At 70.9% G+C, this 43589-nt stretch carries 46 protein-coding genes and 1 pseudogene; 19 read left to right on the forward strand and 28 right to left on the reverse strand.

Translation table 11 applies throughout. The annotated features are described in order from the left end of the window. Positions 1-210: pseudogene (locus MKK53_RS11070) on the reverse strand (porin family protein); the annotation flags it as partial. 241 nt (positions 211-451) lie between these two features. Continuing rightward, on the reverse strand, positions 452-1234 hold the full coding sequence (pgeF, locus tag MKK53_RS11075) for a peptidoglycan editing factor PgeF (protein WP_243928755.1): 783 nt from the start codon (positions 1232-1234) through the stop codon (positions 452-454). Positions 1235-1369: 135 nt separating this feature from the next. Between pgeF and MKK53_RS11080 the strand changes: the two genes are divergently transcribed. Next, a complete protein-coding gene (locus MKK53_RS11080) occupies positions 1370-1558 on the forward strand; it encodes a hypothetical protein (RefSeq protein ID WP_243928756.1) in 189 nt (62 codons plus the stop codon). 52 nt (positions 1559-1610) lie between these two features. Here MKK53_RS11080 and MKK53_RS11085 read toward each other — a convergent pair whose 3' ends face one another. From MKK53_RS11085 to rpsF, 10 genes are all read right to left on the reverse strand, one after another. Continuing rightward, the gene (locus MKK53_RS11085) at positions 1611-2681 is read right to left on the reverse strand and encodes a class I SAM-dependent methyltransferase (protein ID WP_243928757.1); all 1071 of its coding nucleotides are present in this window, start codon (positions 2679-2681) and stop codon (positions 1611-1613) included. Continuing rightward, complete coding sequence (gene lgt, locus MKK53_RS11090; protein WP_243928758.1) at positions 2678-3580, reverse strand: prolipoprotein diacylglyceryl transferase; 903 nt, start codon at positions 3578-3580, stop codon at positions 2678-2680. The genes MKK53_RS11085 and lgt overlap by 4 nt, the downstream gene beginning before the upstream one ends. A gap of 44 nt (positions 3581-3624) precedes the next feature. Then, positions 3625-4512: a VOC family protein gene (locus MKK53_RS11095; protein WP_243928759.1), complete on the reverse strand. Its 888-nt coding sequence runs from the start codon at positions 4510-4512 to the stop codon at positions 3625-3627. Next, complete coding sequence (locus tag MKK53_RS11100; protein ID WP_243928760.1) at positions 4509-5411, reverse strand: SMP-30/gluconolactonase/LRE family protein; 903 nt, start codon at positions 5409-5411, stop codon at positions 4509-4511. The genes MKK53_RS11095 and MKK53_RS11100 overlap by 4 nt, the downstream gene beginning before the upstream one ends. 10 nt (positions 5412-5421) lie before the next feature. After that, entirely contained in the window at positions 5422-6027 is a 606-nt protein-coding gene (locus tag MKK53_RS11105; RefSeq protein WP_243928761.1) for a cupin domain-containing protein, read from the reverse strand. 114 nt (positions 6028-6141) lie between these two features. Next, positions 6142-7629 carry a replicative DNA helicase gene (locus MKK53_RS11110; protein WP_243928762.1) on the reverse strand — a complete coding sequence of 496 codons (1488 nt, stop codon included), beginning with the start codon at positions 7627-7629 and terminating at the stop codon, positions 6142-6144. 253 nt (positions 7630-7882) lie between these two features. After that, complete coding sequence (gene rplI, locus MKK53_RS11115; protein ID WP_243928763.1) at positions 7883-8455, reverse strand: 50S ribosomal protein L9; 573 nt, start codon at positions 8453-8455, stop codon at positions 7883-7885. A gap of 45 nt (positions 8456-8500) precedes the next feature. Next, positions 8501-9514 (reverse strand): DUF2232 domain-containing protein, encoded by a 1014-nt coding sequence (locus tag MKK53_RS11120; protein ID WP_243928764.1) that lies wholly within the window; start codon positions 9512-9514, stop codon positions 8501-8503. Between the two features lie 127 nt (positions 9515-9641). Next, complete coding sequence (gene rpsR, locus MKK53_RS11125) at positions 9642-9893, reverse strand: 30S ribosomal protein S18 (RefSeq protein ID WP_066921788.1); 252 nt, start codon at positions 9891-9893, stop codon at positions 9642-9644. Between the two features lie 2 nt (positions 9894-9895). Further along, positions 9896-10315 (reverse strand): 30S ribosomal protein S6, encoded by a 420-nt coding sequence (gene rpsF / locus MKK53_RS11130; RefSeq protein WP_243928765.1) that lies wholly within the window; start codon positions 10313-10315, stop codon positions 9896-9898. 364 nt (positions 10316-10679) lie between these two features. On the opposite strand from rpsF, the gene MKK53_RS11135 reads away from it, so the two are divergent. From MKK53_RS11135 to MKK53_RS11165, 7 genes are all read left to right on the forward strand, one after another. Then, positions 10680-11426: a pyridoxine 5'-phosphate synthase gene (locus tag MKK53_RS11135; protein ID WP_243928766.1), complete on the forward strand. Its 747-nt coding sequence runs from the start codon at positions 10680-10682 to the stop codon at positions 11424-11426. Continuing rightward, a complete protein-coding gene (acpS, locus tag MKK53_RS11140; protein ID WP_243928767.1) occupies positions 11423-11821 on the forward strand; it encodes a holo-ACP synthase in 399 nt (132 codons plus the stop codon). Before MKK53_RS11135 ends, acpS begins: the two co-directional genes overlap by 4 nt. A 167-nt stretch (positions 11822-11988) precedes the next feature. Next, positions 11989-12774, forward strand: a complete 786-nt coding sequence (gene lepB, locus MKK53_RS11145) for a signal peptidase I (protein ID WP_243928768.1) — start codon at positions 11989-11991, stop codon at positions 12772-12774. Further along, positions 12771-13538 carry a ribonuclease III gene (gene rnc / locus MKK53_RS11150; protein WP_243928769.1) on the forward strand — a complete coding sequence of 256 codons (768 nt, stop codon included), beginning with the start codon at positions 12771-12773 and terminating at the stop codon, positions 13536-13538. Before lepB ends, rnc begins: the two co-directional genes overlap by 4 nt. Then, positions 13535-14509 carry a GTPase Era gene (era, locus tag MKK53_RS11155; RefSeq protein ID WP_243928770.1) on the forward strand — a complete coding sequence of 325 codons (975 nt, stop codon included), beginning with the start codon at positions 13535-13537 and terminating at the stop codon, positions 14507-14509. Before rnc ends, era begins: the two co-directional genes overlap by 4 nt. A gap of 329 nt (positions 14510-14838) precedes the next feature. After that, positions 14839-15741 (forward strand): class I SAM-dependent methyltransferase, encoded by a 903-nt coding sequence (locus tag MKK53_RS11160; protein WP_243928797.1) that lies wholly within the window; start codon positions 14839-14841, stop codon positions 15739-15741. Further along, positions 15738-16478 carry a pseudouridine synthase gene (locus MKK53_RS11165; RefSeq protein ID WP_243928771.1) on the forward strand — a complete coding sequence of 247 codons (741 nt, stop codon included), beginning with the start codon at positions 15738-15740 and terminating at the stop codon, positions 16476-16478. The genes MKK53_RS11160 and MKK53_RS11165 overlap by 4 nt, the downstream gene beginning before the upstream one ends. Here MKK53_RS11165 and MKK53_RS11170 read toward each other — a convergent pair. Then, positions 16462-16719 carry a CCDC90 family protein gene (locus MKK53_RS11170; RefSeq protein ID WP_243928772.1) on the reverse strand — a complete coding sequence of 86 codons (258 nt, stop codon included), beginning with the start codon at positions 16717-16719 and terminating at the stop codon, positions 16462-16464. The genes MKK53_RS11165 and MKK53_RS11170 overlap by 17 nt on opposite strands. 242 nt (positions 16720-16961) lie before the next feature. Here MKK53_RS11170 and MKK53_RS11175 point away from each other — a divergent pair, with 242 nt between their 5' ends. The 6 genes from MKK53_RS11175 (at position 16962) to dxr (ending at position 23036) form a co-directional block, all read left to right on the forward strand. Continuing rightward, positions 16962-18032 (forward strand): 30S ribosomal protein S2, encoded by a 1071-nt coding sequence (locus MKK53_RS11175; protein WP_243928773.1) that lies wholly within the window; start codon positions 16962-16964, stop codon positions 18030-18032. A gap of 140 nt (positions 18033-18172) precedes the next feature. Next, positions 18173-19099 (forward strand): translation elongation factor Ts, encoded by a 927-nt coding sequence (tsf, locus tag MKK53_RS11180; RefSeq protein ID WP_243928774.1) that lies wholly within the window; start codon positions 18173-18175, stop codon positions 19097-19099. Between the two features lie 447 nt (positions 19100-19546). Next, positions 19547-20269, forward strand: coding sequence for a UMP kinase (gene pyrH, locus MKK53_RS11185; protein WP_243928775.1), 723 nt, complete (start codon positions 19547-19549; stop codon positions 20267-20269). 116 nt (positions 20270-20385) lie between these two features. Next, positions 20386-20949, forward strand: coding sequence for a ribosome recycling factor (gene frr, locus MKK53_RS11190; protein ID WP_243928776.1), 564 nt, complete (start codon positions 20386-20388; stop codon positions 20947-20949). Positions 20950-20956: 7 nt separating this feature from the next. Then, positions 20957-21838, forward strand: a complete 882-nt coding sequence (locus MKK53_RS11195) for a phosphatidate cytidylyltransferase (protein ID WP_243928777.1) — start codon at positions 20957-20959, stop codon at positions 21836-21838. A 19-nt stretch (positions 21839-21857) separates the two neighbouring features. After that, positions 21858-23036 (forward strand): 1-deoxy-D-xylulose-5-phosphate reductoisomerase, encoded by a 1179-nt coding sequence (gene dxr / locus MKK53_RS11200; RefSeq protein WP_243928778.1) that lies wholly within the window; start codon positions 21858-21860, stop codon positions 23034-23036. A gap of 60 nt (positions 23037-23096) precedes the next feature. On the opposite strand, the gene MKK53_RS11205 is transcribed toward dxr, so the two are convergent. The 3 genes from MKK53_RS11205 to trpA are packed head-to-tail and all read right to left on the reverse strand — an operon-like array spanning position 23097 to position 26242. Next, on the reverse strand, positions 23097-24422 hold the full coding sequence (locus tag MKK53_RS11205; protein WP_243928779.1) for a bifunctional folylpolyglutamate synthase/dihydrofolate synthase: 1326 nt from the start codon (positions 24420-24422) through the stop codon (positions 23097-23099). 6 nt (positions 24423-24428) lie between these two features. Further along, a complete protein-coding gene (accD, locus tag MKK53_RS11210; protein WP_243928780.1) occupies positions 24429-25337 on the reverse strand; it encodes an acetyl-CoA carboxylase, carboxyltransferase subunit beta in 909 nt (302 codons plus the stop codon). Positions 25338-25396: 59 nt separating this feature from the next. Then, positions 25397-26242 carry a tryptophan synthase subunit alpha gene (gene trpA / locus MKK53_RS11215; RefSeq protein WP_243928781.1) on the reverse strand — a complete coding sequence of 282 codons (846 nt, stop codon included), beginning with the start codon at positions 26240-26242 and terminating at the stop codon, positions 25397-25399. A gap of 143 nt (positions 26243-26385) precedes the next feature. On the opposite strand from trpA, the gene MKK53_RS11220 reads away from it, so the two are divergent. Then, complete coding sequence (locus tag MKK53_RS11220) at positions 26386-26613, forward strand: hypothetical protein (protein ID WP_409564309.1); 228 nt, start codon at positions 26386-26388, stop codon at positions 26611-26613. A gap of 39 nt (positions 26614-26652) precedes the next feature. On the opposite strand, the gene MKK53_RS11225 is transcribed toward MKK53_RS11220, so the two are convergent. Continuing rightward, entirely contained in the window at positions 26653-27912 is a 1260-nt protein-coding gene (locus MKK53_RS11225) for a deoxyguanosinetriphosphate triphosphohydrolase (protein WP_243928782.1), read from the reverse strand. A gap of 116 nt (positions 27913-28028) precedes the next feature. Between MKK53_RS11225 and MKK53_RS11230 the strand changes: the two genes are divergently transcribed. Continuing rightward, positions 28029-28355 carry a HesB/IscA family protein gene (locus MKK53_RS11230; protein ID WP_243928783.1) on the forward strand — a complete coding sequence of 109 codons (327 nt, stop codon included), beginning with the start codon at positions 28029-28031 and terminating at the stop codon, positions 28353-28355. Positions 28356-28490: 135 nt separating this feature from the next. Then, positions 28491-30404: a hypothetical protein gene (locus tag MKK53_RS11235; protein WP_243928784.1), complete on the forward strand. Its 1914-nt coding sequence runs from the start codon at positions 28491-28493 to the stop codon at positions 30402-30404. Between the two features lie 198 nt (positions 30405-30602). Here MKK53_RS11235 and MKK53_RS11240 read toward each other — a convergent pair whose 3' ends face one another. The 3 genes from MKK53_RS11240 to MKK53_RS11250 are packed head-to-tail and all read right to left on the reverse strand — an operon-like array spanning position 30603 to position 33096. Beyond that, the gene (locus MKK53_RS11240) at positions 30603-31364 is read right to left on the reverse strand and encodes an ABC transporter ATP-binding protein (RefSeq protein WP_243928785.1); all 762 of its coding nucleotides are present in this window, start codon (positions 31362-31364) and stop codon (positions 30603-30605) included. Beyond that, complete coding sequence (locus MKK53_RS11245) at positions 31345-32076, reverse strand: ABC transporter permease (protein ID WP_243928786.1); 732 nt, start codon at positions 32074-32076, stop codon at positions 31345-31347. The genes MKK53_RS11240 and MKK53_RS11245 overlap by 20 nt, the downstream gene beginning before the upstream one ends. A gap of 33 nt (positions 32077-32109) precedes the next feature. After that, positions 32110-33096: an ABC transporter substrate-binding protein gene (locus MKK53_RS11250; RefSeq protein WP_243928787.1), complete on the reverse strand. Its 987-nt coding sequence runs from the start codon at positions 33094-33096 to the stop codon at positions 32110-32112. Positions 33097-33345: 249 nt separating this feature from the next. Here MKK53_RS11250 and MKK53_RS11255 point away from each other — a divergent pair, with 249 nt between their 5' ends. Further along, complete coding sequence (locus MKK53_RS11255; RefSeq protein ID WP_243928788.1) at positions 33346-33723, forward strand: 4a-hydroxytetrahydrobiopterin dehydratase; 378 nt, start codon at positions 33346-33348, stop codon at positions 33721-33723. Between the two features lie 16 nt (positions 33724-33739). Here the strand turns inward: MKK53_RS11255 and mutL are convergent, their stop codons facing one another. The 8 genes from mutL to MKK53_RS11295 form a co-directional block, all read right to left on the reverse strand. Then, complete coding sequence (mutL, locus tag MKK53_RS11260) at positions 33740-35635, reverse strand: DNA mismatch repair endonuclease MutL (protein WP_243928789.1); 1896 nt, start codon at positions 35633-35635, stop codon at positions 33740-33742. Positions 35636-35690: 55 nt separating this feature from the next. Then, positions 35691-36047 carry a hypothetical protein gene (locus MKK53_RS11265; protein ID WP_243928790.1) on the reverse strand — a complete coding sequence of 119 codons (357 nt, stop codon included), beginning with the start codon at positions 36045-36047 and terminating at the stop codon, positions 35691-35693. Between the two features lie 237 nt (positions 36048-36284). Then, complete coding sequence (locus MKK53_RS11270; RefSeq protein ID WP_243928791.1) at positions 36285-37043, reverse strand: SDR family NAD(P)-dependent oxidoreductase; 759 nt, start codon at positions 37041-37043, stop codon at positions 36285-36287. A 46-nt stretch (positions 37044-37089) separates the two neighbouring features. Further along, positions 37090-38079 (reverse strand): branched-chain amino acid ABC transporter permease, encoded by a 990-nt coding sequence (locus MKK53_RS11275; RefSeq protein WP_243928792.1) that lies wholly within the window; start codon positions 38077-38079, stop codon positions 37090-37092. Positions 38080-38102: 23 nt separating this feature from the next. After that, positions 38103-38990 carry a branched-chain amino acid ABC transporter permease gene (locus MKK53_RS11280; RefSeq protein ID WP_243928793.1) on the reverse strand — a complete coding sequence of 296 codons (888 nt, stop codon included), beginning with the start codon at positions 38988-38990 and terminating at the stop codon, positions 38103-38105. 25 nt (positions 38991-39015) lie between these two features. Further along, complete coding sequence (locus tag MKK53_RS11285) at positions 39016-40233, reverse strand: ABC transporter substrate-binding protein (RefSeq protein WP_409564310.1); 1218 nt, start codon at positions 40231-40233, stop codon at positions 39016-39018. A 62-nt stretch (positions 40234-40295) separates the two neighbouring features. After that, positions 40296-41039 (reverse strand): ABC transporter ATP-binding protein, encoded by a 744-nt coding sequence (locus MKK53_RS11290; protein WP_243928794.1) that lies wholly within the window; start codon positions 41037-41039, stop codon positions 40296-40298. Further along, positions 41032-41808, reverse strand: coding sequence for an ABC transporter ATP-binding protein (locus tag MKK53_RS11295; RefSeq protein ID WP_409564311.1), 777 nt, complete (start codon positions 41806-41808; stop codon positions 41032-41034). Before MKK53_RS11295 ends, MKK53_RS11290 begins: the two co-directional genes overlap by 8 nt. A 160-nt stretch (positions 41809-41968) precedes the next feature. Between MKK53_RS11295 and MKK53_RS11300 the strand changes: the two genes are divergently transcribed. Continuing rightward, a complete protein-coding gene (locus MKK53_RS11300; RefSeq protein WP_243928796.1) occupies positions 41969-43132 on the forward strand; it encodes an alanine racemase in 1164 nt (387 codons plus the stop codon). Positions 43133-43589: the final 457 nt, after the last annotated feature.

The raw sequence follows: 43589 nt of genomic DNA on the forward strand, positions 1-43589 counted from the left end.
GACGCCGACGACGGTCGGGCCGCGGCTGGAGGAGGCATCGAAGCCGTAGCCGGCGTTGAAACCGGCGTAGAAGCCCGTCCAGGTGAAGACCGGAACCGGGGTGAAGACCGGCGGCGGCGCAGCGCGGCGCGGAAGGTCGGCGGCCGAAGCGGCCACGGTCATGCCGGCGAGCCCGACGAGGGCGGTCGTGGCGCGAAGGAAAGCTCTCATAATACGGTCCTCATGGGTGAACCGGCCGAGCCGGTTCGAACTGGTTGATCCAGCGGTTCCGAGGTCGCTTTTCGCTTTGCGATGCCACCAGCCGCTTGCGCGGCCCCTTGAGGCGGCTCGCCTTTGTCCTCGGTTCCTTGACACCTTAAACGCACCCGAATGGTCAAGGTTCGCTTGCTGCCACGCTTTTTTTGCGGCGCGGCCGTGCGCAAAATGTCGCACCCCCTCGGCGGGGTGGAACTTACGGAGCGAGGGAGATCGCCGAAATCAGGCGGCCGTAGTCGGGCTCGCTCCGGTGGGTGGTGCGCCGGAAGCTGTAGAATCGCTCGGGATCCGCATAGGTGCAAAGGCCGAGGGATCTGGCCTTTCCGATGCCGGCCTCGCCCAGGCGGGCCAGGATGAAGCCGGGCAGGTCGAACTGCCGGTGATCCGGGCGCTGGCCGGGGCCGAGGTAGCGTTCCATCCCCGCCGCCTCGGCGGTGAATCGCGCCACGAAATCCGGCCCGACCTCGTAATTCGCCTGACTGATCGTCGGACCCAGCACCGCCACGATGGACGGGCGGTGCGCCCCCAGGCGCTCCATCGCCGCGACCGTCGCGCCGATCACCCCCGTGAGCGCGCCCTTCCAGCCGGCATGGGCGGCCCCGATCACCCGGTTCGCGGGATCGGCGAACAGGATCGGCCCGCAATCGGCGGTGGCGATGCCGAGGGCGAGGCCCGGCACCCGCGTCACCATCGCATCGGCCTTCGGACGCTCGCCGGCCGGAAACGGCTCCTCGACCGTGACCACGTCGGCGGAATGGACCTGATACAGGCTGACCAGCCGGTCGGCCGGTAACCCCAGGGCCGCGCACATCCGCAAGCGATTCGCCGCGACGCACTCCGGGAGGTCGCCCGAGCCGAGGCCACCGTTGAGCGAGGCGTAGATCCCCTCCGATACGCCGCCGGCCCGCGTGAAGAAGGCGTGGCGGATCGCGGCATGGGAGGAGAGGTCCGGCGCCTCGATGAACTGGCCTGCGGTCATGGGCTCGCCTTCCCTCCGTTCGGTCCGCTCCGATAGCGCAGGGCACCCTGCGTGGCGATGTGATACTGATGTTGCAGTGCCGCATTATATCGGTATGGCCGGCCGCGGTCGGCGCCACCTCCGAGAGGGACCGCCATGCGGAACACGGACGACAATCAGCGGCCGAACGATTCTGCGCCGCACAAGATACCGGGCGCCCTCAGGCCCCCGGTGCCCTGGGACGGCAACCCCGCCCCCGTGGCGCCGGCCGAGGATGCCGAGGCGGCCGGGCAACGGGAGCCCCGCAAGACCGCCCCGTCCGGTTTCAGCTCGTTCGAGAGCTGAGCCATCACGCCGGAGCGCGTCCCGCCTTTGCGCGATGCGCCCCGGAACCCGCTCAGGCGGGGGCGAGGCCGGGGAGCGGCCCGAGGCCCGGTGCCGCGATGGCCATGACCTTGAACAGGCACCCCATCCCTTCGGGCCGGCGATCCGTCAGCCTCGCCACGGCGGCGTCGATCGCGTCGGCCTGGGTGGCGTCCGCCCTCAGCTTCAGTCGCCCGGCCCGCTCGTGCAGGCCCAGGCCCGTGAGGAAGTCGGCCTGATCGACCGGGCCGTGGACCGCCGCCCCGGCCTCCCGGGCGGCGAGGCCCAAGGCGGCGAAGTCGACATGGCAGGTCAGGTCCGCCTCGCCGGGGGCGGCGAGGGGATCGGCGAAGGCATGGTCCGCCAGGGCCTGGAGCGTGTCGCCGTATCCGGGGCGGACATGCCCGTAATCGACCAACAGCAGAACGCCCCCCTGTGCGCAGACCCGGCGCGCAAGGCCGCGCACCAGGGCGAGGGCAGGCCCCGGCACCGAGACCACCGCCCCCGTCGGCATGTCGGCCGCGATCCCCGCCACCGGTTCGGGGGAGAGCCCGAAGGCGAGGCCGGCATCCTCCCCGAGCCCCACCAGCCGCTCGTGCCAGCCGGCGGCGGTGCGGACGAACTGGCGGACGGGCAGGCAATCGAAGAACTCGTTGGCGAGGATGATCGCCGGGCCGTCAGGCAGGGTGTCGGGGCTGTCATGCCAAGTGGCCCCGGTGCCCGCGAGGCGCTGCGCCTGCGCCTGCCGCAGCACCTCGCTCGTCTCCACGAGATGGGGGGCAATGCGCGTGCCGGGCGCTGCGGAGGCCAACGCCCGCAGGGCATCGGCCATCAGGGTGCCCCGTCCCGGCCCCAGCTCCGCCAGGAGGAGGGGGGCCGGCGCGCCCATCGCCCGGTGGACCCAGGCGGCCCAGGCGCCGATCAGCTCCCCGAACATCTGCGAGATCTCGGGGGCGGTGGTGAAGTCCCCCCGGGCGCCGAGGGGGTCCCGGGTGCGGTAATAGCCGTGGACCGGGTGGCCGAGGCACAGGGCCATGTACCGGTCGATCCCGATGGGCCCGGTCTCGCGGATGAGGGCCGCGATCTCGCGTCCGAGCGGGCTCACGCCTTGGCCCGGGCGGCCTGCGCCTCCTCCGTCGCCTCGGCTTCCGCGGTCCGCTTCGGCCGGGTGCGGCCGGTGGCGGCCAGGACGATGTAGGTCAGCCCCACGAGCGCCATGGGGACGCAGAGCAGCATCCCCATCGTGACGCCGCCGCCCATGGGCCCGACCCCGTCGCCGAACAGGAAGCCGAGCTGCGCGTCCGGCTCGCGGAAGAATTCGCAGCCCGTCCGCGCGAGGGCATAGCCCAGGACGAAGATGCCGCCCAGAAGCCCCGGCTTGCGGAAGCCGAACCGCCGGGCGCACACGGCCATGACGATGAACAGGAGCAGCCCTTCGGTGGCCGCCTCGTAGAGCTGGCTCGGATGGCGCGGCACCGGGCCGCCGGTGGGGAAGACGATGGCGTAGGGGAAATCGGGGGCCACCCGGCCCCACAGCTCGCCGTTCACGAAGTTCGCGATGCGGCCGAAGAACAGGCCGATGGGCACCACCACCGCGCCGATGTCGAGGAGCGTGTAGCCGTTGAGGCCGCGGGACCGGGCGAAGAGCAGGAACGCCAGGATCGCCCCCAGGAACCCGCCGTGGAAGGACATGCCGCCGTTGCGGATCGCCAGGATCTCGATCGGGTCGGCGATGTACATCGGCAGATTGTAGAACAGCACGTAGCCGATGCGCCCGCCGAGGACGACGCCGAGCGCCACCCAGACCACGAGGTCGTCGATATCCGTGGGGACCGGGCGCTTCACGACACCCCACAGCCTGTCGGCCATAACGAGGCGGCGGGCGTAGTACCACCCGCCGATCAGGCCGGCGATGTACGCCAGGGCGTACCACTTGATGGTGATCGGCCCGATCGCGATGGCGACGGGATCGATCGCCGGGAAGGGCAGGGCGAGGATCGGCATCGGCTGGGTCTCCGCGGGCGGAGTGGCGCCACCGGCCCCCGGCGTCAACCCCGGCGCAGGATGAGGAACCCGTGACCGTCCGGGCCGGCGAGGTAGCAGACGCTCCCGTCCGAGGAGAGCCGCGCACCCGGGAGCGATCGCGCGAGAGCGGCCGGATCCTCGGACGAGACGACGAAGCGCGTGCTCGCCCTGTCGGCCGGGCCGGAGGTTCGCGTCGGTTGGCTCGGCGCGGGGGCACGGTAGTGCAGAAGCTCCACATGCGGCGTGGGCTCGGGCGGAGACAGGGCGACCACGTCCACCACCGGATCGGGCAGCCCGTCGAGCCTCGCCTGTTCCGGCCCCCGGTTCAGGCCGCGCTCGGACACTGTGAGGCCGAGCCCCGTGAGGAAGCCGATGGCGCCGTCGAGGTCGGTGACGGTGATGGCCGAATGGTCGATGCCGAGGAACAGGCCGGGCGCGTCGGCCCAACGTGCGGCGGGCTCGCCGCCGGGGAAGTGTATGAGTTCGAGCGGGTGCCCGTCCGGGTCGCGGAACTTGTAGGCGCTGACGCCCCCCGATGCCGGGGGCAAGATCTGCGGCCCGCCCCGGCTGATCGGTGCGGGGGCGAGGGATTCGAGCCGGGCGAAGGCCGCACCCATGTCGCGGACGGGGATCGCCAGATGCTGGAACACCGGATCGGTGGCATCGGCTCCGGCGGGGTAGGGGGCCCCCGGCGGGGTGAGGGACAGGAACGCCACGCGCTGGCGGCCCAGCGCCATCCGGAGGCGCAGACCCCTCCGCCCGGCCAAGCCCAGCGCCTCCGCCTCGGCCGCGGGCAGCGGCTCCGGCGGTCCCTCCCGCACGAAGCCGAGCCCGTCCCGGTAGAAGGCCTCGGTGGCATCGAGGTCGGCGACCGTCCGGTCGAAGCGCAGGATCGCCCCGATGCCGCTCACGGCCGGCTCGCCCCACGCACATTGGTGTGGATGGCGTAGACCGTGTGCGAGGCGCACAGGAACAGCCGGCTGCGGTGGCGCCCGCCAAAGGTGAGGTTCGCGACGGTGGAGGGCACGAGGATCTTGCCCAGCAGCTCCCCGCCCGGGTCGATGCAGTGGACGCCGTCGCCCGCGCTCGACCAGAGGTTGCCGTCCTCGTCGCAGCGTATCCCGTCCGCATTGCCGGGGGCGATGGTGCAGAACACCCGGCCGCCGGAGAGCCGGCCGTCATCGCCCACCTCGAACACGCGGATGTGCTGCACCGGTTCGGCCGCGAACTGGAGGCCGGTCTCGACGATGTAGAGCAGGCGTTCGTCGGGGGAGAAGCACAGGCCGTTCGGCCCCTGGAAGTCGTCGGCCACCACCGTCAGCGAGCCGTCCCGGGGGTCGAACCGGTAGACCGAGGCCGGCAGCTCCGCCTCCTGCTTGCCGCCCTCGTAGTCGGTCTGAATCCCGTAATGCGGATCGCTGAACCAGATCGTGCCGTCCGACTTCACGACGACGTCGTTCGGCGAGTTGAGCCGCCGGCCCTCGTAGCGGTCGGCCAGGGTGGTGATGCGCCCGTCGAGCTCGGTGCGGTGGATGCGCCGGCCCCGGTGGGCGCAGGACAGCAGCCGGCCCTCCCGGTCGCGGGTGTGGCCGTTCTCGAAGTCGCTGTCCCGGCGGAACACGCTGAGGCCGCCATCCTCGCTCCAGCGCATCACCCGGTTGTTCGGCAGGTCGGAGAACAGAAGCTCGTTCCGGTCCCCGAACCAGACCGGCCCCTCGGTCCAGCGGAAGCCCTCGCCGAGGGTCTCCAGCTGCGCGTTCGGAAGGATGCAGCGCTTGAAGCGCGGCTGGGTCAGGTCGTAGCCATCCATGGCGGGCCGCTCACTTGAAGCGGCCGGGCCGGTCGACCGTCGGCTCCACATCGAGCCCCGTGACGATCATCGTGCAGGGCGCGTCGCCCACGGTGCCGGAGAGATGGCCCTTCTTGCCGTCGCGCTCCTTGGTGCCCTGGTCCTCGCCCATCATCAATTCGCCCGGGCCCATCTCGACGCGGGTGCCGTCCATCGTCTCCACGAACCAGCGGCCGGAGAGGATGGCGATCCATTGCGGGCGGGGGTTCTCGTGCCACTGCCCCACCCAGCCCACCGGGAGGACGGTGAAGGTGACGCCCGCCTGGGACTTCTCCTGCTTGTCGTTCCATTGCGGCGCGGTCTGCGGATCGACGCCCTCGAACTTGAACTGGGTGAGGTCGCACTTCACCTGCCGGCTGACCCCATCCGCGTCGGTGTAGACATGCCAGTAGGACATCGTCGGAGGGGTCGGCTCGCTCATCGTCGCTCCTTGCGCCGCCTCGTGCGGTCCCCCCGGCAACGTGGATCGCGGCGGCGGGTTGCCGCCCGCCATCGCAGGGGAGGGCGGAACGAGGGGCAGGGCTGCGCCCCCCGCCGCGATGGCGAGGGCTTGGCGGCGGTTCAAACGGTCGGCCAAGGAAACACTCCGTCATTGCGAGCGGAGCGAAGCAATCCGGTGGCGCCACGTTCGGGGATGCCCCGCTGCCCTGGATTGCTTCGCTCCGCTCGCAATGACGAGTGGGACCGGCACTTACATCCTGTCGGGCAGGCGGTCTTCCTGGGCGAGGTCCGAGAACCGCGTGATGTTGGCGTCGAACTGCAGCTCCACCGTGCCGGTCGGGCCGTGGCGCTGCTTGCCGATGATCACCTCGGCCTTGCCGTGGACGCGCTGCATCTCGGCCTCCCAGGCGAAGAACTCCTCCGTGCCCTCCCGCGGCTTCTTGTTGCCGACATAGTATTCCTCGCGGAACACGAACATCACCACGTCGGCGTCCTGCTCGATGGAGCCCGATTCGCGCAGGTCCGAGAGCTGCGGGCGCTTGTCGTCGCGGTTCTCCACCTGACGGGAGAGCTGGGACAGGGCGATCACCGGCACCGCCAGCTCCTTGGCCAGGGCCTTCAGGCCGGTGGTGATCTCGGTCATCTCCTGGACGCGGTTGTCGCTGCGCTTGCCCGAGCCGGAGAGGAGCTGGAGGTAGTCGATGATGAGGACGTCGAGGCCCTTCTGGCGCTTCAGCCGGCGGGCACGGGCGGCGAGCTGCGCGATGGAGATGCCGCCCGTCTGGTCGATGTAGAACGGGATGGTCTGCATCTCCCGGGCGGCATCGGTGATCTTGTAGAAATCCTCCGGCCGGATGTCGCCGCGGCGGATCTTGTAGGAGGCCACGCCCGATTGCTCGGCGATGATGCGGGTGGCGAGCTGTTCGGCCGACATTTCGAGGGAGAAGAACCCGACGATGCCGCCGTTCACCGTGCGGATGGTCCCGTCCTGATGCTTCTCGCCCCGGTACGCCTTGGCGACGTTGAACGCGATGTTGGTGACGAGGGAGGTCTTGCCCATGGCCGGGCGGCCGGCGAGGATGATCAGGTCGGACGATTGCAGGCCGCCCATCTTCGCATCGAGGTCGCTGAGGCCGGTGGCGATGCCGGAGAGCTTGCCGTCCCGCTGGTAGGCCTTGGCCGCCATGTCGACGGCGGCGGTGAGCGCGTCGGAGAACTTCTGGAAGCCGCCGTCGTACTTGCCCGCCTCGGCGAGTTCGTAGAGCCGCCGCTCCGTCTCCTCGATCTGGTCCCGGGGGGCCTGCTCCACGGGCGCCTCGTAGGCGCCGTTCACCAGTTCCTCGCCGATGGCGATCAGCCGGCGGCGGATCGCGAGGTCGTAGATCGTGCGGCCGTACTCGGCCGCGTTGATCACCGTGGTCGCGTCGGCGGCCAGCCGGGCGAGGTACTGGATCACCGTCTGCCCGCCGAAATCGGCATCGCCGAGATAGGTCTTCATGGTGATCGGCGTCGCGAGCTTGCCGGATTTGATCAGCGAGGCTGCGACGGTGAAGATCTGCTGGTGAGCATCCTCCATGAAGTGCTCGGAGAGGAGGAAGTCCGAGACCCTGTAATAGGCGTCGTTGTTCACGAGGAGGGCGCCGAGCAGCGCCTGCTCCGCATCGATGTTGTGCGGGGCGACGCGGTACTCCGCCTTCACCGCTTCGAGTTTGGCCGTGATCGCGTTCGGCAGTGCCATCGGCGGAACGTCTCCCGTCTGGCGCCCGAGCGGCGCATCTCACATCCCGACCATCGCCCCGAGTGGTTGACCGAAGCTTAGCCGATGAGCACGCATCGGGGTGTTCCCGGATGCGCGAATGCCCGCCGACTCGAAAGCGGGCGGGCATCCATGCTGGAACAAACGTGGAACATGTCAAGCGGTGACGGCGGATGTCCCCGCTATCACCGCTGTGCCGGTGCCCTCGCCCCCCGGGATGGGGAGGCAGCGGCAATCAGCCCCGGTCGTCCGCGCCCTCGCCGGCATCGGCCAGCGCCGCACCGACCTCGAGGCCGAGGTCGTCGAGGTTGAACGAATCGCGCTCGATCACGGCCTCGCCGCGGGCCTGACGCTCGGCCTCCTCGGGGCTGCGGGCGATGTTGACGGTGATCTCGACCTCGACCTCCGGGTGGAGGGTCACCGGCACCTTGAACAGGCCCAGGGTCTTGATCGGGTGGTTGAGGATGATCTGGTTGCGCTCGACGGAGTAGCCGTCCTTCGTCACGATCTCGGCGAGGTCGCGGGTCGAGACGGAGCCGTAGAGCACGCCGGTCTCACCGGACTGGCGGATGAGCATGAAGCTCTGGCCATTCAGCTTCTCGGCGATGGCCTCGGCGTCCTTCTTGCGGTCGAGGTTGCGGGCCTCGAGCTGGGCGCGCTGCGCCTCGAAGTGCTTCTTGTTGGACGCGGTGGCGCGCAGGGCCTTGCCGCGGGCCAGCAGGAAGTTGCGGGCGAAGCCGGGGCGGACGTTCACGGTCTCGCCCATCTGGCCGAGCTTGGCGACGCGTTCGAGCAGGATCACTTCCATGGTCTGTCTCCTTCTGGGATCTTTGGGGCCGTTCGGCCCCGGGGGTCACGGCGCCGCGGGGCCCTTGGGCACGGAGGCCTTGGGCCGGCGGCGGTCGAGGACGGTGTCGGCGAGGCCGAAAAGGGTGAGGGCGATCAGGGCGATGCCCTGGGTCACGAACAGGACGACGTACATCCCGAACAGCATCAGGGCCCGGCCGGGGCGCCCACGGGAACGGTCGTGGAAGGCGGCCAGCCCCTGGAGCGCGAACACGGCGGTGAAGGCGCCGACCAGGGCGACGCCGAGGACGCCCGCATAGCCGGGGGCAAAGCTCAGCACGAACGCGGTCGCCAGGGCGCCGAGGCAGGTGCGGGGCATCTTGGTGGAGGGCAGGTCCGGCCAGGGGCGCATGAGGCGCCCGGAGATCCGCACGATCCGCGCGGCGGCCCAGAGGTAGAAGGTCAGCAGCATGGCGAGGCCGTGGGCGGCCAGCGCCGGCACCACGGTCGCGAAGGCGTCGGCCAGCTCGTCGCGGGTGACCTCGGCACCGTCCTCCTGCGCCGCATCGGGGGCGGCTTCGCCTGCCTCGGCCGGCGGCGTCTGCCGGGCGGCGGCGGGCCGGGGCGCGGGGCTGCGGGATTCCACCAAGGTGTGCGAGAGCTTCTGGAGCTGCGCCTCGTAGGCCGCATAGTTCGGCGAGGACAGGACGGCGATGGAGATGAACGCGAGCGCCGCCGTGGCCGCGATCCAGCCGAGCAGGCGGCCGGTCGGGTACCATTCGAGGCCCGCTTCGGTTTCCCGGCCCAGCAGCGCGAGGTAGGCGAGCCACCACGCGGGCAGGGCGATGTAGGCGGCGAAGGCGAGCCCCATGAAGGGCTGGATGACCGCCATCAGCACGAGGCTGCCGGTGGCCGCGGCGGCCAGGGCCGCCCGCTGGCTCCAGCCCAGGCCGACGATCAGGATCGGCAGCGGGGCGAGCAGGTAGAGGGTGATGGCGAGGCCGGTTCCCTTCAGCAGGACGCCGAACAGGAGTGCGGACACGAGGCCCGCGCCGATGCCGATGAGGATGTTGTGTCCCATGGGTTCCGCTGTCCCCCCGCCCGCGAGGGAGGGGTTAGGGGCCTGCACCGTGCCCCAACGATCGAGCGGGTTCGCCGCCCTCTCAGAGCCGGCCCGGACATGCCGGGCCGGCGGTTCTCTCAGGAGACTACTTGATCACGTAGGGGAGCAGGCCGAGGAAGCGCGAGCGCTTGATCGCCTGGGCGAGCTCACGCTGCTTCTTGGCCGACACCGCCGTGATGCGGGATGGGACGATCTTGCCGCGCTCCGACACGTAGCGGGAGAGCAGCTTCACGTCCTTGTAGTCGATCTTCGGCGCGTTCGCGCCGGAGAAGGGGCAGGTCTTCCGACGACGGAAGAAGGGACGACGGCCGCCGCCGCCACCAGCACCGAAAGCCATGATCAGTTCTCCCCGCCGAAGCCGCCGCCACCGCCGCCGCCACCGAAGCCGTCGTCGTCACGACGCCGGCCACGCTCACGGTCCTTGCGGTCGTCGCGGTCGCGCTTCTGCATCATCGCGGACGGCTCGGAATCGAGTTCCTCGACCCGCACCGTCATGAAACGCAGGATGTCTTCCGAAATCTGCATCTGACGCTCCATCTCGGCGATGGCCGCGGGCGGCGCATCGATGTTGAGGAGCGCGAAGTGCGCCTTCCGGTTCTTCTTGATGCGGTAGGCGAGGGACTTGACGCCCCACATCTCGATCTTCTCGAGACGCCCGCCGTTCTGCTCGATGACGCCCTTGTAGGTGTCGATCATCGTCTCGACCTGCTGGGACGTCACATCCTGGCGCGCCAGGAGCACGTGCTCGTAGAGAGGCATTCCGGGCCTTTCGTCGTCAAAGGAGGCCCGACCGCTCGCGCGGGTGATTCGGGCCGGTTCGTTCCGCATGTCGCTCGGCGCCAAGCCCTTCGAGCCGTATTTCAAGGCCCGAGCGGTTGATCGAAGGCGGAGACACGGGACAACGGGATAGAAGTCAGTGACGACTCGCCCCTGTGCCGCAAGCGGCACCGTCCGTTCAGCCCCCGGCCGGAGCGAACGCGAAGGGGGCCGCATAATGGGTTTTGCCCCGCCCCGCAACCCTCGGCGGCGCATTCCGAGACGGCCCGAGGCCGGGACTTGCGGTGGCCACGGGGAGCCGACAGGTAGGGTGAGAGCCCTCCGCTCCACCCCGGACGCGCCCGCCATGACCGTTTCGCAGCTCCGCCTCGGCGTCAACGTCGATCACGTCGCCACCGTCCGTAACGCCCGCGGCGGGGCCTATCCCGACCCTGTGCGGGCGGCCCGGCTCGCCGTCGAGGCCGGGGCGGACGGGATCACGGCGCACCTGCGCGAGGATCGCCGCCACATCCGCGATGCCGACATCGCGGCGCTGAAGGCCAACCTCACCGTGCCCCTCAACTTCGAGATGGGGGCGACCGACGAGATGATCGCCATCGCCATCGCGACGGAGCCGCACGCGGCCTGCCTCGTGCCCGAGAAGCGCGAGGAGCGCACCACCGAGGGCGGGCTCGACATCGTCGGCGGGCGCGACCACCTCGCCCCGCGCATCCGCGCCCTCGCCGAAGCCGGGATCCGCGTCTCGCTGTTCGTGGAGCCGGAGCCGGAGGTGATGGAGGCGGCCAGGGCGCTGGGCGCACCCGTGGTCGAACTGCACACCGGGAGCTATTGCGAGGCGGCCATGGCCGGCGATGCCGCGGCCGTGGCGCACGAGCTGGCCCGCCTCCGCCGGGCTGCCGCGCACGGGGCCGGGCTCGGCCTGGAGATCCATGCCGGGCACGGCCTCACCACCGACAGCGTCGGGCCGGTCGCCGCCATCCCACAGATCCGCGAGCTCAACATCGGCCACGCCCTCATCGCCGACGCCATCTTCGTCGGGCTGGCGCAGGCGATCCGCGATATGCGCGCGGCCATGGACGGGGCCCGCGGATGATCCTCGGCATCGGCTCCGACCTCTGCGACATCCGCCGCATCGAGAAGACCCTCGCCCGCCACGGCGAGCGGTTCACCCACCGGGTGTTCACCGACGGCGAGCGGGCGCGCTGCGACAGGCGGGCGGCCCGCGCCGAGGGCTATGCCCGGCGCTTCGCCGCCAAGGAGGCCTGCGCGAAGGCCCTCGGCACCGGCCTAAGCGAGGGGGTGTTCTGGCGCGACATGGAGGTGGTGAACCTGCCCTCCGGACAGCCGACCCTGCGCCTCGCCGGCGGTGCGGCCGAGCGGTTGGCGGCGCTCGTCCCCGCGGGCCACGCCGCGCGGATCCACGTCTCCCTGACGGATGACCCGCCGCTGGCCCAGGCCTTCGTGGTCATCGAGGCCGTCCGGGATTAGGATGGGACCCCTGCGCGTTGCGGGTGGCCCGTTCATGGTTTAGATCGCCGCACCCAGCGGACACGATGGCGGCGCAATCCTCGCGAATGAGATGCGCACGGAGCCGCCACGCCCAGCCTCGCCCCGGCGGCGCAGGGCGGTAACGGTCGATCAGTAGGAACGTGCGCGTGAATCACGAGGGTAAGTCGCTCGCCAAGCCGGGGGAAGCCGGCACATGGGCGAGCATCCGTGAGACCCTGAAGGTCGGCATCCAGGCGCTCCTCATCGCGCTGGTCGTGCGGACGCTGCTGTTCCAGCCCTTCAACATCCCCTCGGGCTCGCTGGTGCCGACGCTGCTGATCGGCGACTACCTGTTCGTCTCGAAGTATTCCTACGGCTACTCGAAGTTCTCGCTGCCCCTGTCGGAATACATCCCGATCGAGGCGAACGGCCGCGTCTGGGCGGCCGAGCCGAAGCGCGGCGACATCGCGGTGTTCAAGCTGCCCAAGGACAACTCGACAGACTACATCAAGCGGGTGATCGGCCTGCCCGGCGACAAGATCCAGATGATCGACGGGGTGCTGAACATCAACGGCCAGCCCGTGAAGCGCGAGCGCATCGCCGACTACGAGACCGCCGACGCCTACGGCCAGCCGACCAAGGTGCCCCAATACATGGAGACCCTGCCCAACGGCGTGGTCCACCGGGTGATCGAGCGGGACGGGGACAACGGATTCTGGGACCGGACCGAGCAGTACACCGTCCCCGCCGGCCACTTCTTCATGATGGGTGACAACCGCGACAACTCCACCGATTCGCGCGACCTCGCCAATGTCGGCTACGTACCGTTCGCCAACTTCGTCGGGCGCGCCGAGATGATCTTCTTCTCCATCGACGAGGGGACGCCCGCCTGGCAGATCTGGAACTGGCCGGCCCACGTGCGCTGGACGCGCCTGTTCTCGACGATCCATTGAGCGCGGACGCGACCTCGGCACCGCGCGCCTCGGCGCGGGCGAAGCGGGCTCACAAGCCCCGCCCGCCGCTGTCCGAACTCGAACAGAAGATCGGCCACGTCTTCGCGGACAAGGACCTGCTCGGCCGGGCGCTCACCCATACGAGCAAGGCGTCGGGCCGCAACGGCAGCTACCAGCGCCTCGAATTCCTGGGCGACCGGGTCCTGGGTCTCGCCGTCGCGGAGGGCCTCTACGCGGCCCTGCCCGATGCCGACGAGGGCGACCTCTCCCGCCAGCTCGCGGGCCTCGTCCGGCGCGAGACCTGCGCGGCCGTCGCGGGAACCTGGGGCGTCGGCCCTCACCTCATCCTCGGCCAGGGCGAGGTGATGGGCGGCGGACGGCGCAACCAGACCATCCTCGCCGACGTCTGCGAGGCGATTCTCGGGGCGATCTACCTGGATGCCGGCTTCGACGCCGCCCGCGCCGTCGTGGAGGCGCATTTCCGCCCGGCCGAGCCCGGCACGGCGCCCCGCGGGCGCGACGCGAAATCGACCCTGCAGGAATGGGCCATGAGCCGCGGCCTGCCGATTCCCACCTACGCCATCGCGGAGCGCACGGGGCCCGACCACGCGCCGCATTTCCGCATGGCGGTGCAGGTGGAGGGGCTTGAACCCGGCTTCGGCGAGGGCACCTCGAAGCGGGTGGCCGAGCAGGCCGCCGCCGGGGCGCTCCTCGCCCGCGAAGGCATTACGGCGGTGGGTGAAGCCGCCGCGGAGACGCTATGACCGATCAGGACCTCCCCGAGGAAGACGGCCCGGCGCCGCGCCCCCTCAAACCCTCCACGCTTCCGGGCACTCCCTCCGACGCCCGCGCGGGCTTCGTCGCGCTGATCGGCGTGCCGAATGCCGGCAAGTCGACCCTGCTCAACAACATCGTCGGGACCAAGGTCTCCATCGTCTCGCGCAAGGTGCAGACCACCCGCGCCCTGGTCCGGGGCATCGTGATCGAGGGCTCGGCCCAGATCGTGCTGGTGGACACGCCCGGCATCTTCGCGCCCAAGCGCCGCCTCGACCGGGCGATGGTCCATTCCGCCTGGAGCGGCGCGGCGGACGCGGACGCGGTGTGCCTGCTGGTCGATGCCCGGAAGGGTGTCGATGAAGAAGTGGAGGCGATCCTCTCGCGCCTCGGCGACGTCCGCCGGGACAAGCTGCTGATCCTCAACAAGATCGATCTGATCCCGCGGGAGCGGCTCCTCGCCCTCGCCGCCCAGCTCAACGCGGCGGCGCCCTTCGCCGAGACCTTCATGATCTCGGCGCTCAAGGGCGATGGCGTCGCGGACCTGCGCAAGGCGCTCGCCTCCCGAATGCCGCCGGGCCCGTGGCTCTACCCGGAGGATCAGGTCTCCGACGCCCCCCTGCGGATGCTCGCCGCCGAGATCACCCGCGAGAAGATCTACGACCGCCTGCATGAGGAGCTGCCCTACCGCTCCACGGTCGAGACCGACCAGTGGCAGGTGAAGGCCGACGGCTCCGTACGGATCGAGCAGACGATCTTCGTGGAGCGGGAGAGCCAGCGGGCCATCGTGCTCGGGCATGGCGGGCAGACCATTCGGTCGATCGGTCAGGCGGCGCGCATCGAGATCGCGGAGGCGGCTGACGCGACGGTCCACCTGTTCCTGCATGTGAAGGTCCGCGAGAACTGGGCCGACGACCCGGCCCGCTACCGGGAGATGGGGCTGGAATTCCCCCGGGGCTGAGGCTCCGCCGGGCCCCTTGCGCCCACATCTTCATGGCAAGGCGGAGCCGAAGCGATCCAGAGCGCGAGTCATCGGGACGAGTCGCGCCGCACTGGATTGCTTCGCTCCACGCGCGATGACGAAATGGGACAGGACGAAGGCCCGATGCACTGAAGAAGGCGGCAAACAATCTGTCCGGACCGATGGCCGCCATGACCGGGCGAGGCTGGGCGGGGGGACGCCGCCGGTGTATCAAAAGTCATCCCCCGATTCCGAGTTTGGCGCGCGCGCTGCCGGGCTGCGTGAGGGAATCGGCTTTGTCCTCTCGCTCGCTCGACTGCCCCTGAATGATGCCCCACGCCGTCTACGGCCTGCCGCCCGTCGACCTCGCCGAACACCCCGATGACGCGATTCAGGTTTCGCCGCTCGTGGTCGATTCGGCACGTCTCGAGGACATCGCCGATGCCACCCTCGACGGGGCGACCGTCTTCGCCCCCGCCGGCACGATCGAGCGGCGCTACGTCCTGGCCCACGTGCTGCGCGCCCTGGCGCCGGGCGCGCGGCTGATCGCCCTCGCGCCGAAGGACCGGGGCGGTGCCCGCCTCGCCAAGGAGCTCGCCGCCTTCGGCTGCCCGGCCGCCGACCAGCCGAAGCGCCACCACCGGATCTGCACGGCGATCCGCCCCGGCGCCCTGAGCGGGCTCGACGCCGCCATCGACGAGGGCGGCCCGCGCCATATCGACAACCTCGCCCTGTGCACGCAGCCGGGCGTCTTCTCCTGGGACCGGCTCGATCCCGGCACCGCCCTGCTGATGGGCCGCCTGCCGGCCCTCAAGGGCAAGGGCGTCGACCTCGGCTGCGGCCTCGGCCTGCTCGGCCGGGCGGTGCTCGGGTCCACGGCGGTCACCGAGATCACCCTGATCGACCTCGACCGGCGCGCCATCGAGATGGCCCGGCGCAACGTGGCCGACCCGCGGGCGCGGATCGTCTGGGGGGATCTCCGCAAGGGGGGGCTTCCCACCGGCCTCGATTTCGCGGTGAGCAACCCGCCCTTCCACGACGGGGGCGGCGAGGATCAGGCGCTCGGCAAGGCCTTCATCCAGCGCGCGGCCGAGGTCCTGCGGCCGGGGGGCGCCCTGTGGCTCGTGGCCAATGCGCACCTGCCCTACGAGGCGAGCCTGCGCGAGCGGTTCCGCGCGGTGGAGGCGGTGGCGCAGGAGGGCGGCTACAAGGTGTTCGAGGCGCGCAAGTGACCGCCAAGGCCGTCCGCCTCGACAAGCTCCTCGCCAATCTCGGGTACGGGTCCCGGCGGGAGATCCAGGGTCTGGCCCGGATGGGCGAGATCCGCCTCGACGGCGGGGCGTTGTCCGATGCCGGCGCCCGCATCGCCCTGACGCCGGACCTGCCGGCCCGCCTCACGGTGCAGGATACGCCCCTCGACCCGCTGCCCGGCCTGTGCCTGATGCTGCACAAGCCGGTGGGCGTCACGTGCTCGCACAAGGAGGCCGGTCCGCTGGTCTACGGGCTGCTGCCGGAGCGGTGGCGGCGCCGGGAGCCGCCCCTCTCGACTGTCGGGCGCCTCGACAAGGAGACGTCCGGCCTGCTTCTCCTCACCGACGACGGCGGCCTGCTGCACCGGATCATCTCGCCCAAGGCCAACGTCGCCAAGCGCTATCAGGTGACACTGGCCCGCCCGCTCAAGGGCGACGAGGAAGCCGCGCTCGCCGCCGGCACGCTGATGCTCGACGGGGAGGACAGGCCCCTCCTGCCGGTGGCGATGGAGACCCATGACCCGACCCATTGCGCCGTCACGCTGACGGAGGGCCGCTACCATCAGGTGCGCCGGATGTTCGCGGCGCTCGGCAACCATGTGGAGGCGTTGCACCGGGACCGGGTCGGCGGCCTCGACCTCCCGGCCGACCTGCCGGCGGGGGAGTTCCGCATCCTCGGGGAGGCGGACATCGCCGCGTTGTTCAGTGCAGGACTTTGACGAAGGCGAGCACCACGCCGAGAATCGCCAGCGTCTCTAAGCCGATGAGGCCCGCGACCCAGCGGATGATCTCCGAGCGGGTCTCGGCCAATTCGGCGCGTAGATCGGACTTGGCGACGAAATCGCCCTGCAGGGCTTCCGACATGGCGTCGGCCAGCCCCTCGGCCTGCTCAGGGGAAAGCTTCGCCTTCTCACCAAGGGCGCAAACGAAGCGAAGGGTGTCGAAGGTGACGGCAGTCATGGCACCGTGTGGTGTGCCGCCGAATCCACGGGCTGCAAGACCGCCCGCGAGCGGCCGGGAATGCTCCGGACGACGCAGGCTGATCCCTCCGCAGACTTGCCACCGGCCGCCGGTTCTGCTACCCGCCCGACCCATCCCACACGCGGAGCCGGCCCCATGATTCAATGGGGCGCCTTCCGGTGGCCGGTCCGCAAGGCCGGTCGCATCCCTCCGCGGCGGATCCAACCGGAGAAAGAGTGAATATGGCCGTCGACTTTTCCATGCGTCAGCTGCTCGAAGCAGGCGCCCACTTCGGACACCAGTCGCACCGCTGGAACCCGAAGATGCAGCCCTACATCTTCGGCACCCGCAACAACATCCACATCATCGACCTCGCCCAGACCGTGCCGGCGATGCACCAGGCGCTCCAGGCCGTGAGCGACACCGTGGCCCGCGGCGGCCGCGTGCTGTTCGTCGGCACCAAGCGCCAGGCCGCCGACACGATCGCCGAGGCCGCCCGCCGCTCGGCCCAGTACTACGTCAACTCCCGCTGGCTCGGCGGCACGCTGACCAACTGGAAGACGATTTCGGGCTCGATCTCGCGCCTGCGCAAGGTCTCCGAGACCCTGGAGACCGGCGGCCCGGGCCTGACCAAGAAGGAGCGCCTGATGCTGTCCCGTGAGAAGGACAAGCTGGAGAAGGCGCTCGGCGGCATCAAGGACATGGGCGGCGTGCCGGACCTGCTGTTCGTGATCGACACCAACAAGGAGCAGCTGGCGATCAAGGAGGCCAACCGCCTCGGCATCCCGGTCGCCGCTGTGGTGGACACCAACTGCAACCCCGACGGCATCACCTACGTCGTGCCGGCGAACGACGACGCGGGCCGGGCCATCGCCCTGTACTGCGACCTGATCGCCCGCGCCGCCATCGACGGCATCTCCCGCGCCCAGGGTTCGTCGGGCATCGACATGGGCGCCTCCGAGGAGCCGATGGCCGAAGAGCTGCCGGCCAACGACGACGCCGCCCCGGCCTCCGTCGCCACCGACGCCCTCGACCCGGCCGATGTGGCGATGCTCGCCGAGTCGACCGAGCATTTCGAGCTGCTCGCCGCCCCCCGCGGCGCCCCCGACGACCTGACCAAGCTGAACGGCGCGGGCCCGCAGATCGTCCAGAAGCTCAACGATGCCGGCATCTACCACTACTGGCAGATCGCCGCGATGACGGCGGACGAGGTGGCCAAGGTCGATGCCGACCTGAAGCTCAACGGCCGTATCGACCGCGACTCGTGGGTCTCCCAGGCCCGCGGTTTCGTCGAGGCCGCCGCCGCGGCCTGATCGGCCCCGGAGAACGGCCGGCCGTCATCGGCCGGTCGTGATCCCAGGCATATCGCCCAAGCATACCGGGCCCGGCCGCTCGCCCTGAGCGCCGGGCCTCTCTCATCCAACCGCCCTCAACTGCTCGAAAGGAACCGGCCATGGCCAACATCACCGCCGCGATGGTGAAGGAGCTGCGCGAGAAGACCGGCGCCGGCATGATGGACTGCAAGGGCGCCCTCAACGAGACGCAGGGCGACATCGAGGCCGCCGTCGACTGGCTGCGGAAGAAGGGTCTCGCCAAGGCCGCCAAGAAGGCCGGCCGCGTCGCCGCCGAGGGCCTCGTGGCCGTCGAGTCCTCCGGCCATCACGCCGCCGTGGTCGAGGTGAACTCCGAGACCGACTTCGTCGCCCGCAACGACGGCTTCCAGGCCTTCGTCCGCGAGGCCGCCAAGATCGCCCTCGACACCGACGGCACCGTCGAGGGCCTGCAGAACGCGTCGTTCCCGGGCTCGTCCGAGACCGTCTCGACCCATCTCCAGACCCTGATCGCCACGATCGGCGAGAACATGAACCTGCGCCGCGTCGCCAAGCTCGACGTGACCAAGGGCGTGATCGCCTCCTACGTGCACAATCAGGTCACCGAGGGCCTCGGCAAGATCGGCGTGCTCGTGGCGCTCGAGTCCGAGGGTGACGTGGACGCCCTCTCGTCCCTCGGCCGCCAGATCGCCATGCACGTGGCGGCGACGAACCCGGTCGCCCTCGATGCCTCCGGCGTCGATGCCGCCACCGTGGAGCGCGAGTCGAACATCCTGCGTGAGAAGAACGCCGGCAAGCCGGACCACGTCATGCAGAAGATCATCGAGAGCGGTCTGAAGTCCTACTACAAGGAGGTCACCCTCCTCGAGCAGCCCTTCGTCCACGACGGCTCGAAGACGATCTCGCAGGTGCTCAAGGAAGCCGCCGGCAAGGTCGGCGGGCCGGTGACCCTGAAGGGCTTCGTCCGCTACGCGCTGGGTGAAGGCATCGAGAAGGAAGAGGGTCCGGACTTCGCCACCGAAGTCGCCCAGCAGGCCGGTCGCGCCTGATCCGACCGCCGCGTCGGAACGAGAAGCCCGCCGGGTCCGCCCCGGCGGGCTTTCTCATGGCCGCGGCGGGCATGGTGGCCCGGCCCGACGGGGGCCACGCGGACGATCGCTGCGCCGCAATAATCCCGGGCGCCGGGTGCCGGGACGCACAGCCCACGGGGCCCCTGCCACGGTAGGGTGCAGCATGATCTCCAAAAGCTTCAGCTACCTCATGATCGGCGTCTTCGCCTCCGGCCTTCTCATGACCGCCGCGGGCGTGGTCGGAGTCGTCTCCGGCCATTGACGCCCCCCGGCGCTCCGGCGCCGGAAACCCTTCGCGGATGCAACAGGAAACGCCGGGCCAGCATGCTGGTCCGGCGATTTCACGTGCCGCGCACCCTCGACGCCGCGGCAACGTCTGACGTAGAAGCTGCCGCCCGGCGGATCGGGCAGGCACGAGGACTCGAGATGCCCGGATCGACGCCATTCCGTCGTGTGCTCGTGAAGCTCTCCGGAGAGGCCCTTGCGGCCCCCGACGGCTACTGGCTCCACCCGCCGACCCTGGCCGCGCTCGCGGAGGACATCGCCCGCTCCATCGAGAAGGGGACGGAGATCGCCGTCGTCGTCGGCGGGGGCAACATGATCCGCGGCGCCCGCATCTCGGCCGCGGGCTGGATCGACCGGGCGACGGGCGATTCCCTCGGGATGATGGCGACGGTGATGAACTCGCTGGCCATCGAGACGGCCCTGAACGCGGCCGGCGTGCCGGCGCGGACGATGTCCGCCGTGTCGATGCCGACGATCTGCGAGACCTATGCCCGCCAGCCGGCCCTGCACCATCTCGACAAGGGGCAGGTGGTGGTCCTGGCGGGGGGCACGGGCAACCCGTACTTCACCACGGACACCGCCGCCGTCCTGCGCGCCGCCGAGCTGCGCTGCGATGCGGTGCTGAAGGCGACGCAGGTGGACGGGGTCTATTCGGCCGACCCGAAGAAGGACCCCACCGCCACCCGCTACGACCGCATCACCCACGACGAAGCCATCGCCCGCGACCTGAAGGTGATGGATACCGCCGCCTTCGCCCTGGCGCGGGAGAGCAAGCTGTCGATCATCGTCGGCTCGGTGCACGCGCCGAGCTCGATCGCCGCGATCCTGGCGGGCGAGGCGCCGTCCACCCACGTCGTGCCCTGAGCGCGCGCCGGTGCGATCCGGCGTTTGCGGGCGGGACAGAATTCGTCCATTGAGGCCGCGATCCGCGCGCCCCGTGCCGCGCCTCTTTTTCACAATGCCTGTCGGGACCTGACGCCATGGCCACTCCGGATTTCGACCTGAACGACATCAAGCGCCGCATGCAGGGCGCCGTGTCATCCCTCTCGAAGGACCTGGGCTCCCTGCGCACCGGCCGCGCGACCCCCGGCCTGGTGGACCCGATCCAGATCGACGCCTACGGCGCGATGATGCCGATGTCGCAGGTGGCGACGGTGAGCGTGCCGGAGCCGCGCCTGCTCTCCATCTCGGTCTGGGACCGCAGCATGGTCGGCGCCGTGGAGAAGGCGATCCGCGAATCCGACCTCGGCCTGAACCCGCAGACCGAGGGGCAGACCATCCGCCTGCGCATCCCCGAGATGAACGAGCAGCGCCGCAAGGAGATGGTGAAGGTCGCCCACAAATACGCGGAGGAGGCCCGGGTCGCCGTGCGCCACGTCCGCCGTGACGGGCTCGACCACCTCAAGAAGCTCCTGAAGGACAGCCTCATCTCCGAGGACGACGAGAAGCGTCAGGCCGGCGACGTGCAGAAGGCCACCGATTCCCACATCGGCGAGATCGACGGTGTGCTGGCGTCGAAGGAAAAGGAAATCATGCAGGTCTGAGGTCCGCGTGGCCGACGCCACCGCCGAGGCGGCTCCCACCGCGACTGTCGTTCCTCCTGCGCGCCGCTCGCGCCGGGAGTTGTGGCTGCGCGTCGCCTCCGGGATCGTCATGGCGGCGGGGGTCATCGCGGCCCTCGTCTACGGCGGCTGGGCCTTCGCGGCCCTTTGGCTCGCGGCGGCCATCGCCGGCTTCGGCGAGTGGATCGTCATGAGCCGGGTCGAGCCCCGCGAGGTGCTGATCGCCCTCGGCGCCGCGACGCTGGCAGCCCAGGTCCTCGCCCTCCAGCAGGGCGCGCCCGCGCTGGCCTGTTTCGCGGTGCTCGTCCTCGGCGCGGCGGCCTGCGCCACCGTGGCGCGGACCGGCGTCGGCCGGGCGAGGGCGCTCGTCGGGCTGCTCTGCGCCGGGGTGATCGCCTCCGTCCCCACCGCCCTGCGGGAAGATGCGACCCTCGCCTTCCTCGGGCCGATCTGGATGTTCGCCGTGGTCTGGGCCACGGACATCACCGCCTACTTCGTCGGCCGCCGGCTCGGCGGCCCGAAGCTGATGCGGCGGGTCTCCCCCAACAAGACGTGGTCCGGGGCGCTCGGCGGCCTGTGTGGGGCGGTCGTCGCCGGAACGCTGGTGCCGGTGGTGGCGGACCTACTCGGCATGACCCTGCCCCGGGGCGCCTCCCTGCCGGTGGTGGCCGGGGCGAGCGCCTTGGCCTCCGTCCTCAGCCAGGCGGGCGATCTGTACGAATCGTGGCTGAAGCGCCGGCACGGCGTGAAGGATTCGAGCCGTATCATCCCCGGCCATGGCGGGGTGATGGACCGGCTCGACGGGTTTTTCGCCGTCTCCGTGCTCGCCGGGCTTTATCTCGTCCTGCGCGGATATGGCCTGATCGGCTGACATCTCAGGAGTTCCGCCCGTGGCGCAGACCGTCACCGTCCTCGGGGCCACCGGCTCCATCGGCCGTTCCACGGCCGACCTTCTCACCCAGCACGCCGACCGGTTCCGTACGGGCGCCGTCGTCGGCGGTCGCGATGCGGCGGCCCTCGCGAAGGTCGCCCGCGAGCTGAACGCCTCCTTCGCGGCCCTGGCCGACCCGGCCGGGGGGCCCGCGCTCGCCGAGGCGCTGGCCGGGTCCGGCATCCCCAATGGGGCGGGGGAGGGGGCCGTGATGGAGGCTGTCGCCCGGGACGCCGACATCGTCGTGGCGGCGATCAGCGGCGCGGCGGGCCTGAAGCCGACCCATGCGGCCCTCCGGCTCGGCCGCACGGTGGCGCTGGCCAACAAGGAAAGCCTCGTCTGCGCGGGCGACGCCTTCATGCGCGACGCTGCGCGCTACGGCGCCACCATCTGGCCGATGGATTCGGAGCACGACGCCCTCGCCCAGGCCCTGCACGGGCGCCCCCTGGACGACGTGCGGACCCTGATGATCACCGCCTCGGGCGGCCCGTTCCGCACCTGGACCCGGGAGCGCATCGCCGCCGCCTCGCCCGCCGAGGCGGCCGCCCACCCGACCTGGTCGATGGGCATGAAGATCAACATCGATTCCGCCTCGCTGATGAACAAGGGGCTGGAGCTGATCGAGGCGCACCACCTCTTCGGCATCGAGCCGGCCCGCCTCGACGTGGTGGTGCATCCGCAATCGGTGGTGCACGGGCTGGTCTACTGGATCGACGGTGCCGTGACGGCGGAGCTCGCCCTGCCGGACATGCGGGTGCCGATCTCCCACTGCCTCGGCCTCGGCGACCGGCTCTCCATCGCCCGCGGGCGCTCCCTCGACCTCGTGACGCTCGGCGCCCTGACCTTCGAGGCGGCCGACGAGGAACGCTTCCCCTGCCTGCGCATCGCCCGCGCGGCGATGGCCGAGGGCGGCGCCGTGCCGACCGTGATGAACGCGGCCAACGAGGTCGCGGTGGCGGCCTTCATCGCCGGGCGGATCGGATTCTACGGCATCGCGGAGCTGGTGGAGCAGGCCTGCGCGCATTTCACGCCGGTCTACCCGTCCGCCCCCGCCGACGTGGAGGAAGCCCTGGCCATCGATGCGCATGTCCGCGCCTGGAGCGCCGAAGCGTTGCCCGCGATGCGCGCCGCCGGCTGACCGCGCCCGTCATCGCTTCCGCGCGATGACGGCGAGGGTGGACGCGACGCGGGGGCGGTATCAGACCGGCGGCGTGCCGTTCGCCGCCAGCACCTGCCCCGCAAGGTAGAGCGATCCGCAGATGAGGATCCGCGGCGGCCGTTCGAAGGCGATGTTGCCGACCTCGACCAGGGCCGCCTCGACACTGTGGGCCACCCGCGCCGACAGGCCGGCGCGCTCCGCGATCTCGGCCACCTCCTCCGGCGGCCGGGCGGCCACCTGGCCGGAGATCGGCACGGCGATCAGTGCCCGGGCGAGGCCGACGAAGTGGCGCAGGAAACCGTCCGCGTCCTTGGTGCCGAGCAGGCCGACGATCAGCACCAGGGGCGCGTCGCTGCGCTCGCCGAGGTCGCCCATGGCGGCGGCGAGGATGCGCCCGCCATCCATGTTGTGCCCGCCGTCGAGCCACAACTCGGCGCCGTTGGCGACGAGGGCGGCGAGCCGGCCCTTGCCGAGGCGCTGGAGCCGGCCCGGCCAGTCGACCCCCGTGAGGCCGCGCTCCAGGGCGATCGTGCCGATGTCGCCGAACCCCGCTGCCCGGAGGGCGGCGATGGCCGTGCTGGCGTTGACGAGCTGGTGGCGCCCGGCGAGGCGGGGCTTCGGCAGGTCGAACAGCTCCGTCTCGTCCTGGTAGACGAGCCGCCCGCGCTCTTCATGGACGGAGAAATCCTGGTTGCCGATGATGATCGGCCCGGCGCCGACCCGCTCGGCCTGCCGGCACAGGACCGTGTCCGCCTCGGCGTAGTCCTGCGCGGCGATCACCGCCGGGCAGCCGCGCTTGAAGATGCCGGCCTTCTCCGTCGCCACCGATTCGACCGTGTCGCCGAGATACTCGGCATGGTCGCGGCCGATGGGCGTCACCACCGCGCAGGCGGGCGCATCGATCACGTTGGTGGCGTCCACCCGTCCGCCCAGGCCCACTTCGAGGAGCAGCACGTCGGCCGGATATTCGGAGAACAGCAGCAGGGCCGCCGCCGTGGTGATCTCGAAGACGGTGATCGGCTCACCCGCATTCGCCCCCTCGCAGCGGCGGAACGCGTCGGCCAGCACTTCTTCGTCCACGAAGCGGCCGCCGCCGATGCCGCCGAGGCGGATCCGCTCGTGGAACCGCACCAGATGCGGGGACGTGTAGACGTGGGCCGCGAGCCCGCCGGCTTCGAGGATCGCCCGCATGAAGGCGATGGTCGAGCCCTTGCCATTGGTGCCCGCCACATGGATCACCGGGGGCAGCCGCCGCTCGGGATGGTTCAGGCGTGCCAGAAGCCGCTCGATCCGCCCGAGGGAGAGATCGATCGTCCGGGGGTGCAGCGCCAGGAAGCGCGCCAGGAGGGCGTCGGAGGAATCCATCGGCCCTCAGGCCAGTTCCGGGACGGGCTCGGCGGCCGGCTCGGCCGGCGCGGCGGCGGGCAGGTTCATCAGCAGGCCGCAGACGCGGCTGATCGTGTCCTTGAGCGCGTGACGGTGGACGACCTGATCCACCATGCCGTGGGCGCGCAGGTATTCCGCCCGCTGGAAGCCGTCGGGCAGCTTCTCGCGGATCGTCTGCTCGATCACCCGCGGACCGGCGAAGCAGATCAACGCCCCCGGCTCGGCGAGGTGGACGTCCCCCAGCATCGCGTAGGAGGCGGTGACGCCCCCGGTGGTGGGGTTGGTGAGCACCACGATGTAGGGCAGGCGCGCATCCCGCAGGCGGCGCGCGGCGACGGTGGTGCGGGGCATCTGCATCAGCGACAGGATGCCCTCCTGCATCCGGGCGCCGCCGGAGGCCGAGAACAGGACGTAGGGCGTCCGCTTCTCCACCGCCTTCTCCGCACCGCGCACGAAGGCCTCGCCCGCCGCCATGCCGAGCGAGCCGGCCATGAAGCCGAATTCCTGCACGGCCAGCGTCATCGGGATGCCGCCGACCCGGCCGAAGCCGATCTTGAAGGCGTCCTGCAGGCCGGTCTTGCCGCGGGCATCCTTCAGCCTGTCGACGTAGCGCTTCTCGTCGCGGAACTTGAGCGGGTCGGTGGCCACCTCGGGCAGCGCCACGTCGATCCAGGTGCCCCCGTCGAACATCATCTTGAGGCGCGCCGCCGCGCTCATCTTGAGGTGGTGCTCGGAACCGGGAATGACCCAATGGTTGGCCTCGACTTCCTTATGGAAGACCATCTGGCCGGTATCCGGGCACTTGACCCACAGGTTCTCCGGGGTCTCGCGCTTGAACAGCGTCTTGATCCGGGGGCGCACGACCTCCGAGATCCAGTTCATCGGTTCGACCATGCTGAAACGCCCGTGTCGTTCGATGGGGCGCCGGGGCGCCGAGGGGTGAAGGGAGTGGCTTAGGCGCTGCGGCCCGCGGAACGGACGCCCTCGGCGAGTTCCCGCACCAACGCGGTCACGGCCTTCACCGTGCCCTCTCCGCCGCGCCCCTCGCCGTCGAGGGAGCGGTGGAGCGCATCGACCAGGGCCGAGCCGACCACGACACCGTCCGCGCCCTTGGCGATGGCGGCGGCGTGGGCGCCCGTCTTCACGCCGAAGCCGACGACGACCGGCAGCTCGGTGTGCCTGCGGATCCGCCCCACCGCCTCGGCGACCCGTCCGAAATCGGGGGTCGCCGTGCCGGTGATGCCGGTGATCGACACATAGTAGACGAAGCCGGCCGTGTTCGCGAGCACGGCCGGCAGGCGGTGCTCGTCGGTGGTGGGCGTGGCGAGGCGGATGAAGGCGAGGCCGCGCTCCAGGGCCGGAAGGCAGAGCTCCGCATCCTCCTCCGGCGGGCAATCGACGACGATCAGCCCGTCGATCCCGGCCTCGACGGCATCCGCCAGGAAGCGGTCCACCCCATAAGTGTGCACCGGGTTGTAGTAACCCATGAGCACGATCGGGGTGGTGGTGTCCTCGCTGCGGAAGCGGCGCACCAGGGCCAGCGTCCCCGCCACGTCCTGCCCCGCCTTCAGGGCGCGCAGGCCCGCAGCCTGGATCGCCGGGCCGTCCGCCATGGGGTCGGTGAAGGGCATGCCGAATTCGAGGATGTCCGCCCCGGCGCCGGGCAGCGCCCGCAGCACTTCCAGGGAGGTCTCCGGATCGGGGTCGCCCGCCATGACGTAGGTGACGAGCACGGCGCGGTTCTCGGCGCGGGCCCGGGCGAAGGTGGTGTCGATGCGGCTCGGCGAGGCTGACGGCATGGGATGGGGCGTGCGGCTTTCGGGAAACGGATCGCGCTACACCATCCCCGCCCTGCCGTGAAGCAGGCGCGTCCGCATGCCCGGTTGTCCGCCGGCACGCGGGCTCCATCTTCCGCCCTTCGAACAATCCGCAGGAGTGAAGCATGGCGAAGGCCGACAAGCACCACATGGGTCCCGGCGGCCACGGCAAGGGCTCCGGCAGCGGCGCGATGACGGACCTGCCCGAAGGCGTCCTCGGCGAGAACGAGGTCCTCTCGAACCGGGACAAGTCTCAGCACGACCAGGAGCGCGGCCTCGACGGCAAGGCCGTGCAGACCGACCAGTACCAGGACCACAGCGCCAACCGGCGGGCGCCGGAAGAGGGCGAGTAGGCGACGACGGGGCCCGCCGCGGCCCCGTCTCCCGATCCGCTAGGCCTCGGCCAGCGGCAGGCCCCGGCTCGGGGGCGAGGGCTGCAGCTCCGGCGTGGCGGCGTAGAGCTTCCGGTGGGCCAGCACGGCGTAGGTGTCGGTCATGCCCGCGATGTAATCCGCGATCCGCCGGGCGATCCGCGGCTCCGGGGCATCGGCGAGGTCGACGCCCCATTCCTCCGGCATCCGCCGAGGATCGTCCCGGAAGGCCGTGAAGAGGTCGGCGACGATCCCGGCGGCCTTCTCGCGCACCGCCATCACGCCGGCGTCGCGATACATCCGCTTCCACAGAAAGCGCATCACCTCCGCATCGGCCGCCTCGATGGCCGGGGAGAATGCGACGACGGGTGCCCCCGCCGCGTGGATGTCGCCCACGCTCTTCGGGGCCAGGGCTGCGATCCGCCGCTCGCTCTCACGGATCACGTCTTCCACGAATCGAGTGATCACCCGCCGGGCGAGCTCGTGGACGATGCGCGCGGGCTCCAATCCCGGATGCAGCCCCTCGATCTCGTCGAGGAGCCCCGCGAGGAAGGGAACGGCGGTGAGGTCCGACAGGTCGAACAGCCCCGCGCGGAGACCGTCGTCCAGATCGTGGGCGGCGTAAGCGATGTCGTCGGCCAGGGCGGCGGCCTGCGCTTCCGGCCCCGCATGGAGGGCGAGGTCGAGGGGGTTCACCGCATCGTATTCGAGGATCGCCGCGGGGATGCCGCGCTCGGCGTAGCGGGGTGTCGGCCGCCCATCCGCCCCGAGGAGCGGGCCGTTGTGCTTCACGAGGCCTTCGAGCGTCTCCCATGTGAGGTTCAGCCCGTCGAAGCCGGCGTAGCGGCGTTCCAGCCGGGTGACGATCCGCAGGGTCTGGGCGTTGTGGTCGAACCCGCCGAACGGGGCCATGCAGGCATCCAGGGCATCCTCGCCGGTATGCCCGAAGCAGGTGTGGCCGAGGTCGTGCGAGAGGGCCAGCGCCTCGGCGAGGTCCTCATCGAGCCCCAGCGCCCGGGCCAGGGCGCGGGCGATCTGCGAGACCTCGAGGGAATGCGTCAGGCGGGTGCGGTAATGGTCGCCCTCGTGGTGCACGAAGACCTGCGTCTTGTGTTTCAGCCGCCGGAAGGCGGTGGAATGGATGATCCGGTCGCGGTCCCGCTGGAAGTCGCTGCGGGTGGGCGAACCCGGCTCGGCGATGAGGCGCCCCCGCGTCCTGGCGGGATCCGTCGCGTAGGGTGCCCGCCACCGCTCGCCGCTGCCCCGATTCGTTTCTTGCACGACCGCTCCCCCGCCGCCCGCATTGCAGCACGGACCCGAGGCCCATATCTTGGTGGTCCGAGGGCGCGGGGCAATCGCCGTCCCGCCCCGCCGCGGATTTGCCTGTGGCTGAACCGATGTCCGAGATCATTCTGACCCCCCGCGCCGCCAAGCGCATCAACGAGATCATGGGTGAGGAGCCGCCCGGATCCCTGCTGCGCATCAGCGTGAACGGCGGCGGCTGCTCCGGCTTCTCCTACGCGTTCGACATTTCCCGCGACCGCGAGGCGCAGGACATCGTCATCGAACGCGACGGGGCGACGGTGATCGTCGATCCGGTCTCGGTGCAGTACATGGCCGGCTCGACCATCGACTTCGTCAACGACCTGATCGGCCAGTCCTTCAAGATCGAGAACCCGCTGGCCACCGCGTCCTGCGGCTGCGGAACGTCGTTCTCGCTCTGAAAAACCCGAGGGTGGCGTTGCGCGGGGGTGACAGATCCCGTCCGCCACGCTCGCGCCACCATCGCGGGATTGTGTCGTGCCCTGAAACGCGGCACGCGATGCGTTGCGCCCGCGCCTCGTGATTTGGACCTGTCCATGACGCTCCCGGCGGCTCGCCGTCTTCGGTCGGCCCTCGCAGTCTGCGCCGCTGCGCTGGCGATCGGCCTCGCCGTGCCCTGTCCCGCCGCCGCGCAGGAAGGGGCCGCCGCCGTCCAGGACGTGACGCTCACCGAGGTGGTGATTCCCCTGGGCGCCACCCTGGTGAAGGTGCCCAAGCTGACGGCGAGCGGCACGCGCCTCTCCCGGGACGACCTCGCCGCGATCTTCAAGGCCGATTCGTCCGAGCCCTGGCCGGCCCGCCTCGCGCGCCTCGATGCGGCGAGCCTCACGGCGCCGGTCCTGGTGTCGGACCAGGCCGGTCCGGGCGACCTGCGCCAGACCACGACCTACCGGGACGTGATCGCCCGTGACGTGCGCGCCGGGAAGATCGGCGAACTGACGGCCGCGGGCGTCACGATCAGCGCGAAGGGCGATAAGCCGATGCAGAACGGGGCCGGCACCTACGGTTCCGTCCGCGCCACCGACTTGGACCTGACGGCGCTCGCCCGTCTCGCCGTCGAATCCGGGGACGGCAAGGGGCCGGACCTGCGTGTCTACGGCACCCTTCGGGTGTCCGACATGGCCTTTTCCAACGCCCAGGCGGTGACCTTCAAGATCGCCCGGTTCGACGGCCGCGACCTCAGCGGGCGGCAAGTGCCGAACGGCTGGAACCACGCCTTCGACGCCCTGTCCGGTGGCTTCGCCGACCCGGCCGGCAAGCGCGCGGCCAACTCGGCGACGGCCGACCTTCTCGCCGCCCAGACGATCGGCAGCGCCGAGGTGAGGGGCATCAGCATCAGCGACAGTTCCGCCGACGCGCCGTGGCTTACCGAAGTCGAGCGCATCTCCTACGCCGCCTCCGGCCCCGATGCCGGCGTGGTGGTCGAGGGTCTCACCCTGGCGAACGGGCCCGTGCGCAGCCGGCTCGGCCGGCTCACCCTCGCCGGCGCCTCCCTCGGCCCGCTGATCGCCGAGTTCCGCCGGATGGCCGACAGGCCCGACGAGCCCCCCGGGCCGGTGGAGTCGCGGGCCCTGGCGGCGGGTCTCGGCACCCTGACCCTCACCGACCTGACGGTCGATCTCCCGCCGACGCCCCCGGTCCAGAAGCGCGGCGCCCTGGACACCCCGCGCCAGAAGCAGGCCCAGGCGCCGAAGCCGACGGTGCGGACCCGGCTCGCGGAGGCCCGGCCGCCGGATGCGAGGCCCGGCGAGGTTTCGGTCATGCCGACCGTGAAGCCCGAACGGATCGCCCTGCGCCAGGGCGTCTTCGGGTTCGGCCCGGTCGCCCAGGGCGCTCCGCCCTCCACCCGGCTGGCGCTGACCGGCCTCGATGTCCCCGCGGCGCTGGCCGCCGGCCTGCCGCTGGTGGGCGCCCTCCCGGCCTTCGGCTACGGCGACCTCAGCTTCGACCTGACGGCCGAGGCCGCCTGGGACGAGGCGGCCCGGACCGTGGCCCTGCGGGACATGACGGTCTCCGGCAAGGATATCGGCACCGTGAAGCTCGCGGCCCTGTTCGGCGGCATCGGGCCGGAGCTGTTTTCCGGCAGCGTGCCGGCCGAGACGATGCTGATGTTCGCCGGCAGCGCCCGGACCCTCGACGTCACCATCGAGAACGGCGGCCTGTTCGAGCGCTTCCTCACGGCGCAGGCGAAGGAGCTGAGCCTCAAGCCGGACGAACTGCGCAAGGAATACGTGACGGCGAGCGTGCTCGGCGTGCCGGTGATCCTCGGCAACGGCCCCGCGGCCAAGGATATCGGCGCGGCGATGGGCCAGTTCGTGATGAATCCCGGCAAGCTCACCATCCGCGCCAAGGCGAAGGAGCCCGCCGGCATCGGCTTCGTGGAGATCGGCACCGCCCGCTCCCCCGGTGCCGTCCTCGACCGGATCGACGTGGACGCCAAGGCGAACTGACGGGCCCCTGCCGCCGTCACCGCTCGCTGCGGACGGCGCCGTGTCCCGGAAAGGCCCGCTGCCCTGGGTGGCTTCGCTCCGCTCGCGAAGTCGGGGTTGGAGCCCGCAGGTCGGTGGCTTCTTCCCGAGCTATGCGGCTCGATTTTTTGGGACTGACGGGATGAGCGCGTGCCCTGCGCCGCTCCGGCGCGGTCGGCCCTAATCCGCGATCACCTCGGGGTGCCGGCCGGCGAGGCTGGTGCGGGTGGCGTCGGCCCAGGCGCGGTCCCGGGCGGGACGCGGGCGGCCGAGGGCGATGTCGGCCACCAGCGTCGCCGGGCGGCGGGAGACGAGGAGCAGCCGGTCGGCGATCTGGATCGCTTCGCCCACGTTGTGGGTGACCATGAGCACGCTCATCCCCGCCGCATCGACGGTGTCCACCACCAGCGCGCGCAGTTCCGCCGCCGCGGCGTCGTCGAGCGAGACGAAGGGCTCGTCCAGCACGAGGACGCGCGGGCTCCCGGCCAGGGCCCGGGCGAGGGCCACCCGCCTTTGCATCCCGAGGGACAGGGCGCCGGGGAAGCGGCTCCGCCAGGGGGTGAGGCTCAGGCGTTCGAACAGCGCGTCGAGGTCGCGGCGGCGCTTACCCCGGGGAAGGCCGAGGCGGACGTTGTGCTCCACGCTGCGCCAGGGCAGCAGGCGCGGCTCCTGGAAGACGATGCCGGCCTGCTCCGCCCCCGCCACCGCGCCGGTGAAATCCGTGTCGAGGCCGAGGAGGATGCGCAGCGTCGTGGTCTTGCCCGCGCCGGACGGGCCGATCAGGCAGACGATCTCGCCGGCGCGGACGGAGAAGGCGAGGTCCCGCACCGCCTCCACGGGCTCCAGGCCCTTCGGCCGGTAGGTCTTGCCGGCGACGGACACCCGCAGCACGGCGGAGGGGTCGGCGCCCGCGCCGGGGGAGTCAGCGCCAGCGGCGGACATGAGCTTCGAGCCGCTGCAGGAGAAGCACGTCGATCCCGATCATCACCGCCATGAAGACGAGGCTGTAGCCGATGATCGCCGCCACGTCGGTGCTCTGGATGAAGTAGAAGTTGATGGCGAAGCCGACCCCGTCAGGCCGCCCGAGCAGCTCCACCACGAGGACGATCTTCCAGGCCAGGGACAGGCCGGAGCGCGCCGCCGTCACCACGTAGGGCTGGAGCTGGGGCACCAGCACGTCGCGGGCCCAGGTCCACCGGTCGAACCGGTAGGCGCGGGCCATCTCCTCCAGGCCGGGATCGAGGTTGCGCGCCCCCTCCCGGACGATGACGGCGACGTTGGGCAGCTTGTTCAGGACCACGGCGAGGATCGCCGCCGTCTCCGTGAGCCCGACCCAGACGTAGGCCAGCACGGTGATGACCAGCGCCGGGGTGTTCAGCAGCACGAGGAGCGGCGTATCCAGGGCGAGGTCGGCCTTGCGCGAGCGGCCGAGGGCGACGCCCAGCGCGATGCCTAGCGCCATGGCGATGGCGAAGGCGATGGATACCCGGAACAGGGTGATCCCGATATTGTGGGCGAGGTCCCCCCGCCGCGCCTCCGCGACGATGAAGTTCATCACGGCCAGGGGCGCGGGCAGGAGGCGTGAATGCGCCTCCCACGCGGCGGCCTGCCACGCGGCGACGAGGATCGCCAGGGACAGGATCCGGGTCAGCACGCCGGCACGGCTTCTCGCCCTCCGGTGGCGGGCTCAGCCATCGCGGGATCCGTCGTAGTAGAAGTCCGGCGGAAGGCCGCTGCCGCTGCCGACGAGGCGTTCGCCGCCGAGCCGGGACAGGATGGCGTAGAGCTTCGCGGCGTCGGCGCGCTCGGCCGAAACCGGCCGGCGCGGGATGCCGGCGAGGAACTCCCGCTTCAGGGATTCGAAGGTCGCCTCGTCGGGGGCGTCCATCAGGGGCCGCACGATGGCCCAGGTCGAGGCGTCGGCGGCCAGCATGTCCTTGGCGGCGCGGGAGGCGCGGTAGAACCCGCCCACCGCCTCGGGCTTCTCCGCCACCGTGGCGGCGTGGAACAGGTAGCCGATCAGCGAGACGTCGCCGCTGGCGCCCAGCGCCCGCATGATGTCCTCGGCCCGGATCAGCCGGCGGAACCCCTTGGGTTCGAGGCGGGCGCAGTAGGTCCAGTAGGTAAGGGCCGCGTCGAGGGCGCCCTGTTCCAGCTTGAGGGTGATGAGCGGGGGCGCGCCATAGGCGATCTCGGCCTCCTTCTCGAGGTCGATCCCGGCGGCGTCCTTGGCCTGGGCCTTCAGGAGCAGCCAGTTCTTGTCGAGGGGGCCGCCCGCCACGCCGAACTTCTTGCCGGCGAGGTCCTTCAGGGACTTCACCGGGCTGTCGGCGGGCACCATCACCGCACCCTCGGAGGTGGAGTAGGGGATGAAGCGCAGCCCCTGGCCCTCGTTGCCGAGGCGGGCCGCCCAGAGCAGGTCGCCGATGATCGTGTCGACTTGCCCCCCGACGAAGCCGATCCGCGCGGCGTCGTTTCCGGCGAGCTTCGTCGCCTCCAGGGTGAAGCCGTTGGCCGCGTCGAGGCCGCGGGCCTTGATGACGGCCGCCTCCCATGTGGAGGTGCCGAAGGGCAGGCTTCCGAGCCTGATCACGGGGAGGTCGCCCGCGTGCCCGGTGCGGGCCGCAAGGCCGCCGAGCAGGCCGGCGGCGAGCATCGCGCGCCGTGACAGCATGAGCCGTTCCTCCTCCGGTGTTCCGGCGGTTCCGGTGACGAGCCCGGTCCGCGTCGGCAAGCCTGCCGCAGGCCGGCGGCCCGGCCCTGCAGCCTTGGGCGCCACCCCAGACGGACGCCATTGCCAAAAGGTCATAGGGCGCGCCACGGGGCGCGTCCACCTGGGCGAGGGCGCCCGCGCGGAGGGCGACCTTGCACCGCGCGGAAGAGCCGGGCACCCTCACCACAACCGGAAGAGGGAGCGGACACGATGGCTGAACGGCGCGAGGGCGCGATGGACGACGCGGCGGTGGAGGCCCGGCTGAAGGCCGAACTCCCGTCCTGGCGGCTGGAGGACGGCTGGATCCGCCGGACCTACAAGACCGCCGGCTGGAAGAGCACGCTGATGGTGATCAACACGGTGGGCCACCTCGCCGAGGCGGCGTGGCACCACCCCGACCTCACCGCCTCCTATGCCTGGGTGGAGGTGCGCCTGATGAACCACGCCGCCAAAGGCATCACCGACAAGGATTTCGCCCTGGCCAGGAAGATCGAGGAGGTCGTCTCCTGGCAGCCTGGCCTGGAGAGCCAGGGGCTGGACGGCACGCCCGACGACCCGCGGTTCGCCTACATCAAGTACGACAAGTAGGCGGCCTCCGCCGTCCTCACCGCCGCCCGAACAGCCGCTCGATGTCGGCGAGCTTCAGCTCCACCGAGGTCGGGCGGCCGTGGTTGCACTGGCCGGAATTCGGCGTCACCTCCATCTCGCGGAGCAGCGCGTTCATCTCCTCCGGCCGCAGGCGCCGCCCGGCCCGGACGGAGCCGTGGCAGCTCATCCGCGACAGCACCGCGTCGAGGCGCCGCCCGAGGGGGCCCGTCTCCGTGGCCGGCGATGCGCCGTCCTCCAGGCCGCTGGCGTCGAGGGCGTCGAGGATGTCGGTGACGAGGTCGCGCAGGCTCGCGCCGATCAGCAATGCCGGGATCTCGCGGATCAGCACGGCCCCCGGCCCGAAGGGTTCGAGGCTCAGGCCGAGCCGTTCCAGGTCCGCCGCGCAGGCGCAGAGCCGTTCCGCCGCCTCCGGCTCCATCTCGACCACGTCGGGGATGAGGAGGCCCTGCCGGGCGATGCCGCCGGTGGCGCGCTGCGCCTTCAGCCGCTCGTAGACGAGGCGCTCGTGGGCCGCGTGCTGGTCCACGATCACGAGCCCGTCGCGGGTCTGGGCGAGGATGTAGGTGCCGTGGATCTGCGCCCGCGCGGCGCCGAGGGGATGATCCTCGCCCGGCGGCTCCGTCTCGGGTGCCGGCTCCGCCTGGGGGGGCAGGGTGGGGAGGGGGGGCAGCAGGGCCTGGGTCTCCTCCGCGAGGCCGGGGGTGGGCCGGTAGGCGGGCACCGTGTAGCCGACCGGGGCGCCGAACGAGGGCATGTCCCGGGGGATCGGCGCGGCGGCCGGGCGGAACAGGCCCGGTGCCGCGTAGCCCGTGTGGGCGGCCAGGCGCGGGGCGGTGGGGCGGAGGGCGTCGAGGGTCCGCTGGCCTCCGGTGGTGGCCGAGCGCGCCCCGCCCCGGCGAAGCGCGTCGTGGATCGCGCTCACCACCAGCGCCCGGACGAGGCCGGGCTCCCGGAACCGCACCTCGGTCTTGGCCGGGTGGACGTTCACGTCCACGAGGTCGGGCGCGCAGGCGATGGTGAGGCCGAGCACCGGGTGCCGGTCGGAGGACAGGGTGTCGGCATAGGCGCCCCGCACCGCCCCGAGGAGCAGCCGGTCCCGCACCGGCCGCCCGTTCACCACGAGGTGGATGTGGCCCGCCGAGCCCCGGTGGTAGGTCGGCAGCCCGACATGGCCGGTGACCGCGAACCCCTCGCGCTCCAGCCCGACCGGCAGGGCGTTGGCCTGGAAGTCCGGCCCGAGCACCGCCGCGAGGCGGCGCAGCGAGGCCGCCTCGCCCGTCTCCGCCGGCAGGACGACGGGCTGGCCCGCCTCGGTGCGCAGGGTGAAGCGGATGCCGGGCTGCGCGGCGGCGAGGCGGCGGACGATCTCGCCCACGGCCGCGTTCTCCGCCCGATCGGATTTGAGGAACTTGAGCCGGGCCGGGGTCGCGGCGAAGAGGTCCGTGACCTCGATCCGGGTCCCCCGGGAGGCCGCCGCCGGGACGACCTCGCCCTTGCGGCCGGAATCCACCACGAGGCTCGCCCCGGCCTCGGCCCCCTCGGGACGGGTGGTGATCGACAGGCGCGAGACCGCGCCGATGGAGGGGAGGGCTTCGCCGCGGAAGCCGAGGGTGGCGATGGCGCCGAGGTCGCCGTCCGGCAATTTCGAGGTGGCGTGCCGCTCGACCGCCAGGGCGAGGTCGTCGGGCGTCATGCCCCGCCCGTCATCCACCACGCGGATCAGGCGCCGGCCGCCGCCCTCGATGGTGATCTCCACCGACCGGGCGCCCGCATCGATGGCGTTCTCGGCCAGTTCTTTGACCGCCGAGGCGGGGCGCTCGACCACCTCCCCCGCGGCGATGCGGTCCACGAGGATGGGGTCGAGGCGGCGGATCTGGGCGGGGGCGGACATGCCCGGCCACGATAGCCGCTGCCCGCCTCCGGCTCCAGAGCCGGGTGCCCGCCGTTCAGGCGAAGCGGTTCGATCCGCCCAGGCTGATCCGCGCGGAGCCGTTGGTGCGCGTGCCGTGGGTCGGCGCGGCGTAGGGCCGGCGGGACAGGTCGTAGAGGGCGTTGCCGATCAGGCCGCCCGCCCGCCGCAGGCTCGACCCGTCGCAGGTCGCGGCGATGCGCACACCGACCTCGTGGGTGTGGCTGCGCCCGTAGAGCCAGACCGCGAGGCGCGCCCGGGTGGCCTCGGGGATGCCATCGACGAGGTCCGGCAGCGCGCCGGGCTCCGCCCGGGCGAGCCGGCCGACCGTTTCGGGCGGCACCGGGCAATCGAGGATCGGATCGTCGAAGCTGAAAGAGCGGGCCTGAGGCATCGCGACACCCATCGGTTGATGCAGTCGATCATGTCGATGGAGTGGTTAACGAAACGTAGCTCGGCCGTTTATCGCAGCGCAACGACAGGTGATGCCGCAGGCTAAAACAGCTTTGGCGCCACACTGCCCGATATTTCGGTGCAGGAAAGCAACACAGGCTCGGGCGTGCGGGATTTTGTGTGCCGCCTCACTTGTCGTCTGCGTTTGCTGCGCCAGAACACCCAGCCGGCGGCCGGCTCACCGCGGCGCCATGCGCAGGGCCCCGTCGAGCCGCACGACCTCGCCGTTCAGCATCGGGTTCGCGATGGCGTGGGCGACGAGGGCGGCGAACTCCGCCGGGCGGCCGAGCCGCGGCGGGAAGGGGACCGACTGGCCGAGGGCCTCCCGCACCGCCTCCGGCAACCCGGCCATCATCGGCGTCTCGAACACGCCGGGGGCGATGGCGACCACGCGGATCCCGTGTTGCGCCAGCTCCCGGGCGAGCGGCAGGGTGAGGCTCGCCACGGCGCCCTTCGACGCCGCATAGGCCGCCTGTCCGATCTGCCCGTCGAAGGCGGCGATGGACGAGGTGGAGACGATCACCCCGCGCTCGCCCTCGTCGTTCGGCCGCCCGCCCGCCATCGCCTGGGCGGCGAGGCGGATCATGTTGAACGTGCCGATCAGGTTGACGCGCACCACCCGCGCGAAGGCGCCGAGGTCGTGCGGCCCGTCGCGGCCGACGACCCGCCCGCCGGCGACGATACCGGCACAGTTCACCAGCCCGTGCAGGACGCCGTGGGCCTCCAGCGCCGCCTGGATCGCCGCCTGCCCGTCGGCCTCCTCGGCCACGTCGGCGCGGATGAAGGCGCCGCCCAGCGCCCGCGCGACCTCCTCGCCCCGGGGATCGAGGTCCGCCAGGACCAGCTTCGCCCCTAGCGCCGCCAGGTGCTCCGCCACGCCCCGCCCGAGGCCGGAGGCCGCGCCGGTGACGACGAAGACGTGATCGGCGATCTGCATGATGGCTCCCCCGCTGGCCCGCGACGACGGCGGGGCCGGGCTTCGTTCACAGGGGCTTGCGCAGCCTCCGGGCGATGAGCCCGACCACGCCCTCGCGGAACAGGAGCACGCAGAGCACGAAGACGCAGCCCTGGATCACCGTCACCCAGGCCCCGAACTGGGCGAGGTAGGTCTCCATGGTGACGATCACCAGCGCGCCGACGATCGGCCCGAACACCGTGCCCATGCCGCCGACCAGCGTCATCAGCACCACCTCGCCCGACATCGACCAGTGGACGTCGGTGAGGGAGGCGAGCTGGAACACGATGGCCTTGGTGGCCCCGGCGAGGCCGGCGAGCGTCGCCGAGAGGACGAAGACCGCGAGCTTGTACTGATTCACCCGGTAGCCCAGCGACACGGCCCGGCTCTCGTTGTCGCGGATCGCCTTCAGCACCTGCCCGAAGGGCGAGTGGATGATGCGGTAGATCGTCAACATCCCGAGGAAGAACACCACCGCCACGAGGCCGTACATCGCCCGGTCGTCATCGAGCCGGATCACCCCGAACAGGGCGCCGCGGGGCACCGCCTGGATGCCGTCCTCGCCCCCGGTGAACTTGGCCTGCAGGGCGAAGAAGAACGCCATCTGGGCCAGCGCCAGGGTGATCATCGAGAAGTAGATGCCCTGCCGCCGGATCGCCAGCGAGCCGAAGACGAGCCCGAGCAGGGCCGCCGTCGCGGTGCCGACGAGGATCGCCAGTTCCGGCGACAGGCCCCAGACCTTGGCGCCGTAGGCCGAGAGGTAGCTCGCCATGCCGAAATAGGCGGCGTGGCCGAAGGAGAGCAGGCCGCCGTAGCCGAGCAGCAGGTTGAAGGCCAGCGCGAACAGCGCGAAGCACAGCACCTTCATCAGGTACACGGGGTAGAGCACCAGCGGCGCCACCATCAGCAAGAGCGCGAGGCCGATGAAGATCTTGCGCTGGAGCGCCTTGTCGTCCCGGTTCTCGGGCACGACGGCGGCGGCGATGGGCGCGGCGTCGAGGGCGGCGGTGTCGGCCATGTGTGTCGAGCCTCAGTTCGCGGTCAGGCCGTGCGCCCGAACAGGCCGGCGGGTTTGACGAGGAGCACCAGCACCATGATCACGAAGATCACGGTGGAGGACGCCTCGGGGTAGAACACCTTGGTCAGCCCCTCCACGAGGCCCAGCGCGAAGCCGGTGATCACCGAGCCGATGATAGAGCCCATGCCGCCGATCACCACCACCGCGAAGACCACGATGATGATGTCCGCCCCCATATTCGGGTTCACCGAGTAGATCGGCGCGGCGAGCACCCCCGCGAAGCCGGCGAGCGCCACGCCGAACCCGTAGGTCAGCGTGAGGAACAGGGGCACGTTCACGCCGAAGGCCTGGACCAGGGTGGGGTTCTCGGTGGCGGCCCGGAGATAGGCGCCGAGCTTGGTCTTCTCGATGATCAGCCACGTGGCGATGCAGACGGTGAGCGAGGCCACCACCACCCAGGCCCGGTAGTTCGGCAGGAACATGAAGGGCAGGCGCTGCCCGCCGGAGAGTTCGGGGGGGATGGCGTAGGGCAGGCCCGACACGCCGTACTGGTTGCGGAACAGGCCCTGGATGATCAGCGCGAGGCCGAAGGTCAGGAGCAGGCCGTAGAGGTGGTCGAGCTTGTAGAGCCGGGCGATCAGCACCCGCTCCAGGACGACGCCGAACACGCCCACCACCAGGGGCGCCAGCCCCAGCGCCCACCAGTAGCCGAGGCCGAAATAGCTGAGCAGCATCCAGGCCACGAACGCGCCCATCATGTAGAGCGCGCCATGGGCGAAGTTGATGATGTTCAACAGGCCGAAGATGATCGCCAGCCCGAGCGACAGGATCGCGTAGAACGACCCGTTGATCAGCCCGAGCAGCAACTGGCCGAACAGCGCCTGGGTCGGCACGCCGAAAATCGTCATCATGGCACGCCTCCCCCGCCGCCCGCCCTCAGCCCTTCACCAGCGAGCAGTTGCCGTCGCCGAGCGGGCGGAAGACCTGATCGCCGGGGATGGTCTCGAGCTTGTTGTACAGGTCCCACTCGCCCTTCGACTCGGCGGGCTTCTTGACCTCGAACAGGTACATGTCGTGGATCTTGCGGCCGTCCGCCCGTACCACGCCCTTGCCGAACAGCGGATCGTCCGTCGGCATCGCCTTCATCTTGGCGACGGTGGCGGCCCCGTCCGCGGTCGACTTGGTCTCGGCCACGGCCTTCAGGTAGTGGAGCACGTCCGAATACACGCCCGCATGGTTCGAGGTCGGCTTCGACCCCTTCATCTGCTTGGAGAAACGGTCCGAGAAGGCGCGGGTCTGGTCGTTGAGGTCCCAGTAGAACGGCTCGGTGAGCACGAGGCCCTGCGCGACCTTGGTGCCCAGGGAATGCACGTCCGACGAGAACACCAGCAGCCCGGCGAGCGCCTGGCCGCCCTCGGTGATGCCGAACTCGCCGGCCTGCTTGATCGAGTTGATCGTGTCCGCGCCCGCATTGGCGAGGCCGATCACCTTCGCGCCCGAGCTCTGGGCCTGGAGCAGGAAGGACGAGAAGTCGGCGGTGGGGAAGGGCGTCTTCACCGAGCCGACGACCTTGCCGCCGTTCTTGTTGATGACGTTGGTGGTGTCGCGCTGCAGGGTCTGGCCGAAGACATAGTCGGCGGTGAGGAAGAACCATGTGGTCCCGCCGCGCTTCACCATGGCGCCGCCGGTACCGTTGGCCAGCGCCACCGTGTCGTAGACCCAGTGGATGGTGTTCGGGCTGCATTGCGAACCGGTCAGGTCGGCGGTGCCGGCGCCGGTGTCGATGAAGACCTTGTTCTTCTCCTTCGTCACCTGGCTGATCGCCAGGGCCACGGAGGAGGTGACGCCGTCGGTGATCATGTCCACGTGATCGCGGTCGTACCATTGCCGGGCGATGGCCGCGCCCACATCCGGCTTGTTCTGGTGGTCGGCCGAGACGATCTCGACCTTCAGCCCGTGCTGCTCCGGCTTGAAGTCCTCCAGGGCGAGGCGGGCGGCGACCACCGAGCCTTCGCCGCTGATGTCGGAATAGGCGCCCGAACGGTCGCCGAGGATGCCGATCTTGACCGCCGTCTGGGCCGAGGCCGGCGCCGTCAGCGCGACGCCCGCCATGAAGGCGCCCGCGAGGGCGGCGAGCGGGAAGCGTCCGTTCATCCGTGTCACTCCTTCGCGGCCCGTGCGGCCGGTCTGTTCAGTAGAAAGCTAAACTGCGCCGTTCACACGCCGAGGTAGGCGTGGAGTTTGTCGATATTCGCATCAAGATCGGCATTGTCGATCCTGTCGATGACACGACCTTGCTCGATCACGAAGTGCCGGTCGGCGAGCGTCTGCGCGAACCGGAAGTTCTGCTCGACGAGGACGATAGTGTATCCGTCGGCCTTCAACTTCTGGATGGTCCGGCCGATCTGCTGGACGATGACCGGGGCCAAGCCTTCGGTCGGCTCGTCGAGCAGGATCAGCTTGGCGCCCGTGCGCAGGATCCGGCCGATGGCCAGCATCTGCTGCTCGCCCCCCGAGAGCTTGGTGCCCTGGCTCCCCGCGCGCTCCTTGAGGTTCGGGAACAGGGTGTGGATCTCGGCCACCGTCATGCCGCCCGGCTTCACCCGCGGCGGCAGCATCAGGTTCTCCTGCACGGTCAGGCTGGAGAAGATGCCCCGCTCCTCGGGCACGTAGCCGAGGCCGAGCTTGGCGATCTTGCGCGAGGCCATGCCGATGGTCTCGACCCCGTCGTAGACGATGGAGCCGGAGCGCCGGCCGAGGATGCCGATGATGGCGCGCAGGGTCGTGGTCTTGCCGGCGCCGTTGCGGCCGAGCAACGTCACCACCTCGCCGGCCCGCACGTCGATGTCGATGCCGTGCAGCACGTGGCTCTCGCCGTACCAGCCCTGGAGGCCGCGGACGGTCAGCAGCGGGGCGGCGGAGGCCGCGGGGGAGGGGACCTTCAGGGCTGCCTCAGGCATGTCCGGCCCCGATATACGCCTCGACCACGCGGGGATCCTTGGAAACGGTGGCGTAATCGCCCTCGGCGAGCACCTGCCCGCGGGCGAGGACGGTGATGCGGTCCGACAGGGAGGCCACCACCGACAGGTTGTGCTCCACCATCAGTATCGTGCGCTCCTTGCCCACCCGGCGGATGAGTTCGGCGGTGCGGTCCACATCCTCGTGGCCCATGCCGGCCATCGGCTCGTCGAGGAGGAGCATCTCCGGGTCGAGGGCCAGCGTCGTGGCGATTTCGAGGGCGCGCTTCCGGCCGTAGGAGAGCTCCACCGCCAGCGTCCTGGCGAATTCGGAGAGGCCCACCGCCTCCACCAGCTCCAGCGCCTCGGCGTCGAGGACCCGCAGGGCCTTCTCCGCCCGCCAGAAATCGAACGAATCGCCGTGCCGCCGCCGCTGCAGGGCGATGCGGACGTTCTCCATCACCGTGAAATGCGGGAAGACGGCGGAGATCTGGAAGGAACGCACGAGGCCGAGCCGCGCCACGTCGGCCGGTTTCAGGCCGGTGATGTCACGGTCCTTGTATCGGATCGTGCCGGCAGTCGGCTGAAGGAATTTCGTCAGAAGATTGAAACAGGTCGTCTTACCGGCCCCGTTGGGACCGATCAGTGCGTGAATCGTTCCACGCTCGACTTCGAGCGCAACATTGTTGACCGCACGAAATCCTTTGAATTCCATGGTCAACCCTTGAGTTGCCAGGATCACGTCCCGTCCCAAGAGCGGCCCTCCCCGCATTTGTTCGGGGTTCTATGGACGAACGCAAGTCGCGCCGTCCACCTGTTTCCGCGGAAGAGGACAAACAATCCACGGCGGCTGATATGTCCGGCACCGGTTTTGCCGGGGGGCCGGAGGGACTAAAGGGACCGCACCGGCGTGCGGAAGGAGCGAGGATGTGATGACGGGATCAAAGGACGACCTCCCGGCGGACGGGCTCGAGGCCCTTCAGACGCCCTGCCTCGTCCTCGACGAGGGCAAGCTCGCCGCCAACCTCGCCGGGATGCGGGCGCAGGTGGACCGGCACGGGGTGACGTTCCGGCCGCACCTCAAGACCGCCAAGTCCATCGACGTGGCCCTGATGGCCATGACCGGCCCGGGAGGGCCGGCCACCGTCTCGACCCTGAAGGAAGCGGAGTATTTCGCCGAGCGCGGCGTGCGTGACCTGACCTACGCGGTCGGCATCGCGCCCCACAAGCTCGACCGGGTCGGCGCCATCCGCCGCCGCTTCGGCGCGGACCTCGCGGTGATCCTCGATTCCCTCGGCCAGGCCGAGGCGGTGTCCGAGTGGAGCCGCCGCACCGGCGATCGGCTGCCGGTCTTCATCGAGGTCGATCCGGACGGCCACCGCTCCGGCGTGAAGCCCGGCGATGCCGACCTCCTGCGGGGCATCGGCGAGCGCATCGCGGCGGGCGCGAGCCTGCGCGGGGTGCTGCTCCATGCCGGCGAGAGCTACGGCCTGTCGGACCCCGAGGCCCTGGCCGAGGCCGCCGAGGGCGAGCGCGCGGCGGCCGTGCAGGCGGCCGAGACCCTGCGGGGGGCGGGCCTGCCGTGCCCGGTGGTCAGCGTCGGCTCGACGCCCACCGCGCGCCATGCCCGCCACCTCGACGGCATCACCGAGGTGCGGGCCGGCGTCTACATGTTCGGGGATCTCGTCCAGGCGGGAATCGGCTCCTGCGCGGTGGACGACATCGCCGTGTCCGTGCTCGCGACGGTCATCGGCCACCGGCCGGACAAGGGCTGGATCATCACCGATGCCGGCTGGATGGCGATGTCCCGGGACAGGGGCACGGCCGCGCAGGCGGTCGATCAGGGCTACGGCCTCGTCTGCGACCGGGCCGGGCGGCCCTTCGAGGACCTGATCGTCGCCCAGGCGAACCAGGAGCACGGGGTGCTCGCCCTGCGGAAGGGCTCCGGCGCCCGGCGCCCGGACCTTCCCATCGGCACCCTGGTGCGGATCCTCCCCAACCACGCCTGCGCCACCGCCGCGCAGTACGACCGCTACCATGTCATCGGCCGCGACGGCCGGCTCGAGGGGGAATGGCCGCGGATCAACGGGTGGTGAACGAGGCGATCTTCGGGCGCTCGGCGACGGCGGGAGGCGCTCCGTTCGGAAGCGTCCCGCCGCCCTGGGTCGCTTCGCTTCGCTCGCGATGACGGCGGGGTTTTTTCGCCACCCGCATCGCCGGCACCCGCTCCGCCGTCTTTGCGAGCGAAGCGAAGCAATCCAGGGATACGCTGTCCGCTCAAGCGTCCCGCTGCCCTGGGTCGCTTCGCTTCGCTCGCGATGACGGCGGGGGTTTTTCGGCACCCGACATCGCCGGCACCCGCTCCGCCGTCTTTGCGAGCGGAGCGAAGCAATCCAGGGACACACCGCCTGACGAAGCGTCCCGCCGCCCTGGGTCGCTTCGCTTCGCTCGCGATGACGGTGGGGGTTTCTCGGCACTCCGCATCGCCGGCACCTGCTCCGCCGTCTTTGCGAGCGGAGCGAAGCAATCCAGGGATACGCTGTCCGCTCAAGC

The sequence above is a fragment of the Methylobacterium sp. J-076 genome (assembly GCF_022829405.1).
Taxonomy (GTDB): domain Bacteria; phylum Pseudomonadota; class Alphaproteobacteria; order Rhizobiales; family Beijerinckiaceae; genus Methylobacterium.

Bases quoted from the DNA above. Each gene is read 5' to 3' on its own strand.
- rpsR (WP_066921788.1), bottom strand. From the start codon at position 9,893: ATGGCTTTCGGTGCTGGTGGCGGCGGCGGCCGTCGTCCCTTCTTCCGT.
- mutL (WP_243928789.1), bottom strand. From the start codon at position 35,635: ATGTCCGCCCCCGCCCAGATCCGCCGCCTCGACCCCATCCTCGTGGAC.
- MKK53_RS11255 (WP_243928788.1), top strand. From the start codon at position 33,346: ATGGCTGAACGGCGCGAGGGCGCGATGGACGACGCGGCGGTGGAGGCC.
- lgt (WP_243928758.1), bottom strand. From the start codon at position 3,580: ATGCCGATCCTCGCCCTGCCCTTCCCGGCGATCGATCCCGTCGCCATC.
- MKK53_RS11250 (WP_243928787.1), bottom strand. From the start codon at position 33,096: ATGCTGTCACGGCGCGCGATGCTCGCCGCCGGCCTGCTCGGCGGCCTT.
- rpsF (WP_243928765.1), bottom strand. From the start codon at position 10,315: ATGCCTCTCTACGAGCACGTGCTCCTGGCGCGCCAGGATGTGACGTCC.
- pyrH (WP_243928775.1), top strand. From the start codon at position 19,547: ATGCCCGGATCGACGCCATTCCGTCGTGTGCTCGTGAAGCTCTCCGGA.
- MKK53_RS11285 (WP_409564310.1), bottom strand. From the start codon at position 40,233: ATGAACGGACGCTTCCCGCTCGCCGCCCTCGCGGGCGCCTTCATGGCG.
- rplI (WP_243928763.1), bottom strand. From the start codon at position 8,455: ATGGAAGTGATCCTGCTCGAACGCGTCGCCAAGCTCGGCCAGATGGGC.
- trpA (WP_243928781.1), bottom strand. From the start codon at position 26,242: ATGCCGTCAGCCTCGCCGAGCCGCATCGACACCACCTTCGCCCGGGCC.
- MKK53_RS11135 (WP_243928766.1), top strand. From the start codon at position 10,680: ATGACCGTTTCGCAGCTCCGCCTCGGCGTCAACGTCGATCACGTCGCC.
- MKK53_RS11280 (WP_243928793.1), bottom strand. From the start codon at position 38,990: ATGATGACGATTTTCGGCGTGCCGACCCAGGCGCTGTTCGGCCAGTTG.
- MKK53_RS11160 (WP_243928797.1), top strand. From the start codon at position 14,839: ATGCCCCACGCCGTCTACGGCCTGCCGCCCGTCGACCTCGCCGAACAC.
- MKK53_RS11235 (WP_243928784.1), top strand. From the start codon at position 28,491: ATGACGCTCCCGGCGGCTCGCCGTCTTCGGTCGGCCCTCGCAGTCTGC.
- MKK53_RS11100 (WP_243928760.1), bottom strand. From the start codon at position 5,411: ATGGATGGCTACGACCTGACCCAGCCGCGCTTCAAGCGCTGCATCCTT.
- MKK53_RS11240 (WP_243928785.1), bottom strand. From the start codon at position 31,364: ATGTCCGCCGCTGGCGCTGACTCCCCCGGCGCGGGCGCCGACCCCTCC.
- accD (WP_243928780.1), bottom strand. From the start codon at position 25,337: ATGGTCGAACCGATGAACTGGATCTCGGAGGTCGTGCGCCCCCGGATC.
- tsf (WP_243928774.1), top strand. From the start codon at position 18,173: ATGGCCAACATCACCGCCGCGATGGTGAAGGAGCTGCGCGAGAAGACC.
- MKK53_RS11175 (WP_243928773.1), top strand. From the start codon at position 16,962: ATGGCCGTCGACTTTTCCATGCGTCAGCTGCTCGAAGCAGGCGCCCAC.
- era (WP_243928770.1), top strand. From the start codon at position 13,535: ATGACCGATCAGGACCTCCCCGAGGAAGACGGCCCGGCGCCGCGCCCC.
- MKK53_RS11080 (WP_243928756.1), top strand. From the start codon at position 1,370: ATGCGGAACACGGACGACAATCAGCGGCCGAACGATTCTGCGCCGCAC.
- acpS (WP_243928767.1), top strand. From the start codon at position 11,423: ATGATCCTCGGCATCGGCTCCGACCTCTGCGACATCCGCCGCATCGAG.
- frr (WP_243928776.1), top strand. From the start codon at position 20,386: ATGGCCACTCCGGATTTCGACCTGAACGACATCAAGCGCCGCATGCAG.
- pgeF (WP_243928755.1), bottom strand. From the start codon at position 1,234: ATGACCGCAGGCCAGTTCATCGAGGCGCCGGACCTCTCCTCCCATGCC.
- MKK53_RS11295 (WP_409564311.1), bottom strand. From the start codon at position 41,808: ATGCGGGGAGGGCCGCTCTTGGGACGGGACGTGATCCTGGCAACTCAA.
- MKK53_RS11205 (WP_243928779.1), bottom strand. From the start codon at position 24,422: ATGGATTCCTCCGACGCCCTCCTGGCGCGCTTCCTGGCGCTGCACCCC.
- MKK53_RS11170 (WP_243928772.1), bottom strand. From the start codon at position 16,719: ATGACTGCCGTCACCTTCGACACCCTTCGCTTCGTTTGCGCCCTTGGT.
- MKK53_RS11300 (WP_243928796.1), top strand. From the start codon at position 41,969: ATGACGGGATCAAAGGACGACCTCCCGGCGGACGGGCTCGAGGCCCTT.
- MKK53_RS11275 (WP_243928792.1), bottom strand. From the start codon at position 38,079: ATGGCCGACACCGCCGCCCTCGACGCCGCGCCCATCGCCGCCGCCGTC.
- MKK53_RS11120 (WP_243928764.1), bottom strand. From the start codon at position 9,514: ATGGGACACAACATCCTCATCGGCATCGGCGCGGGCCTCGTGTCCGCA.
- MKK53_RS11265 (WP_243928790.1), bottom strand. From the start codon at position 36,047: ATGCCTCAGGCCCGCTCTTTCAGCTTCGACGATCCGATCCTCGATTGC.
- MKK53_RS11290 (WP_243928794.1), bottom strand. From the start codon at position 41,039: ATGCCTGAGGCAGCCCTGAAGGTCCCCTCCCCCGCGGCCTCCGCCGCC.
- MKK53_RS11110 (WP_243928762.1), bottom strand. From the start codon at position 7,629: ATGGCACTGCCGAACGCGATCACGGCCAAACTCGAAGCGGTGAAGGCG.
- MKK53_RS11230 (WP_243928783.1), top strand. From the start codon at position 28,029: ATGTCCGAGATCATTCTGACCCCCCGCGCCGCCAAGCGCATCAACGAG.
- MKK53_RS11220 (WP_409564309.1), top strand. From the start codon at position 26,386: ATGGCGAAGGCCGACAAGCACCACATGGGTCCCGGCGGCCACGGCAAG.
- MKK53_RS11270 (WP_243928791.1), bottom strand. From the start codon at position 37,043: ATGCAGATCGCCGATCACGTCTTCGTCGTCACCGGCGCGGCCTCCGGC.